The sequence below is a fragment of the Acetobacterium paludosum genome, from assembly GCF_008086595.1.
Classification (GTDB): Bacteria; Bacillota; Clostridia; order Eubacteriales; family Eubacteriaceae; genus Acetobacterium; species Acetobacterium paludosum.
Genome location: NZ_RXYA01000002.1, coordinates 1 through 57,671, shown reverse-complemented (window position 1 = coordinate 57,671; position 57,671 = coordinate 1). Strand labels below are relative to the sequence as shown.

General features: G+C 42.6%; 55 protein-coding genes and 1 pseudogene (1 of these 56 running past the window's edge). 39 read left to right on the top strand and 17 right to left on the bottom strand.

Annotation, left to right across the window (positions count from 1 at the left end):
* Window positions 1–837: the 5' portion of a GIY-YIG nuclease family protein gene (locus FZC41_RS02305; RefSeq protein ID WP_148565779.1), read on the bottom strand. The gene continues 162 nt to the left of window position 1, outside the view; only the first 837 of its 999 coding nucleotides appear in the window; it begins with the start codon at window positions 835–837; the stop codon falls past the left edge of the window.
* Between the two features lie 220 nt (window positions 838–1,057).
* Between FZC41_RS02305 and FZC41_RS02300 the strand changes: the two genes are divergently transcribed.
* A complete protein-coding gene (locus FZC41_RS02300; protein ID WP_148565778.1) occupies window positions 1,058–2,053 on the top strand; it encodes a prenyltransferase/squalene oxidase repeat-containing protein in 996 nt (331 codons plus the stop codon).
* On the opposite strand, the gene FZC41_RS02295 is transcribed toward FZC41_RS02300, so the two are convergent.
* Window positions 2,045–2,260 carry a methyltransferase family protein gene (locus FZC41_RS02295; protein ID WP_243136638.1) on the bottom strand — a complete coding sequence of 72 codons (216 nt, stop codon included), beginning with the start codon at window positions 2,258–2,260 and terminating at the stop codon, window positions 2,045–2,047. The genes FZC41_RS02300 and FZC41_RS02295 overlap by 9 nt on opposite strands.
* Window positions 2,261–2,649: 389 nt before the next feature.
* On the opposite strand from FZC41_RS02295, the gene FZC41_RS17485 reads away from it, so the two are divergent.
* The 10 genes from FZC41_RS17485 to FZC41_RS02250 all read left to right on the top strand — a co-directional run bounded on the left by FZC41_RS17485 (window position 2,650) and on the right by FZC41_RS02250 (window position 13,312).
* On the top strand, window positions 2,650–2,796 hold the full coding sequence (locus FZC41_RS17485) for a type 1 glutamine amidotransferase family protein (protein ID WP_186855131.1): 147 nt from the start codon (window positions 2,650–2,652) through the stop codon (window positions 2,794–2,796).
* Between the two features lie 880 nt (window positions 2,797–3,676).
* Window positions 3,677–4,924 (top strand): Ig domain-containing protein, encoded by a 1,248-nt coding sequence (locus FZC41_RS02285; protein WP_148565777.1) that lies wholly within the window; start codon window positions 3,677–3,679, stop codon window positions 4,922–4,924.
* Window positions 4,925–5,115: 191 nt separating this feature from the next.
* The gene (locus tag FZC41_RS02280) at window positions 5,116–6,564 is read left to right on the top strand and encodes an Ig domain-containing protein (RefSeq protein ID WP_148565776.1); all 1,449 of its coding nucleotides are present in this window, start codon (window positions 5,116–5,118) and stop codon (window positions 6,562–6,564) included.
* Between the two features lie 392 nt (window positions 6,565–6,956).
* Window positions 6,957–7,193 carry a hypothetical protein gene (locus tag FZC41_RS02275; RefSeq protein WP_148565775.1) on the top strand — a complete coding sequence of 79 codons (237 nt, stop codon included), beginning with the start codon at window positions 6,957–6,959 and terminating at the stop codon, window positions 7,191–7,193.
* On the top strand, window positions 7,183–7,656 hold the full coding sequence (locus FZC41_RS02270) for a GNAT family N-acetyltransferase (RefSeq protein WP_170253811.1): 474 nt from the start codon (window positions 7,183–7,185) through the stop codon (window positions 7,654–7,656). Before FZC41_RS02275 ends, FZC41_RS02270 begins: the two co-directional genes overlap by 11 nt.
* 37 nt (window positions 7,657–7,693) lie before the next feature.
* The gene (locus FZC41_RS17185; protein ID WP_170253810.1) at window positions 7,694–7,852 is read left to right on the top strand and encodes a hypothetical protein; all 159 of its coding nucleotides are present in this window, start codon (window positions 7,694–7,696) and stop codon (window positions 7,850–7,852) included.
* A 108-nt stretch (window positions 7,853–7,960) separates the two neighbouring features.
* Window positions 7,961–9,250, top strand: a complete 1,290-nt coding sequence (locus FZC41_RS02265; protein ID WP_148565773.1) for an HD domain-containing phosphohydrolase — start codon at window positions 7,961–7,963, stop codon at window positions 9,248–9,250.
* A gap of 310 nt (window positions 9,251–9,560) precedes the next feature.
* Window positions 9,561–10,946 carry a uridine kinase family protein gene (locus FZC41_RS02260; RefSeq protein ID WP_148565772.1) on the top strand — a complete coding sequence of 462 codons (1,386 nt, stop codon included), beginning with the start codon at window positions 9,561–9,563 and terminating at the stop codon, window positions 10,944–10,946.
* A 191-nt stretch (window positions 10,947–11,137) separates the two neighbouring features.
* Window positions 11,138–11,701, top strand: coding sequence for a putative quinol monooxygenase (locus tag FZC41_RS17770; protein WP_311135819.1), 564 nt, complete (start codon window positions 11,138–11,140; stop codon window positions 11,699–11,701).
* A gap of 153 nt (window positions 11,702–11,854) precedes the next feature.
* Window positions 11,855–13,312, top strand: coding sequence for an amino acid permease (locus FZC41_RS02250; RefSeq protein ID WP_148565770.1), 1,458 nt, complete (start codon window positions 11,855–11,857; stop codon window positions 13,310–13,312).
* A gap of 57 nt (window positions 13,313–13,369) precedes the next feature.
* On the opposite strand, the gene FZC41_RS02245 is transcribed toward FZC41_RS02250, so the two are convergent.
* The 3 genes from FZC41_RS02245 to FZC41_RS02235 all read right to left on the bottom strand — a co-directional run bounded on the left by FZC41_RS02245 (window position 13,370) and on the right by FZC41_RS02235 (window position 16,592).
* The gene (locus FZC41_RS02245; RefSeq protein WP_148565769.1) at window positions 13,370–14,200 is read right to left on the bottom strand and encodes a 4Fe-4S binding protein; all 831 of its coding nucleotides are present in this window, start codon (window positions 14,198–14,200) and stop codon (window positions 13,370–13,372) included.
* A 178-nt stretch (window positions 14,201–14,378) separates the two neighbouring features.
* Window positions 14,379–15,542: a GGDEF domain-containing protein gene (locus tag FZC41_RS02240; RefSeq protein ID WP_148565768.1), complete on the bottom strand. Its 1,164-nt coding sequence runs from the start codon at window positions 15,540–15,542 to the stop codon at window positions 14,379–14,381.
* Window positions 15,543–15,698: 156 nt separating this feature from the next.
* Window positions 15,699–16,592, bottom strand: a complete 894-nt coding sequence (locus FZC41_RS02235; protein ID WP_148566025.1) for a PLP-dependent cysteine synthase family protein — start codon at window positions 16,590–16,592, stop codon at window positions 15,699–15,701.
* A 343-nt stretch (window positions 16,593–16,935) separates the two neighbouring features.
* On the opposite strand from FZC41_RS02235, the gene FZC41_RS02230 reads away from it, so the two are divergent.
* The 4 genes from FZC41_RS02230 (at window position 16,936) to FZC41_RS02215 (ending at window position 22,608) form a co-directional block, all read left to right on the top strand.
* Window positions 16,936–17,670 carry a hypothetical protein gene (locus FZC41_RS02230; RefSeq protein WP_148565767.1) on the top strand — a complete coding sequence of 245 codons (735 nt, stop codon included), beginning with the start codon at window positions 16,936–16,938 and terminating at the stop codon, window positions 17,668–17,670.
* An 11-nt stretch (window positions 17,671–17,681) separates the two neighbouring features.
* Window positions 17,682–18,170 carry a hypothetical protein gene (locus FZC41_RS02225; RefSeq protein WP_148565766.1) on the top strand — a complete coding sequence of 163 codons (489 nt, stop codon included), beginning with the start codon at window positions 17,682–17,684 and terminating at the stop codon, window positions 18,168–18,170.
* Window positions 18,171–18,321: 151 nt separating this feature from the next.
* A complete protein-coding gene (locus FZC41_RS02220; RefSeq protein ID WP_170253809.1) occupies window positions 18,322–20,340 on the top strand; it encodes a M13-type metalloendopeptidase in 2,019 nt (672 codons plus the stop codon).
* Window positions 20,341–20,454: 114 nt separating this feature from the next.
* Complete coding sequence (locus FZC41_RS02215) at window positions 20,455–22,608, top strand: HelD family protein (protein WP_148565764.1); 2,154 nt, start codon at window positions 20,455–20,457, stop codon at window positions 22,606–22,608.
* Between the two features lie 162 nt (window positions 22,609–22,770).
* On the opposite strand, the gene FZC41_RS02210 is transcribed toward FZC41_RS02215, so the two are convergent.
* The 7 genes from FZC41_RS02210 to FZC41_RS02180 all read right to left on the bottom strand — a co-directional run bounded on the left by FZC41_RS02210 (window position 22,771) and on the right by FZC41_RS02180 (window position 29,421).
* Complete coding sequence (locus FZC41_RS02210) at window positions 22,771–25,503, bottom strand: methyl-accepting chemotaxis protein (protein WP_148565763.1); 2,733 nt, start codon at window positions 25,501–25,503, stop codon at window positions 22,771–22,773.
* 520 nt (window positions 25,504–26,023) lie between these two features.
* Complete coding sequence (locus FZC41_RS02205) at window positions 26,024–26,410, bottom strand: hypothetical protein (protein ID WP_148565762.1); 387 nt, start codon at window positions 26,408–26,410, stop codon at window positions 26,024–26,026.
* A 254-nt stretch (window positions 26,411–26,664) separates the two neighbouring features.
* Window positions 26,665–27,081: an arsenate reductase ArsC gene (locus FZC41_RS02200; protein WP_148565761.1), complete on the bottom strand. Its 417-nt coding sequence runs from the start codon at window positions 27,079–27,081 to the stop codon at window positions 26,665–26,667.
* 79 nt (window positions 27,082–27,160) lie between these two features.
* On the bottom strand, window positions 27,161–27,526 hold the full coding sequence (locus tag FZC41_RS02195) for a putative zinc-binding protein (protein WP_148565760.1): 366 nt from the start codon (window positions 27,524–27,526) through the stop codon (window positions 27,161–27,163).
* A 28-nt stretch (window positions 27,527–27,554) separates the two neighbouring features.
* Window positions 27,555–27,851 carry an ArsR/SmtB family transcription factor gene (locus FZC41_RS02190; protein WP_148565759.1) on the bottom strand — a complete coding sequence of 99 codons (297 nt, stop codon included), beginning with the start codon at window positions 27,849–27,851 and terminating at the stop codon, window positions 27,555–27,557.
* Between the two features lie 334 nt (window positions 27,852–28,185).
* On the bottom strand, window positions 28,186–28,512 hold the full coding sequence (locus FZC41_RS02185; RefSeq protein WP_148565758.1) for a hypothetical protein: 327 nt from the start codon (window positions 28,510–28,512) through the stop codon (window positions 28,186–28,188).
* Window positions 28,513–28,782: 270 nt separating this feature from the next.
* Window positions 28,783–29,421 (bottom strand): DUF2179 domain-containing protein, encoded by a 639-nt coding sequence (locus FZC41_RS02180; protein ID WP_148565757.1) that lies wholly within the window; start codon window positions 29,419–29,421, stop codon window positions 28,783–28,785.
* 447 nt (window positions 29,422–29,868) lie between these two features.
* On the opposite strand from FZC41_RS02180, the gene FZC41_RS02175 reads away from it, so the two are divergent.
* Complete coding sequence (locus FZC41_RS02175; RefSeq protein WP_186855130.1) at window positions 29,869–30,822, top strand: NYN domain-containing protein; 954 nt, start codon at window positions 29,869–29,871, stop codon at window positions 30,820–30,822.
* Between the two features lie 27 nt (window positions 30,823–30,849).
* Here FZC41_RS02175 and FZC41_RS02170 read toward each other — a convergent pair whose 3' ends face one another.
* The gene (locus FZC41_RS02170) at window positions 30,850–31,374 is read right to left on the bottom strand and encodes a DUF2284 domain-containing protein (RefSeq protein ID WP_148565755.1); all 525 of its coding nucleotides are present in this window, start codon (window positions 31,372–31,374) and stop codon (window positions 30,850–30,852) included.
* Between the two features lie 208 nt (window positions 31,375–31,582).
* The gene (locus tag FZC41_RS02165; RefSeq protein WP_148565754.1) at window positions 31,583–33,133 is read right to left on the bottom strand and encodes a PucR family transcriptional regulator; all 1,551 of its coding nucleotides are present in this window, start codon (window positions 33,131–33,133) and stop codon (window positions 31,583–31,585) included.
* A gap of 271 nt (window positions 33,134–33,404) precedes the next feature.
* On the opposite strand from FZC41_RS02165, the gene FZC41_RS02160 reads away from it, so the two are divergent.
* From FZC41_RS02160 to FZC41_RS17580, 8 genes and pseudogenes are all read left to right on the top strand, one after another.
* A complete protein-coding gene (locus FZC41_RS02160; protein ID WP_148565753.1) occupies window positions 33,405–34,388 on the top strand; it encodes a uroporphyrinogen decarboxylase family protein in 984 nt (327 codons plus the stop codon).
* A gap of 315 nt (window positions 34,389–34,703) precedes the next feature.
* A complete protein-coding gene (locus FZC41_RS02155) occupies window positions 34,704–35,873 on the top strand; it encodes an MFS transporter (protein WP_148565752.1) in 1,170 nt (389 codons plus the stop codon).
* Window positions 35,874–36,210: 337 nt separating this feature from the next.
* Window positions 36,211–36,588: a type I restriction-modification system subunit M N-terminal domain-containing protein gene (locus FZC41_RS02150; RefSeq protein ID WP_148565751.1), complete on the top strand. Its 378-nt coding sequence runs from the start codon at window positions 36,211–36,213 to the stop codon at window positions 36,586–36,588.
* A gap of 127 nt (window positions 36,589–36,715) precedes the next feature.
* A pseudogene (locus tag FZC41_RS02145) lies at window positions 36,716–36,937 on the top strand (ATP-binding protein); the annotation flags it as partial.
* The gene (locus tag FZC41_RS02140) at window positions 36,937–37,434 is read left to right on the top strand and encodes a hypothetical protein (RefSeq protein ID WP_148565749.1); all 498 of its coding nucleotides are present in this window, start codon (window positions 36,937–36,939) and stop codon (window positions 37,432–37,434) included. The pseudogene FZC41_RS02145 and the gene FZC41_RS02140, both read left to right, overlap by 1 nt.
* A 515-nt stretch (window positions 37,435–37,949) precedes the next feature.
* A complete protein-coding gene (locus tag FZC41_RS17590; protein ID WP_243136637.1) occupies window positions 37,950–38,444 on the top strand; it encodes a hypothetical protein in 495 nt (164 codons plus the stop codon).
* Window positions 38,441–38,680: an AlbA family DNA-binding domain-containing protein gene (locus tag FZC41_RS17585; RefSeq protein WP_243136636.1), complete on the top strand. Its 240-nt coding sequence runs from the start codon at window positions 38,441–38,443 to the stop codon at window positions 38,678–38,680. Before FZC41_RS17590 ends, FZC41_RS17585 begins: the two co-directional genes overlap by 4 nt.
* A 208-nt stretch (window positions 38,681–38,888) precedes the next feature.
* Window positions 38,889–39,776, top strand: a complete 888-nt coding sequence (locus tag FZC41_RS17580; RefSeq protein ID WP_243136635.1) for a Fic family protein — start codon at window positions 38,889–38,891, stop codon at window positions 39,774–39,776.
* Between the two features lie 38 nt (window positions 39,777–39,814).
* Here the strand turns inward: FZC41_RS17580 and FZC41_RS02130 are convergent, their stop codons facing one another.
* The gene (locus FZC41_RS02130) at window positions 39,815–41,299 is read right to left on the bottom strand and encodes a S41 family peptidase (RefSeq protein ID WP_148565748.1); all 1,485 of its coding nucleotides are present in this window, start codon (window positions 41,297–41,299) and stop codon (window positions 39,815–39,817) included.
* Window positions 41,300–41,818: 519 nt separating this feature from the next.
* On the opposite strand from FZC41_RS02130, the gene FZC41_RS02125 reads away from it, so the two are divergent.
* The 5 genes from FZC41_RS02125 (at window position 41,819) to FZC41_RS02110 (ending at window position 44,610) form a co-directional block, all read left to right on the top strand.
* On the top strand, window positions 41,819–42,139 hold the full coding sequence (locus FZC41_RS02125) for a hypothetical protein (protein ID WP_148565747.1): 321 nt from the start codon (window positions 41,819–41,821) through the stop codon (window positions 42,137–42,139).
* A 150-nt stretch (window positions 42,140–42,289) separates the two neighbouring features.
* Entirely contained in the window at window positions 42,290–42,430 is a 141-nt protein-coding gene (locus FZC41_RS17180; protein WP_170253808.1) for a hypothetical protein, read from the top strand.
* 34 nt (window positions 42,431–42,464) lie between these two features.
* A complete protein-coding gene (locus FZC41_RS02120) occupies window positions 42,465–43,310 on the top strand; it encodes a lipase family protein (protein ID WP_243136634.1) in 846 nt (281 codons plus the stop codon).
* A 295-nt stretch (window positions 43,311–43,605) separates the two neighbouring features.
* Entirely contained in the window at window positions 43,606–44,178 is a 573-nt protein-coding gene (locus FZC41_RS02115) for a hypothetical protein (protein WP_148565746.1), read from the top strand.
* 66 nt (window positions 44,179–44,244) lie between these two features.
* On the top strand, window positions 44,245–44,610 hold the full coding sequence (locus FZC41_RS02110; protein ID WP_148565745.1) for a VOC family protein: 366 nt from the start codon (window positions 44,245–44,247) through the stop codon (window positions 44,608–44,610).
* Window positions 44,611–44,652: 42 nt separating this feature from the next.
* Here the strand turns inward: FZC41_RS02110 and FZC41_RS02105 are convergent, their stop codons facing one another.
* Window positions 44,653–46,248: a dicarboxylate/amino acid:cation symporter gene (locus FZC41_RS02105; RefSeq protein WP_148565744.1), complete on the bottom strand. Its 1,596-nt coding sequence runs from the start codon at window positions 46,246–46,248 to the stop codon at window positions 44,653–44,655.
* 866 nt (window positions 46,249–47,114) lie between these two features.
* On the opposite strand from FZC41_RS02105, the gene FZC41_RS02100 reads away from it, so the two are divergent.
* The 7 genes from FZC41_RS02100 to FZC41_RS02070 all read left to right on the top strand — a co-directional run bounded on the left by FZC41_RS02100 (window position 47,115) and on the right by FZC41_RS02070 (window position 52,958).
* Window positions 47,115–47,714 (top strand): CobW family GTP-binding protein, encoded by a 600-nt coding sequence (locus FZC41_RS02100; protein ID WP_148565743.1) that lies wholly within the window; start codon window positions 47,115–47,117, stop codon window positions 47,712–47,714.
* Window positions 47,707–48,132 carry a hypothetical protein gene (locus tag FZC41_RS02095; RefSeq protein ID WP_148565742.1) on the top strand — a complete coding sequence of 142 codons (426 nt, stop codon included), beginning with the start codon at window positions 47,707–47,709 and terminating at the stop codon, window positions 48,130–48,132. The genes FZC41_RS02100 and FZC41_RS02095 overlap by 8 nt, the downstream gene beginning before the upstream one ends.
* A gap of 4 nt (window positions 48,133–48,136) precedes the next feature.
* The gene (locus tag FZC41_RS02090; protein WP_148565741.1) at window positions 48,137–48,943 is read left to right on the top strand and encodes a methyltetrahydrofolate cobalamin methyltransferase; all 807 of its coding nucleotides are present in this window, start codon (window positions 48,137–48,139) and stop codon (window positions 48,941–48,943) included.
* Between the two features lie 212 nt (window positions 48,944–49,155).
* Entirely contained in the window at window positions 49,156–49,785 is a 630-nt protein-coding gene (locus FZC41_RS02085; protein WP_148565740.1) for a corrinoid protein, read from the top strand.
* 57 nt (window positions 49,786–49,842) lie between these two features.
* Window positions 49,843–50,808, top strand: a complete 966-nt coding sequence (locus FZC41_RS02080) for a uroporphyrinogen decarboxylase family protein (protein ID WP_148565739.1) — start codon at window positions 49,843–49,845, stop codon at window positions 50,806–50,808.
* A 171-nt stretch (window positions 50,809–50,979) separates the two neighbouring features.
* Window positions 50,980–52,287: a PocR ligand-binding domain-containing protein gene (locus tag FZC41_RS02075; RefSeq protein ID WP_148565738.1), complete on the top strand. Its 1,308-nt coding sequence runs from the start codon at window positions 50,980–50,982 to the stop codon at window positions 52,285–52,287.
* Window positions 52,288–52,289: 2 nt separating this feature from the next.
* Window positions 52,290–52,958 carry a cobalamin B12-binding domain-containing protein gene (locus FZC41_RS02070; RefSeq protein ID WP_243136646.1) on the top strand — a complete coding sequence of 223 codons (669 nt, stop codon included), beginning with the start codon at window positions 52,290–52,292 and terminating at the stop codon, window positions 52,956–52,958.
* Between the two features lie 115 nt (window positions 52,959–53,073).
* On the opposite strand, the gene FZC41_RS02065 is transcribed toward FZC41_RS02070, so the two are convergent.
* A complete protein-coding gene (locus FZC41_RS02065; RefSeq protein WP_148565737.1) occupies window positions 53,074–53,472 on the bottom strand; it encodes a pyridoxamine 5'-phosphate oxidase family protein in 399 nt (132 codons plus the stop codon).
* Window positions 53,473–53,593: 121 nt separating this feature from the next.
* Here FZC41_RS02065 and FZC41_RS02060 point away from each other — a divergent pair, with 121 nt between their 5' ends.
* The 3 genes from FZC41_RS02060 to FZC41_RS02050 form a co-directional block, all read left to right on the top strand.
* Complete coding sequence (locus FZC41_RS02060) at window positions 53,594–53,968, top strand: winged helix-turn-helix transcriptional regulator (RefSeq protein WP_148565736.1); 375 nt, start codon at window positions 53,594–53,596, stop codon at window positions 53,966–53,968.
* Window positions 53,969–54,065: 97 nt separating this feature from the next.
* Window positions 54,066–55,571 (top strand): MDR family MFS transporter, encoded by a 1,506-nt coding sequence (locus FZC41_RS02055; protein WP_243136633.1) that lies wholly within the window; start codon window positions 54,066–54,068, stop codon window positions 55,569–55,571.
* A gap of 460 nt (window positions 55,572–56,031) precedes the next feature.
* A partial coding sequence (locus tag FZC41_RS02050) for a histidine kinase N-terminal 7TM domain-containing protein (RefSeq protein ID WP_148565735.1) occupies window positions 56,032–57,671 on the top strand: 1,640 nt, incomplete at its 3' end.

The following is a 57,671-nucleotide window of genomic DNA, read 5'->3' as shown; positions in this document are numbered from 1 at the left end:
GGAACCTGCATCTAAAAAGGCCGCTAACTCTGGTTGGGTCAGAATCGGAAAATGCTTTTTTAACACAATTTTGCCTTTTGAAATGAAAAAGAGTTTTTCACCATCCCCAACGGGTATTTTTAAAACCAATTCGCTAGTGATAAGGCGCTTGAAATCATGAAGAAGATGGGTGATATAAGTCAGGCTTTTGATCAGGTCCCGATAGGTGGTGGCTCTTTCATAATTGAATTGGGCTGATTCACCAGCCATGCACTGCTGCAATTGATTAATGAAGTTTTGCAGCTTGAGGTCATCTGAAAAAATCTGCTGCAAGCTTTTTTGGGTGGCCATAAAATCTGCCCGGTGCAGAGTCACGGGCAGGGGATGGTAGGCAAAATCATAGCTGTTGTCGTTGGAAACCAGCGGATACAGATGGGTTAGCGCAGCCATCAAGGATTGAATCAATTGTTTGTCCCGAAAGGGTCCAAAGGTATCCACCTCTCGCTCCAGAACAATGGACAACAGCTGCGACCGGTCGGCGTTGTTGATTTTCAAATAGAAATATTTCCGGTCATTTTTCATCTGGGTATTGAAATATGGTTTGATTTCTTTGATCAGCTGACATTCCAGCAAGCAGGCTTCCAGATGGGTATCCGTAACCGTATAATCGATATCGGCAATAAAAAAGATCATTTTTTCGATCTTTGCCTGTTTGGGGGCTTTTGTGAAATAAGAATGCACTCTTTTTTTCAGACACTTGCTTTTTCCCACATAAATAATGCGCCCGGTTGAATCAAGCATTTTATAGATTCCCGGCAGGGCCGGGATCTGATCCAGTTTGTTTTTTAGCTTATTCAAGATTTCCTCTCATTTCTGCTTCGTTTCACATACGGATTTTCGGATAAAGTCCCCCGGAAAATCGGCTTTTCATATGGTTTATTCTAACATGAATAGCTTATAAATGGTTTTTAGGTTGTCGCTCGATTTATGGTATACTCACAGATGACATGGGGAGTATAAAAACGTGTTTATATTCCAGGAAAGATCGGACGTGATGCTTAAGAAGAGGAGAAGTAAAATGGAAATTTCAGATCAAATTCTTGATTGGCTGATGGAGAAAAACAATCCGTCGATACGATTTCTGACATTAACTACTTTACTCAACAGACCTTTGACGGATCCGGAGGTCAGGGAAGCAAAACAGAAAATTGGTAAAATTGGCCTTGTTCCTGAAATACTCAGTCAGCAAAACGAAGATGGGTCCTTCGGGACCCCGGAACGGTTCTATCGGGATAAATATAAAGGGACGGCATGGGTTCTGCTGCTTCTGGGTGAACTCTGGGCGGATTCCGACGATCCCAGAATAAAAGGAACCTGTGAATTTATTTTGAATTATTCCCAGGAACCGGAAATGGGTGGATTTTCTTATGACCGGAGCGCAAAGACTGGTCATGGTATACCCAGTGGGGTGGTGCCCTGTCTTACCGGAAATATGGTGTATACATTGATAAGACTGGGCTATCTTGAGGATAGTCGGGTTCAAAAAGCCATTGAATGGATTATCCGCTTTCAACGGACAGATGATGGCGTTTCGCAGGAACCCCGGGATCCAATCTATCAACGATATAAAATGTGTTGGGGACAGCACACCTGTCATATGGGGGTTGCCAAAACATTAAAGGCACTGGCGGCCATTCCCCCGGAGAAACGAACCCGGGAACAGTCGGTAAAAATTAACGAGCTCACCGACTATTTTCTCATCCACCATCTTTACCGGAAGAGCCATCAGTTGGATCAGGTTGCCCGTCCGGGATGGCTGAAGCTGGGGTTTCCGCTGATGTATCAGACCGATATTCTCGAGCTGACGGAAATTTTTGCCGAGTTAGGGATTAAAGATCCAAGACTGGATGATGCCATCGAGATCATTGCAAATAAACCATTAAAAGAGGGGATGTGGAAACTTGAAAACTCATTTAATGGAAAAATGTTGGTAACCGTCGAAAAAAAGGGTCAGCCTTCCAAATGGATCACCCTAAAGGCACTGAAAGTTTTAAAGACATACAGTTTAAAATAGAAAAGGTATCAATGCCCATGATCGCTTCATATATTGGTCGAACTCGTCGCCAAATTCTAATAACAAAAATTTTTGTTCCTTATTTATTTTAAGAATATATAGAATCAAAATAATACCAAAAGCCAATAATGAAGCCAGGGTTCCAAATATTATAAAGGTAGCAAAAAAACCACAAATGATTCCAGTATAAATAGGATTTCTGATCAATAACAGCTGAACCCTACAACTACCTGTTTATATCCTGAAAGAGCTGTCCAACACCGATTTGGTGAATCATCCTGAATTGATTGATCAGTTTCTTCCCTGGTCTAAAACACTTTCATCGGATTGATATAAAACCAATTGATAAACATAGATTTACGAGTCCTGCTCCTTCTGGAGTTGGGCTTTTTTTTTTATAAATAGGTGCCTACAGTTTGACACATGCGTCGAACAAATAGTAGGAACAAATGAGAAAGGGATCTGGTGAAATATTACCAACACCAACATGTAAAGGAAGGGAAATTATGAATGTAATTGTTTTTAGCAGAAGGATTTGAAGAAGTGGAAGCCTTAACGGTTGTCGATTATTTAAGAAGCGTCAAGCCGATGCTGTCGTGAGGGACAAAAACATTATCATCTCGCGTGAACCGGGAACAGTAGTGGATTTTGCCCTTGAAATCGTGATGGCTTTAGCTGGCGAGAAAGAGGCCGAGAACTTGAGAAAAAACATCCTCTATGACAAGAAGAAACACACTATTTAGTAGCATCAACTCAGAAATTGTGGGGAAGTGCCCGTTTCCAAAAAGCCTGGTTTTAGTGGATAATTCGTTGGAAATGGTGCTGCTAAGCGTTGGTTGTGTTGTTGTTCTATTTCTTGTATTGGGTTATGAGCTACATTTTCTAAACAAACTTGTATATAATAAATTATCAAAATAACAACTTGTAGAAATCATCGCCAATCTATGCGAAGTGATTGGCTAAGATTTCTGGCTGGGGCCGTGACTAATTTATACGAAAATGCTGAGCGCGAGATTAATGATTAAGTGCACATCCTAAGGGGTGTGCTTTTTCGTTGCATTAAATTCTGGCGGAGTCAGGGAAACTTAATCTAAGGTTACCAAATTGTCCACATTAAAAAGCTCTCACAGGAAAAACCCCATGAAGACTTTTGGTAATTGTATTTAGTTTTAAAATGACTAAAATTTAAAGTTATTTATCAAAAATAACGTTGAGTGACTTCTTTCACGATAGAGCTATTGATTTACAATTAAAAATGACCAGCAATTAACGTTTAAAAGCGTACTAAAGAGACCCAAAACATGCAGAATATGTCGGGAAAACGGTTAATTATGTTGAGGACAGTTATGGCATCGGATGATGTGATACGATTATCAAAAATAAAAAGTTGGTATAAACGGAAAAAGCAAGTCTATTAAATGGTCTGAGAAATTATTGAATAAATTTTTCGGTAAGTAACTCCTTAATAGCGGGAACTTGTTAATAAGGAGAGCGGATCTTTGAGGGGTTGAGGATCGTGAAGGGGGATGATATTAGCATCGATTAAAGAAACAGTCATGGATGAGCTAAAAGCTTTTTTGTGGATTCAAAAAATCAAAATAATATTGAGAAGAGGATATTAAAATGAAAAAAATTTCAGCAAGCTTATTTACAATTATCATGATGCTTCTTATGGTTGGTTCATCAAATGTTTTTGCAAATGATGCGAGTGCGATGGGCGTTGAGTATCGAGCTCATATACAGGATGTTGGCGATTATCCAACTGATGGAACATGGGTTCAGGGTTCAGATCAAATTGGCACCCCCGGGTTAAGCAGAAGAATTGAAGGCGTTAGCATTAAACTGACCGGTGATATTCCCGCCGGCGCTAAGATTGTTTACAATCTTCACATCCAGGACTATGGTTGGATATGTGATGTGAATGATCCATCGACATGGCAAGAAGGACCTAATTTTGCCGGAACGACCCACCAATGCAAACGGATTGAAGCGATCCAAATCAAATTGCTGGATGCTTCTAATCATCAATTAGCGGGATACAGCGTTCAATACAGTGGCCATGTCCAAGATGTTGGGGATGTCGCAATGGTTGCCGATGGCAGCAAACTGGGAACCGAAGGCGCCAGCCAACGTTTAGAGTGTTTATCAGTTGGCATTGTTAAAGTAGCTGACCTTGTTCCTTTCTATGTAGCTTTAGGTGCGGCAGAAGAAATTTATGCGAATAAAGATGACTATACCCCAGCTTCAGTTGCGGCTCTTGAAAAAGCGGTTCATGATAATCCGATAGCCGACTCATTATTTAACCAGGCAGCCGTTGATGCCGCAACAAAAGCCATTAATGAGGCACTGGCTAATGTCATAAAAATAACAAAACAACCAGTCGTTACCCAAATCTCCAGCACACTGACGGTTGATCTCGCTGATGAGTATAATATAGATACCTTAAAAGGAGTATTAGCAAGAGCATTTAAAGCTACTTTAGGTGAAAAAACACCGGATGTTTTTGTAGAAAGTTACGTGTCTGATAATCCATCAGTAACTTCTGGTGAATTAAATCCTGGCACTGCAACAATCGTCATACCTGCAGTTACCGTAACCGGCATTTCTGTAGCCGGTCCATATACGGTAACGCTTAAAGTAACTGATACAACTAATTATGTAGCGCTGCGACCAGCTCTAGCGGCAATTAATGCAGGTGCATATAAGAATACCGCTACTGTTGCCAATTATACCGGTGCTGAAATTACTGGTGTAACAGCCGCTAATCTTACTGATGTCAATGCACAGGTAGCAGCTGACGCAATGTCTAACCTCGGTAGTTTAAACAAATCACAAATTCAAGCATCAGTCAATAAAACACTCAAAATCTAGAAATCTAAACGTATGACCAAGAAAAATCGGGAGGTCGGCTGATCAATTAATGGTCAGCCGACCTCCCTCACCATTTATCGCGACTTTCAGATTATCGCTTCAAAACGTTCTTCCGCGCGGTATGCTTTTTCATAATTTCCCAGTAGGGATTTTAAAAATAAAAATAATAAAGAGAAGATGAGAATATTAAAATGAAAAAGATTTCAGTAAGTGTATTTACAATCATCATGATGCTTCTGATGGTTTTATCATCAAATGTTTTTGCAAATGATGCAAGTGCTATGGGCGTTGAGTATCGAGCGCACATACAGGATGTTGGTAATTATCCAACTGACGGAACATGGGTTCAGGGTTCAAATCAAATTGGCACCCCTGGGTTAAGCAGAAGAATTGAAGGCGTTAGCATTAAACTGACCGGAGAGATTCCCGCCGGCGCTAAAATTGTTTACAATCTTCACATCCAGGACTATGGCTGGATATGTGATGTGAATGATCCATCGACATGGCAAGAAGGACCTAATTTTGCCGGAACAACCCACCAGAGCAAGCGGATTGAAGCGATCCAAATCAAATTGCTGGATGCTTCTAATCAGCAATTAGCTGGATACAGCGTTCAATACAGTGGCCATGTCCAAGATGTTGGGGATGTCGCAATGGTTGCCGATGGCAGCATACTGGGAACCGTCGGCGCCAGCCAACGGTTAGAGTGTTTATCAGTTGGCATCGTTAAAGTAGCTGACTTTGGTTCTTACTACCAAGCTTTAGGTGCGGCAGAAAAAATTATACAGACTAAAGATGATTATACTTCAGATTCAGTTGCAGCTCTTGAAAAAGCGGTCAAGGATCATCCGTTATCTGACTCGTCTACCCAGGCAGCCGTTGATGCAGCAACAAAAGCCATTACTGAAGCTCAGGCTAAGTTAGTAAAAGCAACAACTGATGTAACAGCTCCTGAAATCTCTGAATTAGGGGTAACATTCATAGCAGCAGTTGGTGCTGATGAAGAAACGATTGGTTATACGGTAACAGATGCAGATAGCTATTTTGATTTCGATTCGATCAAGAATATCAATAACTATACATTTGCTGGTGTAGCACTTCCAGCAGGTTCAACGGTAACAACAGATGCCGCAACTGTTGAACAAAAAGAAACAAAAGTAACCATTCACATTCCAGATAGCGCAGTTCTAAAAACAGTTGATGGCGTATTCGCTATTTCTGGTATAAAAGATGTTGATGGCAACGTAAACACAGCAATAACACAAACAGGAAATATTGAGTTAATAGATGATTGTCAGACACCAGAATTAAGTTCAGCAAAAGTTAATCTTGACGGTACAATTACCATTACATTTTCAAAAAGTATTGATTATATTTACCAAGAGGATTTCGAAATATCTGTTTCTAATAATCCTATAAAAGGTACAATAACAGCTGATGGCAGTGATGCAAGCAAACTTGTGTTCACACCAGGTACATTAACTGATATTACAAAGGCACTTCCATGGGCAGTAATCACAATTAAAATAGGTGAAGACCCATCTTCATGGAGTTTTGGTAGACCGAGTACCGGTAGACCGGGTTCCCCTGAGGGTCCTTTTGAAATATGGGGTGGGGTCGAAGTAATTGCAACAAGATAATCTCATGGATTATTAATCCTGTATCACATTTCTTATTTGAGTGAACGAATTGAAAAGCAGTCCAATTGATAAGAGAATATTCTCACATCAATTGGACTGTTTTTTTAAAGTGGTTATTCTTTATTGATATTTGAAAGGCATACCGTTTATATTCTTTGGATCACACCAAAACTGATGCCGTCAACCGCACGATTTATCTGATTGAGATCCCCAGATATTCATTCCGATAACTGCTTAACGATTCCTGCTTTTAGCGGAATTTGATGAATAGTTTAAAAGGTTTTTAGGTTGTCGCTCGATTTATGGTATACTCAAGATGACATAAGGGAGTATAAAAAGTGTTTATATTCCCGGAAGAATCGGACGTGATATTTAATAGGAGGAGAAGTAAAATGGAAATTTCAGATCAGATTCTTGATTGGCTGCTGGATCAGGTTGCCCGTCCGGGATGGCTGAAGCTGGGGTTTCCGCTGATATGTCAGACCGATATTCTTGAGCTGACGGAAATATTTGCCGAGTTAGGGATTAAAGATCCAAGACTGGATGATGCCATCGAGATCATCGCAAATAAACCATTAAAAGATGGGAAGTGGAAACTTAAAAAGGAGACAAAAGGAATTGAAGATTAGAGAAATCGAACAGCAGGATTTAAAAGAAGCGGTCAATTTGGTTAATACTGTTTTTAATGAATTTGTCGCCGGGGGTTATTCCCAGGAAGGACAAAAGACGTTCAGGGATTATTTAGAATTTAAATTAGAAGAACTATCCCAGGATTTAAATAACGGTCATAAAAAAATGTGGGGATTTTATGAAAACGAAAAGATTGTTGGCGTGATCGGGACTCGGGATCGTTTCCACATTTCACTGATGTTTGTTGCCAAAGACCATCATAAGAGAAAGATTGCCACAAAACTTTTTACAACGGTTGTGAATTCCTTAAAAGAAAAAGAAAACAGCGAGAGTTTTGAGATGACCGTGAATTCTTCGCCCTATGCGGTAAAGATTTACGAACACCTTGGCTTTAGGGCAACTGATAACGAGCAGATTAAAAATGGTATCCGCTTTACACCGATGAAAATGATTGTGAAATAATAAGGGCGTTTCGGGTTGGATGGATAAGGAGACTGATATGGATCAAAAAACGGTTAATAACAAGATTATGATTGTAAATGCCGATGGCCTTGTCTTGGGAGCCAGCGCAGCCTGTGCAAATTTACTGGAGAAAGATGTTAAACAGTTAACGAATGTTTATTTTCTTGATTTGGGATTTTGCTTAACCTTAACCTAGTTTTTAGCCTATTTCGAAAAGACCAAACAAGATAAATATTTTGAATTTAAGACGTTTTTTTTAAATCGTGAAAAAGTCCGAATCAGTATTGATATCAATGCGGCGTATGTGGATGCACAGGAAGTGATGATCCTGAATCTCTATTTGGACGAGTCCGTGAAATCGCAAAGAGCTTATCTGGGCCAGCTTTTTTATGATGACGAACCCATCGATGATGAATACTTCCGAAAACAGGCCCAGGCATTTGGCTTTAATGAAGCCGCCTATCTGGATGCCTTGTCCCGGGTGCCGCGTTATACTCATCGTCAGGTTGAAGCGGCGATGAAATTTTATTCCCAGATGGCCAGTTATATTTCTCAGCTCAGTTATACCAACATTAAGATCCATGAGACCATGGATGAACTATATAATGTGATGAACTTCCAAAATGCCTTGATGGATGCGGTTCCCTCGCCGATATTTTATAAAAATAAGGATTTTGTTTACCTCGGCGGCAACAAAGCGTTCCAGCGCATCACTGGACTTTCTCCTTCTGAATATATCGGAAAAACAGCGTCTGAACTCTTCACGGCTGAAATGGCGGATATTTATAATCAAGCCGATGTGGAACTGCTTGTGCAGAAGGAACCACAGGTCCATGAGTTCCAATTGGGGACCCCGTGGGGAGAAAAAAGAGATGTTATTTGCAACAAGGCCATCTTCACCGATCTGACGAGTGAACCGGCCGGGATTATCGGTGTCATTCAGGACATTACCGATATGAAACGAGCGGAGCAGCGTCTTTTGAAGGCCAATGAGGAAATCATTGAAACCCAGAAAGAAGTCATTTATACCCTCGGACAGATCATTGAAACGCGCTCAAAAGAGACTGCGAAACATGTCGTTCGGGTGGCTGAGTATTCCTATCTCATCGGATTGAAACAAGGCTTGCACCAGGATGATGCGATGTTATTGAAAATTGCCGCCCCGATGCACGATATTGGCAAAATCGGCATTCCTGATCACATTTTAACCAAACCGGGCGCATTGTCCCGGGAAGAATTCGACTGCATTAAGACGCATACCACCATTGGTTATGAGATCCTGAAAAAATCGCATCATAAAATTATGAAAATGGCGGGAATCATCGCCTTGAGCCATCATGAGCGGTGGGATGGATCGGGCTATCCCGAGGGGATCATTGGTGAGCAAATCAGTATTTACAGTCGCATTGTGTCGATTGTCGATGTCTTTGATGCGATCTCGCATAAACGCTGTTATAAGGACGCCTGGCCTCTGGAAGAGGCCAAAAACAATATCGTGGAACAAAGCGGAGTGATGTTTGATCCTCGAATCGTTGATTTATTCCTCGAAAACTGGGATGAGATCTTAACCATCAGCGCAGAACACTCGGATTAAATCGCGGCGAATTAATGTGATCAAAGGGACGATGTGAATAATAAGACTTTTTTCATCAGTTTTGGAGTGAATAATCGATCAGAATCGTCTATAATCTGGGTTTCATCCGCTTTAGAAAATTCTGAGCGGTGTTCACTGCTGGATTCCATTCCGGATCTGGTTTTTTTAAAAACGAAAAGAGTGTTTATTTAGGCTGTACGTTATTCTGCAGCGTGACGGTCTCTGTCACTTAAAATATTAAGCCGTCAGAGTTGTTGCATTTCCTAAACAAATTGGTATACAATAACTTAAATAGAAAGAAGGTGGTGCGATGCTGGAAACGCATCTAACTCAAAGCCGTCAGACTTGTAAGCTGGGATTGATCATTGTCATTCGGCAGCTTTTTCCGCAAGAATCCCTTAAAACCGCTTATTCAATTATGGAGGGCGTGTTTTGCCGATTTGCCAATTCGGCAATTTCCATCAGAGAAGTCGCTCAGATTGAAAAGAAACTAAACGAATGGATTTTGGGAAATCCGGAGATTGACTTTTTGAAGCATGCGGGCGGCTACTATTATTATCAGGCCGATGGCGATGTTGTTAAAATGATTTATCCCTGCGAAACCAACGTTAAACAGATCGATCCGTTCAGGGTAATTCCTTATGCCGATGGTTTTATTGTTGACTTTGGAGACATTGGTCGCGAAGTCAACACGCCGCTGATTCCGCCGGATAAACTCTCGGCCATGTATGACAAGACCCAGCAATGGCTAAAAAATATTAATATCGAGTTGCTTAATGATGTTAACAACTATAGCGCCAGCAGCACCAGCCTGAAACTGCTGGGGATGGCCGAAGCCCTGCATGAAAAAGAGATATCCGATATTGCCGTGATGATTCTGCAGCAGAAGCGGGCTCTGCGGGTGCTGCTGATTTCAGGTCCATCCTCTTCGGGGAAGACGACATTTGCGCAACGGTTATCGACCCAATTGAGTGTGAACGGATTAAAGCCGGTTACGCTTTCGATGGATGATTATTTTGTGAACCGGGAAGAGACGCCGCTTACGGAGGACGGCAAGCCCGATTTCGACGGCCTGGAAGCTTTGGATCTTCCCTATTTGCAGCAGCAGCTGGCCGAGCTGATTGAGGGAAAAACGATTGAAACCCCGATCTATGATTTTATAACTGGCTATCGTTCCCCCCAAACCAGGCGGCTGCAAGTTGGACCCGATGAAATACTGGTCGTCGAAGGGATCCATGCCTTGAATCCGGTATTATTTTTGGGGATCAACCGGAACATGCTGTTTAAAGTCTACCTCAGCTCGCTTTTTCAATTAAATTTCGACTTGGAAAACAGAGTGCCGAGTTCTGAAGTGCGGCTGATCAGACGCATCGTCAGAGGCGACCAATTCCGCGGTACCGATCCCGAGGATACCCTGGATCAGTGGAAAAATGTCCGGCGCGGGGAGTATCAAAACGTCTTTAAATTCCAGGAAGAATCGGACGTGATGTTTAATTCGAGCCTTCTTTACGAATTAAATGCACTGCGAACGTTTGCCGACGCCTCCCTTCATAAAATAGCGGATAACAGCCCCTATGCAAAGACCAGAGACCGCCTGCTGAACATTCTATCTTTCTGTGAGCCAATGAATACGGAGAAAGTCCCGTTTAATTCAATATTGCGGGAATTTATCGGCGGCAGCATCTATTTTGACTGATAGGGAACAAAAGGAGGATCGTGTAATTGATAAAGTAGAAACAGGAAAAGAGGAGCCATCATATGAACAGCCAATCAGAATTTAATTCCGAATTTTGTAACGTACGGTATATGGAAAGCGACAACGTGGTCTTGCTGACCTGGAAAAAATTCGCGAGAATCAACGATTACAGGGAGCCGACGCACTTCGCATTGCAGTTACTGCAGCAGCATCCGCAGAGCAATTTTGTTGTTGATGCCAGAAACGGGTTTGAAGACGATCCGGAGGATGTTAAATGGGGTTTTTCCGAGTTGCTTCCCAGTATGGCAAAAACCGACTGTCAATTCGTAATATTGATCATGGAAAAAGCCGCAGCTATTGAAGACGAAATGGATATGTGGACAAAGGAGCTCGGAAAGTACTTTGCGGTTATCAAGGTGCAAAGCTATCAACAGGCGATCCGCCAAATGAAAGACGGCCTGCTTGTCAATGTCCGCTATACCGTCAAGCCGGGGAAACGGAACGCGTTCCTTGAAGAAACCAGCAGGCAGGGCATCATCAGCGAATCCCGGACGGAGCCGGGCAATATCAAATACGAGTATTACATCCCGGTGGAATCGGAAAACGACTTGTTCCTGATGGAAATGTGGGTTAGCAGTGAAGCGCAAGCAGCCCATGGGAAAACAGCGCATTACAAAATGCTGCAGGCATTAAAAGAAGAATATATCACCGCCATCACCATCGAAAAATACCATACCAGCGCGATATCCAACTGACATTGCCAGGTTCACTTAACTTAAAGAGACGATTACAGCCATCGAAACGCGTTTAAATAAATAATAAACCGTTAAAAGAGTGAATCCGATTGGCATTCCGCGAGAGACATGATAAAATACTCGAAGACAAAATTTGAATGGGGGAATTTATAAATGATTGAAAAAGAAAATGTCTCGAATGAAGATCTGCATCGTGGTCTAGAAGAAAGACATATTCAGATGATGGCAATCGGTGGCGCCATTGGAGTTGGACTATTTTTAGGGTCAGCAATAGCCATTAAGACGGCGGGTCCGTCGATTTTATTTTGCTATGCCATTGCCGGCGTTATTTTGTTTTTTATTATGCGCGCGTTGGGCGAAATGGCGGTTGAAAATCCAGTGGCCGGATCATTCAGTGCCTATGCCAGTGAGTTTATCGGTCCGCTGGCTGGTTACTTAACCGGTTGGACATATTGGTTTATGTGGATTGTAACGTGTATGGCCGAGGTGACGGCTGTGGGTATTTATGTTAATTTCTGGTTTCCCAGTGTGCCGCAATGGGCTTCCGCACTGGCTGCGGTTGTTTTATTGACTTTGGTGAACTTAATCGCCGTCAAAGCTTTTGGTGAGTTTGAATTCTGGTTTGCCCTGATCAAAGTGACGACCATTATTGTGATGATTATCCTGGGGATCGTGATGATTACCACGGGCTTTGGTAACGGCGGCGTCCCCATTGGGATTTCGAACTTATGGAATAATGGCGGTTTCTTTCCCAATGGCCTGAAAGGACCGGCCCTAGCGATGGTCATGGTGGCATTTGCTTTCGTGGGCATTGAGCTGATCGGCGTGACCGCCGGCGAAGCTAAAAACCCGGATAAAGTCATCCCCTCAGCGATCAACAAGGTTTTAATCCGGATTCTGATTTTCTATGTCGGTTCCATGTTTGTCATCCTGGCCCTTTATCCCTGGGCGACAATCGGAACGAGCGGCAGCCCCTTTGTGACGACCTTTGTTAAATTTGGCATCGGTGCCGCCGCCGGGATTGTCAATTTCGTCGTCCTGACGGCCGCATTATCTTCCTGCAACAGCGGTATTTTCACGACCGGACGGATGCTCTATAACCTTTCGCTGCAGGGCTCGGCACCAAAAATGTTTGGTAAACTCAGCAAGACTCAAGTTCCCAGCACCGCCATTTTAATTTCGGCTGGTTTCATGCTGATTGGTGTTTTGCTTAATTATGTTGTTCCGGCTAAAGTGTTTGCCTATGTCACCAGTGTGGCAACCTTTGCGGGCGTTTTTTCGTGGTTTATGATTTTGCTCGCCCAAATGAAATATCGTAAAACCCTGACACCTGAACAGGTCAAGAAAATAAAATTTCCGATGAAAGGATACCCTTATAGCAATTACATCAGTATTGTCTTTCTGGTCATTCTGGTCATCATCATGTTCATGAGTCCCGATACGCGCGTGGCCGTTATTGTCGGACCGCTGTGGTTGGGCGTGCTGGTTGCTTATTATTATGGCAACGGCCTTCATAAACGCTCCAGCGTGACGGTGAAAGCGCAGATCCCGGAATTTGAAAAAATTGCAAATCCCGCAACGGCGGTCAATGATGCCAATGAAATGTTATAAAAACACGATTTTGTTTGACCAGCCGCAGGGCCTGGTATCAATCAATCAATAAAATCATTAATTAGAAGCCGGTGACAGAGGAATGCGGCTCTCACAGGGGACGTTAACCTGGCATTTACCACAGCCATAGCGTGGCTTGAACTTTTCAGCGGTTTCGTCGAGAAAGTCGGAACAGCGCAGATGATTTTTGCCGGTTTCAATTGAGATCGCCGCCACCGGGCACTGTTTGACGCAGGCTCCGCATTGGGTGCAGTATTCATATATTTCCGAATACGGCCGTTCATCCGCCGTCAGCGGCAGGTTTGTGACCAGACTCCCGAGTCTGCCGGCCATTCCCCTGGCGGTGATCAGCCCCTTGGACAGGCCAAAAGTGCCCAGACCGCAGACTAAGGCCACGTGCCGTTCCGACCAGTTGCTGGCAAATGGTTGCTCACCTGGATCTGTGCTTCTGCGGATTTGGAACCGCGGATCCAGTGTCGGAATGACACTTTGATAACCGGCTTTCGCCAGTTCTGCCTGTAAATGCTGACCCATTTTGGTTACGACGGTTTGGCCTTCAACCCGGGCATGCAGCCACTCTTCAGCGGGCCAAAAAGGCGCCGTTTTGTTGCCAGCCCGGACGTCATTTGTGTAGGGCAGGAAGAAGGAAATAACCGTTTGGGCTTCCGGCAGCCATTCCTCTGGTAAAATAAAATGATTTCCGATGATCGTTTCATCTTTGAACAATCTGAAATAGGGATCCTGTGAATTTCCAATTGCCAGAATCGGAGCATCATAAATTTTTAATCCCACCACTTTTTTTGAGATCGCAAGCTCGGCCGAGATGGTATTGTCCGGAAGGCTTTCCAGAAAGCTTGTGGCATGCATCAACAAATCTTTTTTATTCATCGGTTTGGCCTCCTATATTGCTATGATTGCAGCGTTAGAAAAAATGCCGACAGAAGATATTCACACACTGCTTCGTATTCACAAAAAGCTCTCAAAGATTCTGTAGTGAAGTAAGGGCTAATATGTTTTATAACAAGTCATGATTTTCATCTTGTTTAGCAACAAGATTTCGAACTTCTTATTGAATAAACTCAACTCGGTTTCGGCCATTGTTTTTTGCCAAATAAAGGGCCTGATCGGCTTTTTTGTAACTGGTTGAAAAATCCTTTTCACAATCCAGACTGGCTACCCCGATACTGATGGTCACCTTAATTAAGTGAGACTCAATCTGAATACTCATTTCTTCAATCTCGTTTTTTATTTTTTCCGCAACTGCTATTCCGTTTTTAATCGGCGTTTCAACCAGCAGAATAATAAATTCTTCGCCGCCCCACCGTCCGATACGATCACAAATGCGCAATTCATTTTTCACCAAAGTCGCTATTTCCTGAAGAATCCGATCCCCGGCCGGATGTCCATACTGATCATTAATCCCTTTGAAATTATCAATATCCAATAATAACATACTACTGAGGTGATGATAGCGTTTCATTCGCTCATACTCTTCCTTGAGTAGTTCAATCCATTTGCGCCGATTAATCAGACCGGTTAAGTCATCATAATAAGCCGCTGACTCCAGTTTTTTCTGTTGCTCCAGTATTTTTTGTTTTTGCAGGATACTGTTTCTTTCCGAATACCAGATAATTGTGGTGGCAAAGATACCGATTACAACAAATACCAGCCCATTGAGACGATTGCTGGTTAATACCGCCGGCTCAATTTGATATTGACCGATGGCAATAAAAAAGAGAATATATGCCGCCAGGTATTGAAAGAACGCATCGATGGGGCGGTTTAGTATAAAGACACCCATAATTGTACATACCAGAAGAAAGGGCGTGATATTACTCGTTATGGCTTGATCAACTGTTACCAGAGCAATACCGAATGCCAGAATATAAAAGAAAAATATATTTTGAACAATTTTAGAGTTGGCAAGACCATAGTCTTTTCTTTTGCCATAAAGCGTAATAAAACACATCAGCATAACAATCGCTGCACTTAAGCTGTGAAGCATAACAATATGATTGGACCACCAAGCTTCTGTTGCTGATGTGGGATGAAAACCAAATGATAATATTGCAATCATCAGTAGATTTACAAGTATCGTAACAAATTCAAAACCGATGATTCTCTGAACATTCTTTGTTAGCATCTCATCTTTTACAGCTAAATTTAATGCGCTGTCTGCTCTTGCAAATTCAATTAACTTTTTCAATAGTGGGTTTTCTAAAATAGCCACTTTTTTTCCACCGGCACTTTCATCTTAATCATTTTGATCGTCTTTGCATGTCCTTCGTTTATCATTGCGATACAATCATTCTCTTTTAAAAACGATTGCCTTCTGCTGGATTATAATGCTTATTATAACGTACGTTCAACAAAAATGCGAAGGATTTTACAGCTTGAATAAATCGGTGCTGAGATATTTTTCGCCTCGGTCCGGGAAGATCACCACAATGACACCGGCATCAATTTTTTTAGCCACTTCGGCAGCAGCATACATGGCCGCTCCACTGCTCATGCCCACAAAGATCCCTTCTTTTTTGACAATTTGTCGGGCAAAATCAAAGGCGATTTCCGATTCAACCATTATATGTTCATCAATGGCATCGGGTTGATACAGAGCTGGAACAATGGCTTCTTCCATGTTTTTAAGGCCCTGAATGTAATGCCCAAGCACTGGTTGGGCTTCGACAATCTTCACTTCCGGATTGTGGTCGCGAAGTCCCATGCCAACACCCATAATGGTGCCGGAGGTACCTAAAGACGAAACAACGTGGGTGATTTTCCCCTGGGTTTGTTCCCAGATTTCCTCGGCTGTGGTGGAATAGTGGGCGAGCTTATTATATTTATTGCTGAACTGATCCGGATTAAAATAACGGTCCGGGTATGCGGCAGTTAATTCCCGCACCTTGCGAATCGCACCATCGGTTCCCTCGGTAGGAGAGGTCAGCGTGACGGTCGCACCAAAGGCTTGAATCATTTTACGGCGTTCGATGGAGACGGCTTCGCTCATGACGATTTCCAGCTGATAGCCTTTGACGGCCGCGATCATGGCCAAACCAATCCCGGTATTGCCGCTGGTCGGTTCAATAATAATCTTGTCTTTGGTTAAAACACCTTCAGCCTCGGCCTGCTCCAGCATTTTAAGGGCAATCCGATCCTTGATGCTGCCGGTTGGGTTAACGCCTTCGAACTTGGCCAGGATTTCCACATTAGGGTTAGGATTTAAATGATTGATCCGAACCATCGGGGTATGACCAATGGTTTCTAAAATATTATTATGGATGAATGTCTTCAATTGAGTAATCCTTTCTGTTAATAGTATTCGTGAATACCTATATTATAGTACAAAAATAAATTTAAGAACAATCATTTTAATAAAATGGCAGCGATGAATGGTAAACGTCTCGATATTTTGTTATTTCATCTCGTGACCGGAGCAGTTTACCGTGAATCAGACGATCTGAAAGATACAATATCCAAGTTTGAATAATGCTTGAACAAAGCAATGAGATGGTTTACAATGGATGATAAGAGGAAAAAAGATAAACAAGAGGGAGACTAGAGGAATATAAGTATTTTAACAATATGAATTGGTTAAAAATTCAGAACGAAGGGGAGCTAAATTAATGAAATCCAGAAAAATAAAAACATCTCTGGCCTTACTCGTAATTCTGATTTTGGGATTGTTGCCAACGGGAATCACAACAATGGAAAAAAATAAAACTGATCTTGACTTTCAGGGGCAAGAAGACCCGGGTATACTGAAGCTCATTGCGTGGAAGGGGACCATTGTCAATGCAGAGACCGGTCAAACCATTGAAATCAATTCAGAAGATGACAAACAATTGGTGACGCAAAGCGGTGATTCCCAACTTGTTTATTTCAATAATGCTACCGATGCAAAGTATTTTTATCAGGAATACGAGGTGAACATTCCTGATAATATTGATCAACATGCTAATGGAACACTAATCAGCAGTCCCATGACGGATGAAAACAATGGGATTTCTGTGGTACTAGGAATAGGGTTCTCAATGGGGGACTCTGGAATTTATGAAGTCATCCGGATTGATGGCGTTTATGTGAATTGGAAAATAACCGATCCAACGGTTCGGCTGACCGATGTACAATTAGGTTACCGTATTATGAACGGCATTGGAGTAGAAAATGGCGCCGTTAATGAGCTGAAGCTATGGAATCTGGAAACCGACGCCAATGCCTATGAAACAGAAAGAATCGCGCCCAGTCCCTGGTTCCTTCGAGTGAAAGATTTTGTTCATGCTAAAACCATTTTATCGGGAAATTTGACCAATAAAAATGGTGAATCCCAGTCCATGGTGATGGAATTAGATTATAATTAAGGAGTGTGACAATGGATGTAAATAAAGATCAGAGTAACAGTAAAATGAAATTGATGCAGTTTGGTTATACACTTTTAATTTGGGCAACACCATTTTTATATCTGACCATCTTCCCATGGATTTTAAACTACACAAAATTTTTAGCCCGGGATGAATTATCATTTGGACCCAATGCCAGCATGGTCTATCAGACTTTATCGGTATTTATTCTCCCCATTGCATTTAATCTGTTTATTGGCTGCAGTGTATTTATTATGGGATTCGGTTTCAAAAAATATAAGACTAAAGCGATCGTAGGTGGATATATGATAGGTATAATTTATGCCCTGATAATTCTGCTTAGCTATTCCATTTATTTTAATATCAATCTGCCACTGGTTAATCAAATTTTCCGTTTAGGTATATACACTGGCCCGGGAAATTCCAGTTTTATTCTGGTATTTTATGGACTACTGCTCTATCAGGTCGTAAAAAGATATCGAGTGGCCAAATCAAATTGACATATTGTTATGATGTCGGTATATTGTGAAATAACAGTATGGAAATCATGCTGCGAACGTTTTTAATTGAAAATGTTTTGCTCCATCCCTTTCCAAAATTATATTCAGACACAAATTAATGGAAGTAACCCAAGAAAACAAAGGAGATGAAATGAAAAACAACAAGGGGATTCAAAAGATCGTCCTGGTCATGGTTTTATTATTGACAATTGCCAGTTTAACCGGCTGTGCAATTTCAACGGACGGAAAAACGGTTAAACCGAGTGTGTCAGAGGACTATTATGGCGCCATTGATCATGATCTGCTTCAGGAAAAGACCATTCCGCCAACCGAAGGTGAATGGTCTTACTTCTATGAGTTGGACGAAAAAACGTCAGGCCAGCTTCAGGAGATTGTCACCGACTTGTCTAACAGCGGGCAAACCTATCCCAAGGGCAGCAGTGAGCAGAAAATAAGTGATTTGTACGCCAGTGCCATCGATATGGACAACCGCAACGCTCAGGGTCTGTCCGCTGTGACACCGTATCTTAAGCAGATTGAATCCGCCCAGAATCTGGATGAGTATCTGGATGGACTGATCGCATTATCGGGAATCGGCGAGTCCAGCCTGCTTGGTTACAGTTATAATCAGGATGATATGAATTCAGACAAGATGATGATTAGCTTGGAGTCCATGAATGATTTGATTGGCAAAGAATACATGGAAAACGATTCAATGCAGGACTATTGTGATGCCTATCAGAAATACATCCAGGATATGCTGGTTCTCAGCGGTGAGGAAAGCGGGACCGCCGGGACAAATGCCAAAGCCATTTATACTTTTGCCAGCACCGTGGCAGCCCAGGAATTGGCACCGGAGCAGTTATATGACCCGACCAGCTATTATAATTCCTATAGCTATGATGAACTGCTGGGCTTTTACTCCAATATCAATATGAACAAGTATTTGGAGTCGCAGGGTCTTTCCAGCGATGACCACTATATTGTAAAGGAAGTGGATGCGGCAAAACAGATCAATGCGATGTTTACGGAAGAAAACTTGCCGGTTTTGAAAGAGTATACAAAATTTGTTGTTTTAAATGATCTGGCCAAGTATGCACCGGCGGCATATCGCGATCTGAAACTCGATATGACAATGAAACTGTCCGGATCGACTGAGAAAAAAACCGATCAACGGCTGGCCTTTGATGATGTGGAAAAGTTTCTGGAATGGGAATTTGGAAAGCTCTATGTAGATAAATATTTTGATGAAAAAGCCAAACAGGATGTCAAAACCATGGTGGTAACGATTATCGACCAATATAAAGAAATCATCAACGCTCAGGATTGGATGAGCCCGGAGACAAAACAGAAAGCCATCCTGAAGCTGGATACCATGGATTTGAAAATCGGTTATCCGGACCAGTGGAGTACCATCGGCGATTATCTCCAGGTGACATCGCTGGCCGAAGGCGGCAGTTATCTGGCAAATGCGATTGGACTTCAGCAGGCCGCCAGACAATTTAACTACGATGAATATAAAAAAGGTGTCAATCGGGAACAATGGTATATGACACCGCAGAGTGTCAATGCCTATTATAATCCCGGCAATAATGAAATTGTCTTTCCGGCGGCCATCTTACAGGCCCCATATTTTGATGAAAATCAAAGTAGCGGTAAAAACTTGGGCGGGATCGGCGCCGTCATTGCGCATGAAATCAGTCATGCTTTTGATAAAAACGGATCGTTGTATGATGAGAAAGGTAACTATAATGTCTGGTGGACGCCCGCAGAATATCAAAACTATGACGCATTGTCACAGAAAATCATCGCTTATTATGGAAACTATACCATTTCTACGGGAGATTCGGTTAATGGCACCCTGACTCTGTCAGAAAACATTGCTGATCTGGGGGCCTTGACCACGGTCACGGCGGTGGCCGAAAAACAGGGCCAAGCCTTGGAAGATGTTTATTCGAACTGGGCCACGATCTGGGCACAACTCTCGACCCCGGATCTGGAAAAGAATTATTTGCTGACCGATGTGCATTCACCGGCCCAGGTGCGGGTCAATGCAGTGCTCAGTTCAATCGATGAATTTTATGATGTCTATGGGATTAAGGAAGGCGATAAAATGTATGTCGCACCAGGTGACCGGGTGGCGATCTGGCAGACAAAGCCAACGCAATAGCTAACCTTAGAGCGAACGAGGCTTGCTCACTTAAATTGTAATCCGGTTGTCGTAAAGTATTCCGATTGCAGTTGTTACATGGGCTTTGCCGATTTTTAAAAAGGGGAATATTTAATGAATGAAAAACACAAAGATTGGGATATTGAAGCAGAAAGACTGAAGGAAACCATTGCAGAAGCCAGGGTTCAATTGGATGGCGCGATCAATGCGAATGAGAAAAACCGGGAAACGATTCAGGAAGCTAAAAATGAAATCCGCGAAAACACTTCCCACTCCATGGGCAATCTCTGGGGTTCAGATGGATTTGAAGCGCTGGTTGAATTGAGTCAGTCGATGAATCCGGTGACGGATATGATGGCACTTTATGAATTTACGGAAGCCAAGATCACCAGACTCCGGGGAATTCTTGAGACGCCCTATTTTGCCCGCATCGATTTTTGCTTCAGTGAGGGGGATCATATCGAACACATCTATATCGGCCGCCATTCACTGAAAAAAGAAAACGCCTATAAACTGCTGATCCATGACTGGCGCTCACCCGTAGCTAGCGTTTTCTACCGTTTTTCGCCGGGCGAGGCCTGGTATGATGCTCCGGTCGGTCGGATTGAGGGCAAGCTGCTGATAAAACGGCAGTTTGAAATAAAGGCGGGTCAGCTGGTCTATTTTTTTGATGCCGATCTGCAGGTGTTCGATGATTTTCTGCGCAAGCTTTTGTCAAATAATACCTCCCCCCAAATGAAAACCATTGTGGAATCAATCCAGCGGGATCAGGATCTGGTCATCCGGGATATGGAACACGACCTGTTGATTGTCCAGGGCGTGGCGGGCAGCGGCAAAACTTCCATTGCGCTGCATCGGGCGGCCTATCTGATGTATCAGGGCTTGTCAGATCGCCTTTATGGCCGGGAAATTTTAATCATCTCCCCCCATAAACTTTTTGAACAGTACATTGCCAATGTGATCCCGGAGCTGGACGCTGAAAATGTGCGGACCATGATCTTTGATGAAATTCTCAAGGATCTGATCGGCAGAAAATTTGAAACAAAGAACATTTTCCTGGAAAGAATTTTGTCAAACAGCCAACAGAGCCGTTTGAAAAAGGAAAGCATGGCGTTTAAAGGCTCGGCGGATTTCATCAAAATCCTGGATCGTTTTATTGATGATATTCCCGAGCACTTTATGAAGATCCAGAATATCCGCTACAAAGGTGAGCAGCTTTTTACCCGGGCCGAAATAATCAGCCGTTTGCGGATCAATCCGGACACGCCCCTGAAAACGAAACTGGGCTATCTTGAAGAGGCGATCAGGGAAACAATCAACGAAAAATGGCCCGGCCCGCTTAAAAATTCGACCCGCAATGAAATGATGCGCTTTGCCGAAATGGATGCGTTCAATCTTTATCAGCAGCTTTTTGAGCATGACGGTTACTTTTTTAAACTGGCCGCCGAGCTTGAGCTGCCTGACGGCATTGATAAAATGCTGACCATTACCAGAAGAAATCTGGCCCAGAAAAACCTGACCTACGATGATGCCGTTGCCCTCGGATACCTGAGCTTACGGTTATTTGGCGCCAAAGAATATGCACCCATCAAACAGGTGATCATCGATGAAGGCCAGGATTATTATCCGCTTCATTATGAAATCCTAAATCGGTTGTTTTTAAAATCCAAGTTTACCATTCTCGGGGATATCAACCAGACCCTTCAGAAAAACGAAGATCTCAGCTTTTATGAGAAAATCTCCCGCCAATTGAATCGCAAAAAAAATGAGCTGGTGACCATGAATAAGAGCTATCGCTGTACCAGTGAGATTTTGAATTACAGTACAAAATTCATTGACAATGCCATCCAGATAGAGAGTTTTAACCGTCATGGGGAAGAACCGATTGTGATGAGCGCGCCCGATGCCAATCATTTGGTTGATATGCTTTGTGAAGCAATCAGTCAGTGTTTGAAGGACGGATACCAATCGATCGGGCTGATTTTAAAAACCCAGAAAAACACCACGGCGCTTTTTGAGGCATTAGAGAAAAAAATAGCGGTCAATCTGATCCGGCATGATACGGTCGCGGCGATTGAGGGCGTTTCGATCATGCCGGTGTATCTGTCGAAGGGTCTTGAGTTTGATGCGGTTTTTATCTGTGATGCAAGTCAGGCCAATTACCGCAGCGAGGCTGACAAGCGGCTGCTCTACATTAGCTGCACCCGGGCTCTGCATCGCCTGTATCTGTTTTACGAAGGAGAACCAAGTCCTTTGCTTCATGATTAGGAAATGAAGAACCGTTTTGTCGCAAAATAATATTTCGCGACAAAATTGTCATAACGGGGTCAGCTGTATTTTGAAGCTGAGAAAGTTGCTTCATAAAAAAATTCTTAAGACAATCATGGTTGATTGTCTTAAGAATGGCTGTTTTTTCAAAACGATAATTTGCTATAGGGAGGGGGCCCGTCGACCGACTAGCAGACCGACGACCTGGCCATTGCTTTTAATGGGAGCCACATCAAATATAACGGGTTCATTGGTCACTTTACTAAGGGTCTCTTCAGAAACGGCCGATTCTCCTTTGAAGCCAGCTTCATACCAGAATTCGCCCCAGGCATCAAATTCACCGTTATCTTTGACGTACTTGGCGTGTCCGGCAAGGCTCATTACCGCGATGTCCTGGTATCCCATTTGAGTCACTTCACCAGCAAGCGTATCCACCTGGGTTTGCCAATCCATGGTGGTAACTGACGATTGTTGAGCCAGTTTACCGAGTAAACTGGCAGCTTTGTTATCAGCTTCTTGGCTGACCTCTTTTTTCTTTTTTAGTTTGAAGGTACTGGTCATGTGTTTAAGCATTTCGGCCTGGCTGGAAAGTTCTTCGGCGGATGCGGCACTTTCTTCGGAGGTGGCTGAGTTGGTTTGAACAACAATTGAGACTTGCTCAATGCCCTTAGTTATTTGAGCGATCTCTGAGGCTTGATCATTGGATGCCCGGGCAATATTGCCGACCAGACCAGTAACCTTTTCAATTTCATTCAGAATTTCAACCAGACTTTCGGCTGTTTCATCAGCAATCTTGGTGCCAATCGCAACCTTGTCGATGGACCCTTCGATCAGACCGGTGGTTTGCTTAGCCGCTTCAGCACTGCGAGCCGCGAGGGTTCGTACTTCTTCAGCAACAACGGCAAAACCTTTGCCATGCTGTCCGGCTCGGGCAGCCTCTACGGCGGCGTTTAGGGCCAGAATATTAGTCTGGAAGGCGATGTCATCAATTACCTTGATAATCTTAGAAATATTTTTGGATGATTCGTTGATTTCGACCATGGCCGATACCATTTTTGCCATTTGCGAATTGCCCACTTCAGCGTTGGTCCGAACCTCAAGGGCCCGTTCATTGGCTTCGTTGGCATTCATGGCGTTTCGTTTAGTTTCTGCGGCCACCTCTTCAATGGAAGCGGTGAGTTCCTGGATGGAACTGGCCTGTTCCGTTGTCCCCTGGGCTAATGCCTGGCCGCCGTCGGAGATCTGGATGGCACCGGCATTAACTTGTTCGGCGGCACCATCAATTTCCTTCATCACTTCGCTTAAATGGGTGGTAATATTATTAAGGACCAGCTTGGCGGTATTAAAATCGCCATGATAATAGGCTTTAATTTCCTGACTGAGATCACCATCACCAATGAGTTCAAGTAAGGAAGTAATGTCAGCCACATAATTTTTCAGGAAGATGATGGTACGGTTCATGTTTTCTTTGATTTTGCCATGCTGTCCTTTATAATCACCTTCCATGGTAAAGGTCAGATTACCTTTTGACAGTTCATCCAAAGCGGCCGAGGTGGCCTGGATCGGCTCGATAACAGCATCCAGGGTCTGGTTGAACCCGGAAATTACTTTGGCATATTCGCCCCGGAACTTGGCGGGGTCACCCCGATGATCCAGATCGCCTTCAACGGCTCGTTTTGTCATTATATCGGCTTCGCTGATCAGGGCGTGGATGTTTTCAATCATTTGAATCAGACTCGGAATAAATTCATCCTTGTCACTGCGTTTGCCGATTGTCAACAAGTCGTCATAGTCACTCAAAACACCTTTGGAAACATTATTGACAATGGCGTGAATATAGTTGAGCTTCCCTTGGATGTTATTAACCGAGGTCGCCAGATCGCCATAGATGCCTAAATAGACACCTTCCACATTGGTTGAAAAATCATTGTTGTAAAGGCGGTGGAGGACATCACCGGTTTCGGTTAGGGCTCCCAGACCGTCAATACAGGCGTTGATATGACTTTTAAGATCGTTGAAATCACCGTTATATTCGGTGGTTATTTTTGGCGGAATTACCCCGTTGCCGATGCGTTCAATGGCCTTGTTGGCGACCTTGAGGGGCTTGACAAAGGTGTTAATGACATTATTTAAGGATATAATCATATCTTTGTAGGCGCCGTTGTACTCATTGGTGTTACCGCGATAGTTAAGCTGACCAGCTAAAGCGGCATCGCCAATTTTTACGATGGCATCATGAACGCTGTTCATTGCCTTCCTTACCGCAATCATTGAATCACTGATCACATCATCAGCAGAATGAGGGATGATTTTAACTTCAAAATTACCCTGAGCCATCCGCTGAGCAGTCGCCGCAACGTTCTTATTGTTTTGAATCATGGTTTCAAATGACAGCATTAAATCGCTAAATTCGTCATTGCTGGTCATTTCAATGTCCATATCAACTTTTCCCACAGCAATCTGATTGGCCACTTCTTTGAGCTTGATAATGGGTTTGGTAAACTTTTGCGCCATAACATAAGTAGCGACGCCGGCTATTAAGATAATAAACAATGAGCATAACAGGATCTGATTGCGCAGATTGGTGATTGAAGCCAGGACATCATTTTCAGAAATGGCGCCAGTATGAGAAGCTCCTGCGGTGGTTAATGCTTGTGTCGTGGCATTGGCCTGGTTTGTTAACGCTGATGCGCCCAGATTAACGGCAATAATTCCCTGAGATAATACCGCCAAGAGAATGAGAGAAATAGTAAACAGCAGCAGTTTAGTAGATATTTTGGATTTGCGGTGATCTTTAGCATGAATGAGTCCAGCCGGATGCCCCGTGATCTCTTGTGCTGCATTTGTAACCGGACTTGTCTCCGGATCCAACATCGTTTCTTGATTTTTGTTCATAATAACCCCTTTCAAAGATAATCCTTTGGTTTAGATAACAAATTTCATTGTTATTCGAAACCGATTCAGAATATAAGATACTAAAGTATAAATACTTTAGTAAATTCACACCGTAACATTATAACGCTTTCAACTGTAAATATCTACAGTAGTATCACAAAAATTTACCCTGTTATGTTCGACTTGATTAGTTTCTGAATTAAAAAGTATAAATCTTTAAAGTGATTTTCCAGCTTCGAAATTCAGCTGAGACGTTTAAGCAACACAATCTGAAGCTTCTAAAAAAACAGAAGTTAACAGAAAAATGGACCCAACATCTGATATGATGCCAAAGATTGATAAGATGATTACCGATTTTTAAAGAGAGGAATATTTGATGAATGAAAAACACAAAGATTGGGTATTTAAGAAGAAAGACTGAAGGAAACCATTGCAGAAGCCAGGGTTCAATTGGATGGCGCGATTAATGCGAATGAGAAAAACCGGGAAACGATTCAGCAGGATCTGTTGTTGCGCGGGATCAATCCTCCGATTTATATGAGCGGGTCATCTTTGCACAATCCCAAAGAAATATTATGCCATAGATGATTGCAGCACCAAAAACAGTTTGCGTCTTAAACTCAAAAGGAAACCGATAGGCATTAAACACTAAATAGGATGAAAGATAGGCGCCTGGGGCAAAAATCGCCAGGGGAATTAAACAATGACAAAAATCATAAAAGCGATAGATGGTGACGCACCTGACAAACATCGCATTAAGAGTTATGATGATTGCACGTTTCAACTCTTTGAGAAAGAGAACGGTATGGTAGGTGTAGGCAATGGTTGAGATGCAACACAAAGACAGGAAGATCAAATTCACCACCCATGTGGAAAAAGACGTCAATACTAATAATAGTTGATCCATTTTTTGAGGACCTCCTTCAAGAAAAAGTGAAGCCAGCCCCCTGATAGGCGTCTGAAGAGGCCAGAAAAAAGAAGGGAGATTCTGACATGATCAATATTTTACCTTATTTTTAATAATCCGTCAATTTTAACCAGCGGTTCAATCAAGCTTTACCCTAACAAGACCATCTTTATGGAACATGGAAGAATATTTTCAGTATCCTTTATAAATAAAACTTAACAGGTTTAATAAACGAGTATAATATAATCATACGCTTATAATAGGTTAATCTGATTGCTTTTGACCAGCTCCGCCAGCTTTTTCACATTGACTTCAATCTGGCTGATAACCGCCAAAAATTCTTCATCATTCTTTCCCGTGGGATCAGCTAGACCCCAATCTTCTGTATAACTGCTGGGCAGGTAGGGACAGACCACATTGCATCCCATTTTCACCACGATGTCAATGGGAGGGAGGTCGGTTAGCAATTTGGAGTGCTGGGTGGTTTCCATATCAATCCCATAACGTTGTTTCATCAGCCGCACCGCATCCTGATTGATTTGGGGTTTGGTTTCGGTGCCGGCAGAATAGCTTACAAAAACATCGGCCGCAAAATTTTTGCCCAGGGCTTCAGCGATCTGGCTTCGGCACGAATTATGCACACAAATAAAGGCGACTTTTGGGTTGCTCATTTTTTTCCTCCTGAAACACTAGAAATTTAAAGCGTAAGTTTATCACTGTTTTCTGAAATTGATTTTGATAGCGGGAGAATTATTGATAGCTTTCAATGATTTTATCAAGTTCATTTTGGACATGCTCGATTTCTGCATCAATATTGTCCAGGTTTGCATATTTCGCATTGTGCTTGATATCATGATCCGGGGTCATTATAATTTCATCATAGAGTTCATACCCCATATCTTCGTAGCCCATCGATGCACAAGTTGATGGGCAACCATTCAGTGAAATGTATTTTTCATCAGCGCCAGCAGCTTCAATCTCCTTTAGAATATTCATGCTGACATGGGTGAGGATGGTGATGTTTTCCTCATCAATAATACCAAAATACTGGGCAACAGTTTTTGTCATCATACTAACATTGCAATGCCCGGGACAAGGATAAATTTTAAGTTTCATAATTGGTTACCTTCTTTTTACCATTTTATTAAAAATCAAGTGTCTCAAAATATTCTTCAACGGTTTGATCCATAGCGTTTAATAGCGTTGAGATATTTTTCAACTTAACGCGATAGTGCATTTCAACTCCGGTTTTTTTGTATTCCAATATCCCGGATTCTCGTAGAAATTTTAAATGTTGCGAAAGATTTGCCTGACTGAAATCAAAAGCACGGTTGAGATCACATACACAACGTGATTCGGAAAGGAGTGATTTTACTATTTGCAGACGAATGGGATGTCCCAGTGCTTTTAAAATTTTAATAGAAACGTCTTCAGAATTCATCAGCGACATCTTTTCTACTGTTGTTATTATTTAATACAAACAAGCCGTATGAAGGGATAAGATTCAATAACATTATAAGCAATTGCTTATAAAAATGCAAACTTATCTTTTACTCTTGACACTGGTAATTGAGAGGGTATAATCACTTTAATCATAAGGATTTAATTATATTATGAACTATTTGGCCGCCAAGAAAGGGATTGTTGGAAATATGATAAAGTGTTGATAAACAGTGAAAAGATGTAGCCCGTAATTACGAAAATAATGATCTAAAAACCTGATAAATAGAAAATATTTATGCCGCCAAAATGGCAGGCATTTTTAAATCTACCAATTATTTAAACTTAATCTCCTTCATTTGAGTGACAAAAAAATAATCACCAGATGAAGAAACCATCTCAGACCAGCTTGTAAACTTACTGTTTTTCATAACTAGTGTATCAAGGTCGGCTTCAAGGATGGACTGGAATTCGAGCTGGGTAGCCGCTGAAAAACCACCGGAGTTGAGAAATGATTCTAAATCGTCAAAACTGGTGTATTCTTTGATAAAGGATCGGGTCAGATAGTTTTTAACAAGGCTGAGTTCACCTTTTGCAGAATTTTCTGAGCTCTCAACGGATGAATGTTCAATTGTTTCAAGATCATTTTCTTTTACTAGCATATCAAGTACCTCCATGGAAATTTCAGCAAGATGCTGATAATTGCATTATTGCAAATTAAAATAAATAAAGCAAGTGTTTCTTTAAAATAGCCAAAGAAAGAATCATGATACTTAGCCAATTACAGTTGTGAATGGCGAAATCAGCGGACCTCTAAAATGGTACATTAAAAACTCGTTTTATGGCGCTCATGCCAGGCACCACAAAAAAACAGACCTGGTAAGGGTCTGTTTTGATCTTTTTGTTAATGAACATCTAAGTTTAAATTGCAGTTATTTATTTCTCATCCAATTCTTTTTAAGTTCCGCAGCCTCAAAATTTATTCCATCAACAGTTTTTTTAATAATACATTTTAATTTATTTTCATCTTGATTTATATTTTTTTTGTTAGGCTTTAATCGTTTCTTCATCATTTCAGTTAAGTACCCGCCTCGAAACATCTTTGGCTCAAAGGCCATGATAAAGGCCTTGGGTTCATACTCATGAATTATTCCTAACAATTTGGCTTCTTTTTTTCGTTTTGTTAAGATGTCTAGATTAATTCGTTTACCATACTTGCCTTCTCCAATATAAACGGTAACGCCAAACCCTTGATCTCGGAGAATATTGACTAATACTTCATTGTCATGGGTAATGTTAACTTGCATACTAGCAAAGCCAATGGCGAGCTTTTCTTCAACTAAAATACCCACTACCAAACCTAATGCGAATCCGATTGCATAGACAATCATTTCAACGATGTTTCGCTCTCCGGATAACACTATTGTTAAGCCAAATATATAGACAAGCGTTTCTAAAAATCCAAATATTGCTGTTAGGATTTTTAAATTCTTTACCATACAAATGGTACGCAAGGTTAGCATTGGTACATATAACAATTGAATGAAAATGATTAATAATAATTCTAACATATTTCCTCCCGTGTTACTCTATTAAAAGTTATTGCCGATACCTTTCATTGATATGATTCCTATTTGCTGCTTTTGCATCAAACATTTTACCAATCATGTATTCGGAATAACTAATTCACTCTATGTCAAGTGTAACATGCATTTTTCTAAATAACAAAAATCAACAGGCTTTCTTAATTGTTTTAAATGGATTATTGTTATATAATAGCTGAAAGACTAGACGACTTATAGGGCAGATCTCGGGAATTGCGGTAGTGAATTTTGACAAGCAAATCGCTTGAAATTTAGGGTGTTAAAACTCATCTGTTACAAAAGAACGTGTGCTCAATAATACCGGGTAACGTTCTTTGTTTATATTAGGAAGGTAATTAGGGTGACCGGTGTCGGCCCAGCGACACTGAATTATTAATTTTACAGTATGAAAAATAATGAATGGAGGAACTTTTTTTGAGCGAGAATAATATTGCTTTGTTGATCGACGTTGACAATGTCAGTGCAAAATATGTAAAAAGCATCTTTGATGAGTTAAATGCTTTCGGAACCGTGTCCATTAGAAGAATTTATGGTAACTGGAAAAGAACTTATGGTTGGAATGAAGATATCTTGCTGGAATATTCCATCCAGCCAATTCAGCAATTCGATTATACCAAAGGAAAGAATGCGACGGATATGGCCATGGTTATTGACGCCATGGACATGCTGTATACGCATCACATCGATGTCTTTTGCATCGTCACCAGTGACAGTGATTTCACGAAACTGGCGATGCGGTTGCGAGAATCACAAGCGTATGTGATTGGCATGGGGGAATCGAAGACACCGATGGCGCTTACCAAAGCCTGCAATAGATTTTTGCATCTTGATTTGATCGCCTCTGATGAGCCAAAGGTTGAAGAAATTAAAGAGAATGTGCCGAATGAAAAAAATGCCGAAATACCAGAAGCGATGGAATCAAACGTCACCCCGATCAGTCAAATTCAGGAATCAATCCTCAATATGATTGCGGAATCAGATTGTCTGACCTTGGGTGAAGTTGGCTCTTCGCTGGGTAAACTGTTTACTGATTTTGATGTCAGAAATTATGGCTATTCGAAACTCAATGTTTTTATTCGAGAAGAATTTCCGAAAATTCAAATCGAAGAAAAGGACGGGTCTTTCTTTGTAAAGATGAAAAATGATGTTGATATCATTACGGTTAAAAGGGAAATAATCGAGATTATCAAAAGTAACCATGGGGTTGTGGGAAACCTATCGATCATCCATAATGCTTTGAAAACAAAACATAATCATTTCAATTTAAAAGATTATGGCTACAGTCGCTTTTCAAGCCTATTGAGAAGCATTGACGAAATATCGGTGGATGGCAACAAAGTCAAATTGAAAGGAAAAAATAAAAAGTAAAATTAAGGTTGTCGGTTTCAGATTAGCTTAATACAGTACCATCATAAAAAAGCCGACCTTCTTGTCGCCGGCATTATAGATCATCCCAAGCTTTCTTGACATCGAAACAATATCCATGCCACTGCCTTCCATGGAATAGCGCTTCTTTTCCGGAAAACGACAGGGCTCGGATGTTTTGGCGGCACATTCTTTGCAAAGATTGCAGCCGCCGGGACCGGCAATCATCACTGGTTCATCTTTGAGTTTTTGGCGCAGTTCATCTAATCGTTCAAAGACTTCTGTCATACTGTCTTCCATCTTTTCATAGTATTCCCCGAGAAACATAATTTTATTCAGGATAATGGCATGATCATAGTTTAAGAAGCGTTGCTTATTTTCGTCCATGTCGCCGGAAAGCGGCGGGCAAGCGTAGTTTAGACCGTAATTTCCACAGGTGTTGGCTTTACAGCTGGCAAAAACAGCGTCAGCAAAAATAATATCGGCTGAAGAAATTTCCTTGTATTCGTCGAAACCGACTTCATTGATGGCGTTGATAATTTTATCTCTTAACATTGTTCCTCCAAAGATTATTTTAAGATTAAAACACGAAATCGTTTTTAAATAATCAATCGTTTTTTCAAAAATAGTTACGTTTAATTTTATAACATAAAACGCATATAGGCTACCAATTAATTAAATATATTTTAACAGCATCTTAAGCATGACAAGGGTAGGCCTCAAAAGGCCCAAGATTCTATGAGACTGTTTTGTTTGGGCCTTTTTAGTTGCGTTCCAGAATCAGCAGGGACATGCCCAGATAAAGCAGTTCGTCGTTGGAATCAAAGTCAATTTTAAACAGTTCCTGCATCCGCTCCAGCCGGTTGAGGAAGGAACTGCGATGGATAAACAGCTTTTTGGCCGCCGCGGCCGCATTGAGTCGACAGTCAAAATAGACCAGCAGGGTTTGGTAATACTCCGTATGTTTATCAGCATCATACTGGCTGAGCGCCAGCAGCTTTTCACTGCAGATCTGATGCCTTTCAAAGGAACCGGGGCTGCTTTTTAAAAGATAACTGAAGGCATAGTCGTCAAATTTATAAATCCAGAACATGGGCTGATTGCGGGTGCCGAAATCCAGCGCAATTTCGGTCTGTTGATAGGCCGCCCGCAAATCAGTCATATCTGAAAAAACCCGGCTTAATCCGGCAACCAGCAGACTTTCCCGGAGAAAATAAGGGAGTTGGCGATAAAAGTCTTTATCGTCCGCGGATTTGAACTGATCCAGATTAATCAGCATCAGCAGACGTTCCTGGAAATTCAGACACACACAGCCCTGCCATTGATTTTCAATTTCGGTACTGAGATAATCCGTATAGACATTTTTTGAATACCGGGTGTTGGACCGAAACTGGATCAGCTGGAGATGATCGGTATTTTTCCAGCCATTTTCCAGAGCTGCTTTTTGCCATTGTTCAATGGCGTTCTGATCATTCCGGAGCAGCTGCCCCAGCGGCTCCCGCAGACTATTCAGAGCCACTTCCTTTAAATCGAAGGACTGATATTTCTGATACAGCTTATCCGCCGTGATAAATAAATGGGCCAGAATGCTCCGGACATAGATTTTCACGAATTCCGCACTGCCGCTAACCAGCAGAATGACAAACCGTCCCACATATTTATTCTTGTCAAAAACATTTTTACAGATCATTTCGTCGGTACCCGTTGCTGAAACAGCGACATAATCAAAAATTTCCGGGACCTCATAAAGCAATTCAAAATCCGCATCACTGATGAAATCATTGACCACTTCTGGCAGAGCATTATTATTTTCGTCCATATAAAGTTCATCGCTGTTGGCTTCAATGGATTTGGAATAGGCTGTGTAATGAAATTTCTTATCAATCAGGAGAATCTGCTCCGCGAGAATCGGAACGCAGCTGTCAATCAGGTCCTGAAAGCTGCCGTTTTCATAATAGATCTGGCTGAGCCGTTCATCCCACTGATCGAACCGGTTGTAGACATCCTGAAGATAATTGAAAAGCGCTGCCTTGGAAAGTTCGGCTTCCATCACCAGAACCGTCCCTTCAATCATCTTCAGCGATCGGTTTGGTTTTTCGGTGCATAAAAAGAGGGAATCGGCACCATGGTTGCGGCTGTCGATCAGAGCTTTGAGCCCATCGCCATCGATGATGACCACGGCCGCGGAAAGATCCAGGCCGGTTTCATAAAATAACGGACGCTTAAATCCAATTTCAGTTTCACTCTTTTTTTCATATCGCACCGGTAGAATTTTGGCCAGCCAATAATAGATCATATCCTGAGAAAGTCTCATAGTCACCTCTCAATTTTAAATTGCCAGATAAAGTTTTTTAGAAATGTCATGGCTGTTTCTTCATTCTATGTCATTCAAAATCATTTTGCAAGAGCGTCTTCCTATTTTGAATCGTTATCCTACAACATGTCGGGTATGCGACCGCCATTACCCTCCATTGTGCCGTATGTACATTTCGTAAAAATATCGATATAATCAAACCATGTAAACGGTTATAATTGAAAATTACCATTAAATTGGCAAATATTGATAAAATTCAGGAGGAAACAGCATGTTAACACCAAAAGAAAATTTTTTAATGGCAGCAGTCGAACACAAAAAACCGGAGTGGGTTCCCAACGAAATGAGTGATGTCATTATGGTTGGCGGTGCGTTTGAGAGTTTTGAAAACGGGCCGGCCGGCGGGGGCCTGGATGGATTCGGGGTAACTTGGCATGCCACCGAATCTGCTGGCGGGCAACCGGTTCCCGGTGGTAAACCGGTACTGGATGATGTTACCCGATGGGAGGAGGTAGTTAAGTTTCCGAATCTGGATGAGTTTGACTGGGAGGGCAGCGCCGCCATGCAGTTTGGCATCATGGGCGCCGATCGCGATCAGCGCGTGGTCGAATATGGCATTTGGAATGGTCAATTTTTACGATTGACGCATCTGATGGGTTTTGAAAATGCCCTTTGCGCCATGCTGGAAGAACCAGAGGCCTGTGACGCCCTGTTTAGCGCGATCACCGATTATAAAATTGAACTGGTCGAACGGGTGGCCCAACACTTCAAACCGGACATCATTACCAACTATGACGATATTGCCACCGAAAGAGGGCTGTTCATGTCCCCGGGTACTTATCGGTCGCTGATTAAACCGCACCATAAACGGTTGAATGAGGCCATTAAAGCGCAGGGAATTGTCCCCTTTATCCATACCTGCGGGAAATGCGAAGATGTGATTCCAGATTATATCGAAATCGGCACCGCGGCCTGGTCTTCCGCTCAACCGATGAACGACATTGCCGGTATTTTGCAAAAATATGGCCGTCAGATCGCCGTGGTCGGCGGTTACGATACCAATGGCCGGGCCGGTTTGGAAGCTGCGACCAATGAAGAAATCGAAGCGGACGTCAAGCGCTGTATGGAAACCTATGGACCTTATGGCAGCTACGTGTTCATGGGCTTTAGATTAGTCAGCGGTTCCGATATGATGGCTTTTCTGGGTGCCCTGGCACCGATTAATGCCGCGGTCGAAAAATACAAAAAGCGCTAACCGCGAATAAGCAATTCCACTTGATTAGAGCTATGGATGGCATGAAAGCCCCTGACGATTTTATCTGTCGGGGCTTTCATGATTATGTAGCAATTTTTGGACATAAGTCGGTTTTCCATTTGCTCAAAGGTCTAATTGCTGTCTGACATCTGCAGCTCGCCTTCAGAAAAAATACACCGGCTGAAATGCCATTTGAGTATTTCGTTGACAGAAAAATATGGATATAATATAATAATTACAATTTAACCGGTAAAGCTATTGACGCGACTGATGAATTGATCGGGCGAAAAATGCTATTATTGTTAGGAGAGAATTTTGGATAAGAAAAAGATTAAAATTGCGATTCTATCGATATCATCACTATTGATGATATCGATGACAGCTTCTGCCGTTCTGGCGGATATGCAACGCTATTTTGTGGGTGTTGATTCGTCACTGATTCAGATGGTAGTAACCATCCCCTCATTAATGGCGCTGGTGTTTGCCTTTGCATCCGGGCCCCTATCCTTGCGGATGCCAAAAAAAAGCCTGGTCATTTTTGGCCTGGTCTGCGGCTTAACCGGTGGGATGGTGGCGCTACTTTTCGGTGCCATCAGTATTTATGTGCTGCTGGGTTGCAGCCTGTTGTTGGGGATTGCCCAGGGGATTAATTCGACCATGTCGATGGCCTTGATTGCAGATTATTTTGTGGCTAATGAAAGCGGTGCCCTGATGGGCCTGCAGTCAGCTTTTGTCAATGGCGGCAGCATGGTGCTGCTTTTTACTTCCGGGATGCTGGCCGGGATTCAATGGCAGATGTCCTATCTGGTTTATCTGGTTTTTATTCCGGTGATCGTGATTGTCATGAAAAATCTGCCCAATGATCCTCCTCAGACCCATGCCGATGAAAAGCACCCTGAAAAAAGTGCAAAACTGAATGCCCGGGTTTATTTCACCGCGCTGATCATGTTCCTGTTTGGCGCATTCCTCTTCGTCTATCAGACCAATGTCGCCATGTATGTTGCGGCAAAAGGATTTGGCGATGCGTCAACCAGTGGGCTGATCAACACCGCCATGTCGGCCGCCGGGATGCTCACCGGGGTTCTGTTCGGACGGATGCAGCGCGTGCTCAAGAAGCTGGTCATGCCTGTTTCGTTACTGGTAGGCAGTCTGGGGATGCTGTCGATCTTTGTGATCGGCTCGCTGCCATCGCTGTTTGTCGGCGCCATGTGCTGCGGCTTTTGTCTGGCGACCATTAACCCGGCGGGAACATTTGTGGCCGCCAATGCCGTCCATTCATCCATCAGTTCATTGGCGATTGCCGTTGTTACAGCCGCCACCAGTGTAGGAATTTTTGCCTCACCAATTCTGTCAAATGCAGTGGCCAACGCCGCCGGAGGCAATATTTCAGTCAAGTTTCTGATGGCTGCCGTCGGACTTTTTGGAACGGGTGCCCTGTCCTGGATTGGCAACATGGTGCTCGATAAAAAACAGGAAATGGTTTAAACAAAGCAGCACCATAAGGATCAGCATTAAAGAATCAGACCGTCCCCGATGCAACATTGTCGGGGATTTTTTTCATTGGTAAGGCCCGGACCCCTTAAATTATGACCGATTTTGCCGTAGCCCAAGGCATCAGGGCGAACCGTTATCCAAGGGAGCGGTTCTGCTATTTAATGAAATAGTAACATTTGTCAAAAAAAGTGAATATAGAGAATACCCGTGGCGCGAAAAGTGCAATTAGACATGGCCATTTTTTCATAAAAAGCGTATAATGATAAGCAAATGCAAAAATAAAACTGCCAAAGACAGCTAAAATAAACACAGAAAATCAGGAGAAAAAATGATCACAGGCCAAGTACGAAACAAAGTCGATAAAATATGGACCGATATATGGTCAGGGGGGATCTCCAATCCCCTCACCATCATCGAACAGCTGACCTATTTGATGTTTATCCAGTCACTGGATGAAAAAGAACTGGAAAACGAAAGCTTTGAAAATCTCACCGGGGAAACCATGCCCAAAATTTTACCCCAAACCGCAGCCGGCCAGAACCTGCGCTGGAGTCAATTCAAGGAAAAGGACCCCAGAGAAATTTTCGAGACCATCAGCCAGCAGGTCTTTCCTTTTATCAAAACCATGAACGGCGAGTCTCAAACCGCCTTTTCCCGATATATGGACGATGCCATAGTGTTGCAATTGGTGCGGACGGTCGAGTGATCATTTCTGGTTCATTTCACGATCCGGAAATAATGGCTTTGGCACACCGCACTATAGATATGACAGAAGAATGGGTTAGACAATACTGTAAAATTGAAGAGCATTCAGTGTTAATCATGAAGTTTCGGTAAGTGATAATGGTTGCGGTATGAGTAAAAATATAGTATTAAACAAATTTTTAACTGTTGGTAATAGTCGTTCGCAAGAAGCAACATATAAAAGTCATGGATATAACTCTTTGGCGAGATTTGGTATTGGATTTTGGTCAATATTCACAATTGCAGATGAAGCGAAAATTGAAACAGCACCTTTTGAATTAGTAAAGCCATATGAATCTGTAAAAAAATAGTGGAAGGAATTAGTTTTACGGTTAGTATACGCCAATTTAAAGACTATATAGTATTTAAACCTAAACATCGTAATCCTGGAACAACAATTATTTTAAAACTCAAAAAAGAAGTTGAGTTAGATGCAATATATATATCTTTAAAAAGCCAGGTGTATTGTTCACCAATCCCAATACAAATAAGTATTAAAAACGAAATAGCTGAAACTCTGAATGCTAGGCCTAATGAAATAGGGGAGAAGGAATTATTCGGTTCTAAATATAAACTTGCAGAAAAAAACGATATTAAAGTTTGGAAATGGGATTCAACAATACAGGATATTGAATTTAGATTAAGTATTGTTTACAGATTAGAAAATAACAGTGCTTCATTTCGTATGAAAGATCATAAAAAATCTGTGTTAAGTGTGATAAAGGGATTTCAAAGCAAATTAAGCATATGTGGATTTGCCATTCATTTGCCAGTAGAAAATCTTTGTTGGGATATAGGTAGAGTTTGAGAATTTGCAGTAAATATTATAAATCCTCAAGGTTTTAGCTTTAGAATTGATCGTAGAACTCTTTTACCTTCTAAAGAACTAGAAGAAGCTTCAAACCTTATAAATGAGGCACTTCATCAGGGATACCGTTGCTTTTTAGAGAGTACAAACTCTTATTGTACTGAAGATATCTATAAACTAAATCAACAACCACGCCTTAATGGAGGTGATGTGTTTGATATTTACACAAAAAAGAGTTTATCAACTGTCCTTAAAAACTATTCAGATTTACTTTGTTTTAAATTATTTAAAGTAAAAAAAAGATTTCGCACTCTATTCCCGAGGAGATTTATCTAAATATTAATGAAATCATAAAACAACCAAACGAAAGTAAATTTTTTGTTTGCCAACATTGCAAAGTTAATGACGACAGATACATAGAAACAAATCAATTCATGCCTTTACTTTGTGAAATTTTATCAAATAGTCTTTACAATTATACATATGTAATTCCGCCAACTTTAGAAGCTTCAATTTTGTTCGATAACAGTACAGACAGCAAAATTCGTGTATTGGATGTCCCATTTGAAATGGGTTCCTTAAAACTTTATCTTATGGAGATGGGGAACATTTTCACGCCTAACGAACACTCGTGGATAGTGGCAGAAGTCACTGGTAGATGGACGGGTACCTTATATGAAAGAGAAATAATTTCTGATAATATTAGAGATATGTTTATTTTTCTAGGACGATATCGGCTAATATTGAAAAAGGGGAGTAGATTAGCGGATGTTATGAAAAAATACGCAGTTGAGGGTAAGTTGTTCGCTATTTCAGAACTTGCGGCTAAGTTAAATGAAATGTTCGATGGTCATATTCGTGAAGAATTAGCAAGAGATTGGCCCCTTTCCCCAAAGATCCGATTCCAAAGAATCAAGGAGATAAAACCGATGAAAAGTGAAAAACTCAGCGAAATTATAAACGGTGGCGAAGGCTTAACCGTAGAGTTCAAAAAAGCCGAACCAAATTGAATCGCGATGTTTTTGAAACCGTCTGTGCTTTTCCTAACCGAAACGGCGGTCATCTCTTTCTGGGCGTTGACGATCAGGGTGGTGTTGTGGGGATTGATTCTGATTCCATCGAAAAGGTGAAAATGGATTTTGTCACTGCCATGAATAATCCACTTAAAATCAGTCCGACCTTTTATCTGTCGATCGAAGCGGTCGAGATTGAAAACAGAACCATCTTACATATTCTGGTTCCGTAGAGCTCCCAGGTCCATCGTTGTAATGGCCGGGTTTATGACCGCAACGAGGATGGCGATTTGGATATTACCGACAACACCAACCTCGTTTCCGGTTTGTTTATCCGCAAGCAGGGGAGTTATACCGAAAACCGCATTTTCCCTTTTGCAGAACTGTCTGACCTCAACGCTGAGCTGCTGATCTGGAAATGTAAAAAAGTGCCGGCTCTATTTGAAAGATCTCCAAAACAACAAAGAGGGGCGGACCCTGGCCGGGATTCTCATTTTTGGCAAACCGGAGCTGATTCTGGCCGCCTTGCCCCATCACCGTACCGATACGCTGCTGCGCAAAATCAATCTGGTCCGCTACGACGACCGCGATGATATCCGGGTGAATCTGCTGGAGAGTTATGAACGGCTGATGCAGTTTATCAATAAGCATCTCAACGACACCTTTTATCTGGAAGGGGATCGGCACATCAGTCTGCGGGATAAAATTTTCCGAGAGGTAGTTTCCAATCTGCTGATTCATCGGGAATTTGCCAATCCGTTTCCGGCCAAGTTGATCATTGAAAAAGATCGGGTGGTGACAGAAAACAGCAACAAGCCTCACGGCAACGGGTTGATTGATCCTGACAATTTCTCGCCCTATCCTAAGAATCCCACTATTGCCCGCTTCTTTAAAGAAATCGGATTGGTTGATGAACTGGGATCCGGCGTCCGTAACACCTATAAATACAATAAAATCTATTCGGGAGCTGACCCGATTTTTATGGAAGGGGATGTCTTCCGAACGATTATCCCACTGACCACGCAAGCCAGTGACCAGGCTACCATGCAAGTTAGTGACCAAGCTGTGGATGAAAATTCACAAACTAAAATAATTCTGGAATTTTGTGAAATAGCAAGATCAGGTAGCGAGATTCAGGTATTTATTGGCATAAAAAGCAGAAGATACTTTCAAGAAAAAATCCTCAATCCGCTTATTAAAGGTGGTTTGCTCAAACTGACCATTCCCGATAAACCAACCAGCCCGAAGCAGAACATACGCTTAAACCTAAACCCAGGCACCCTTAACTTACAGGGGACATTTTTAATAATGATCAGGCCGTTTTTATAATTCACGACAGTGATCGTGATACTATTAAATAAAGGCGATTAATTGCCCAGTTTGTTGTGCAGCGCTTTAATTGCTTCGGCTAATTCGACATCTTCGCCGTTGGCAAGATGAATGGCATTTTGAGCGGTCATTGACAGCCGGATATCGGGGCTGACACCGCCAATGCCATGCTGGCTATCCAATTGAATTATTTTGTGCTCATTTAATGATTGTCCAGATGGCCAGTGAACGGTGAGTTCTCCGGGCATTTTTGCTTCAGCACCGGCTAACCCAAAAGAACCATTGGTTCCATAAAAACCTAATGTTTCGGCATTGGGCAGATTTTGCATCCCCATAGCAAGCCCTTCACCAGAACTGATGCACTTGGGATTGATCAGGACAATGATTTGACCGTTAAAGTATGGTTCGGACGGTTCGATCGATAATGCCTGCGAGCCGTCATCCATTGATTGAAGTTCAAAGGTGTTGGTGTCCGGATTGTAGAGATTCTGATATTCAAAAAATGTTTGCTGCTGATAAAAATGACCTAAAATATCAGCAGTCATTTGATCAAGTCCACCGATGTTATTGCGAAGATCGAGGATGAGCCCCTGAGCATTGTTCTGGTGAGCGGTATCAATCGCCTTATTTACCAATTCCAGGGTTGACATAAGGGTGCCGGTTTCCTGAAAATCGGCATCTAATTCTCCTAAAATTTTGAGATAGCTGATGCGGTCATCGAGCATCTTAGATTCAACCATGGCATCCGGGATCGGATCGGGATTGTCGACACCGATAAACATATCCCGCAATTTATTGGAAACCACAGAATCGGGATAGTTTTTTCTTAAGGATAAGCCATTATCATCATACGCCACCAGCGAAAGCGAAGCGGCTGGGGTAGATGCTGGCGTTTGATAGCTTAACTGAATTTCGGTGCCCACTGGTTCGCGGACAAGATAAGCGGCTTTTTTTAGTTCTAAATACTCAGTTGTTGCCGATGTCCCCCCAAAAAGGGTGGAAGCGTTGTCTATCGCCTCATTAATTGGCTGGCCGTTCCAGGAAAGTAGCATATCTCCGGGACGAATCCCGGCTACCCAGGCTTGACTGGATTCGTCCACCCAAGAGACAATGACCTTGCCATCATTGATTTTTGCCAAGGCCAGGCCAAAACCGCCGCCAATGTACTGGTCATCAATTTCTTTGAGATTATTCATCCGTACATGTCCATCAGGGATCTCATTGAGATAAGCACGAAGACTGAGATAATAGGCATTAAAGTCCTGATCTAGCTGTGCTTTTACAATTTTGGCCAGATATTTCTGATGCAGTTTGTTCCAGTTGATGGCTTTCCAATCGGTAAAAGCATATTCTGTTGACAGGGTTTGATGTAATTCTTCAAAAGCCATTGTCCAGGTAAGCTTACTGAAATCATCGTCATAATCCATTGTCGGACTGGGTTTGTTGAGCCAAGAGAGGGTGACGGTTACGACCAAAACAAAACCAACAATTATAACCAATGTTCGTAGTTCATGTTTTTTCATAATAACTCCTTTTCAACAGATCAAGTTGCGGTTGTCATGATTATAACAATAGAATGATCAAAAAGATAGAAAAATTTGATTGCTCTAGAAGGACACATGGGGACGGTGGTTTTCGCCTCGGTGCCTGTGAAACCTCCGAAAAACGAAGGCACGTGTAAATCTATACAATAACACGAATAAATATGCTCGCTCTAATCTCACAACAAACTTTATTGATTAACTACCCAGAATAGCAACTAAAATCAGGTCTTGGTGCCAGGCACCACTTAGCAATTTAGTGACCAAGCTAGTGATCAAGCTGTGGATGAAAATTCACAAACTAAAATAATTCTGGAATTTTGTGAAATAGCAAGATCAGGTAGCGAGATTCAGGTATTTATTGGCATAAAAAGCAGAAGATACTTTCGAGAAAAATTCCTCAATCCGCTTATGAGTGTTTTGAAAAGCTGACCATTTACAACTATAATTCCCATTATAAGTGGTATATAATAAGAAAAATTTGAAGAAGAGGTGAATGCAATGAATCGACTAACAAAATCATGGATTGGGTTGATCCTACTCATGAGTACACTGGTTATTAATGGTTTGGGCGCTTTCAGGTTTTTCAATGGGTTGTCCCAAAAGGATTTATCAGACCGGTATATGACCTTGATAACACCGGCACCATCGACATTTAGTATCTGGGGTTTAATTTATACCCTGTTAATTGCCGCAGCGGTAGTGATGATCGTTAAAAATAAAGATCCTTATTTTGGAAAAGCAATTGATGGGATCAGTTATCTTTTCTGGCTGTCGAGTATTTCAGTGACCGGTGCCTGCCCCTTAACTTATTCAACTTAACTTATTGAGACATCATAGGTATTTCCAGTTTGAAATTTAATGTTTCTACCCATTTTTATTTTCCATTCTTGATAACGACAGCATAATTGATCGGAAGGAATTGCTGTTAGAGACTGGACAATAAGGATTCAAGAATTTATGAGGTTAAGGATGATTAGAAAAATCGAACAGAAGGATTTAAAAGAAGAAGACAGCAAGATCTTTGAGATGACCAAGGGAGAAAGATATCGGTTTAAATTAAGATATGGAGGAATATTCTTTATAACACTGACGGTGCCGGGCTCAAATTAACTATAAACGATCTTGAAATTTAAGGAGAAAACAAATGAAGCAAATGAAGCAAACTGAATCCTATAACAAACAGGATGCCATTTTATTCGCGGGTTTCTGTTATCAGACCTATCCGTTTTTTGATCAAAATAAATTAAATCTGCCAATGGGGTTTGAACTTTGCTGCTCATTCAGCGGTATGGCAGGGGTGACTGAAAAAGCAGAAGAAAAGTTTGGCTTCATCGCGGAGTCTGAGAATCGGATTGTTCTGGCTTTTCGTGGATCGGATTCGACTCTGAATCTGGATTCTGATCTCGATCTTTTTCAGACTCCATTTCCCTATGTGGAAAATGTCGGCAACAGCCATAGAGGAATTACCCGGGTTTATCAGTCGATGCGCGAAGAGTTGATCGAGATTGTACGGAAACTTCCGGAAGGCAAAAGACTCTATCTAACCGGCCATAGTCTGGGAGGGGATCTTGCCATCATGGCAGCTCTGGACTTTGCTGTCAATATACCGAATATAGACCTTGTTGTTTACACTTATGCTGCGGGTCGACCGGGAGATCCGGATTTTGTGGGCGCTTACAACACGCATGTTAAAAATAGCTACCGAATTTTTAATGTTCATGATTTTATCCCAACCCTGCCGGCATCTGAATATCCGCCGCCTTTTACGGAAAAGGGGTTATTTTATGAACACGTTGATTTTTCGGTGCCAATTAGTTTTCAGATGAATAACCTGTTCTTAAATCACCGGATAAACTGTTATTTTCAAAAGTTGGGTGAGTTGGATATCGATTATATGAGCACTTTGCGTAAAAAGAACCCGGAGTTTTGTCCTGAGGCCATTAATTTACGGGAATTGGCAGTTTCAATAGCAAATGAGACCCGTGCCTGACACTAATTTATAAACTTAATCTTGACGGTACTAGGTAGAGTGGCTGAGCCAGGTCGTAGCAGATAGTGGATGCGAAGCCCACCAGGTAAGGTAGACCAACCACCGGTACAATGTGGAACGGCCAGAAAGGAAAAAGTTAAATTTTAACCAGCCTTATCCCTTGCGAAACCATCTCCGGTAAACTGGGAGGAGTCAGAAAAGCTGTCGAAGCCATGGATTGGTAAATACGCCTTGGCGAGGATCTGAGTCGGAACATGTGAAGAAAATATTTATGGATTAAGAAGGTGGAGCAGCGGTGTCAGATAAAAATAATAAATTAATGAGAACGGACTATCAAGCAATTTTTAAAGAAGCATATCATTTGATGGATGAAGCAATCATAGCGGGTAATTGTGGTGAATGTTGTGGCTATCATTGTTGCCGCCGTAACGACGCCGACGGTAAGCGATTGGGCATGTATTTATTACCCCTTGAATATGAATATATGCAATCTGAGGTCGTTGCCGATTATGAGCTGCACAGTCATTTGCAGTATGATATGCCCCCTAAAATTAAGAAATATTATTATATCTATTGCCATCTGGCAGAAGGTTGTCTGAGAGACCATCGTCCCATTCAATGCCGAACCTACCCCTTTGAACCTCATATCGAAAATGGTGAATTCTCAATTGTGATTGAAAAAGAGCAGATTCATGGCTGTGTACTGATTGAACGAATGCCAGAGTGGCGCCAGGCCTTTATCGATGGTGTTTATAATGGTTGGCTTGAACTGATGAAGATCCCAGTTATTAAATATAACATTGAATATTTTTCAAAAGAGCGAATCGCAACCAATAACATTATGAAACAATACTTCAAATGGCGTTGATCATCCGATTTTCGCAGAGACTATTGCGAAAGTAAAATTAAATCTTAAAATTTAAAGGAGAACATTATGAACCTATCATGGGTAACCCTAACTGTAAAAAATATGGACGAATCCTTAAACTTCTATACCGAGGTGCTGGGACTGACCCTGGCGAGCCGCCAACCGGCTGGCCCCCAGATGGAGCTGGCCTTTTTAGGCGATGGCGAAACCAAGCTGGAGCTGGTCTGCAACAAGGCTGTGACTGAATTTGATATGGGCCAGAGCATCTCCCTGGGTTTTGCCGTGGCTTCGGTTGATGCGACCATGGCGGCTTTGCAGAAAAAAGGCATTGCCATTCACAGCGGACCCTTTCAGCCCGCCCCACAGATCCGCTTTTTCTTTATCACCGATCCCAATGGCCTAAAAATCCAGCTGATTGAACACCTTTCCTAAAAGCCCCGGGACGAGTAGACGGAGCCTCGCGGCGCCAACCCTTTACAGAACCTTGATTTCCTTTGCAGAAAGCATGTGTTCGGTGTGCAGCATACCGATATTTGTCACCATCACATGGCCTGCAGTGGCCGGGTAATTCATAAAGATGGCAATGGTCACTGCCAGTGCCAACCCGTCCAGGGGAATATTCAGGAGGTTGAAAATAATGGTGAAAAGAAAAGGCCCAATCCCTGGAGACGGTGGTACCGCAACAGAGAGAATCATACAGAGGATGACCACGGGAACGATTTCCGCTATGGTAAACGATGTCCCATAAATGTTGGCTACAAACAGGGAAATTAATAACCATATGGGGATTGCAAACTGTTTGTTAAAGAGTGCACCGACCGGAATTGAAAAACTAACCACGTAATCTCTGACGCCCTGTTTGACAGAAGCGATCAAGGTATGGCTGGCAAAGGTGGCACTTGAGCTACCGGTGGATAAGGCAATCAGTAAAAATGAACCGGCTGCTTTAAAATATGTAACGGGGTTCATTTTTTCAATCAATGCCACACTTAGCAGCATAATCACCACCAGGGCAAGAAGTGGCACTATCATCATGGCAATCAAACCGAGCGATCCCAAAAGAGCGCCACCGTTACCGGCGATCATCATATTTAAGATGTTGATAAATATAATCAAGGGCATCATGGCACAAACGGCGTCTAATATGGTTGTGAAAATCAAATTGCCTTCTGTAATGATTTTGGTTGTAAAGGGAAATCGCCCTTTAAGGGTGAGCCTTACAATTCCGCTGACAATGGCGAGGAACATAATTTGAAGGGTGTTGCCATCTAAAAAAGGTTGGATGATATTGTTCGGAATAATGCCAAACACCATCGCTCCGATTTGGTTCCATAAATCACTGGATCCTCCGCCTGATGTGGTGGAACCCTCACCCACGAAGAATATCCAGGCGGTTAAAAGGGCAATTGCGGAGGACACCAAAATGATTCCCAGTGACCAGCTCAGTAAGCTCCGAAAAATACGCTTCATCTGAGCCATATTATCCATGTTGAAAATGCTGCCGATGGTGGAAAGAAACAGCACGGGAACCACCAAGGCGTTAATGAATCCAAAAAAAGTTCCGATTAGGGGTTTTAGGATGGTGCCTGCAAGCCATAGTCCGATGGTTGGGGAAAAATATTGAAATGCCAAACCGCAAAAAATCCCGGCAACAAGAGCAATGGCTGTTGTCAGTGCCGGGTTGGCGGATTTTGCTTTTAAGGTATATGACACATTGTTACAGCCATTTTCGTAGGAGTAGGTAACCGAGGATAATCCGATTAAAATATTCTGACCAATGAGATTGAACTCCGGATCATCCACTTCTTCAGGCAGCGTCAGTGGATCGGATTGGTTCCCCCAGTAGTTTAAAGACAGCGTGATCGTTTTAAATCGCTTACTTAGGGATATTTCAAAGTTTTCATTTTCCTGAGCCCCTTTCTGCCAGTGGACAATGGTCTCTTCTACGAAAAGCTGGGCCCGGACGATGTCGCTTTTTGAGCAATTGTACTTAAGCAGCAGCTTCTGAACAAATTCATAGGAATCATCAATACTCTCTAAACTAAGGGTAAAAAACTTTTTGCATTTCATTTATTTCCTCTTTATTTCCTTTTTTCAATTTAGTAGGAATTATTTTCATAAATAATGATAAATTTATTATATTATAAGCCTACTCAACAATCAAAGGGTTTATTTTTTCAGGAGAACATGGGGACGGAGGTACGGAAATGAAAAAGCCGGAACTATTTATAAGGTGATCAAACCGCTCCTGTCTGTTAAAAAAGCGAAGGGGTTGTCATGGAAGCCGCCTATAACTACGGCGATTATCCGGATGAAGGTCAACCGTTATGTCAACGATCATAAAGATACGATGGCCATTTTGCACCAACAAGGCTGCAGCTTTTTAACTGCAGTCTTTCCTTTTTTTGTTTGTGATTTCAAAAGGCGTGTCCCAAACAAATAAAATCTCATCATTTAGCAAAGTCTCGGATGGATTTCGTCGATATCAGCTGGCAGAAGCTGATGCCGTCGCAGACAAAATTCAGTTCCAACGGATAGTCGAGGCAGTCCCTGTTTATGTTTATGTTCATCGACTACCTCACCGCGTTGGTGGTGGCCGGGGTTTTCAAAAAAAGCCGACTTCGCTGTGGGACAGGGCATCGGGGTGATTCGCTATCCCACTTTGCTGTTTTGTCATTTTCAGATTGCTTTGCGAAACGATTTTAGTGCTTAAAACATCATAATAATCCTATTTCTAAAAAATTGAACAGTTGCATTTTACCATTATTAGAAAATTTCAAGTTCATCCTCTAAATAAAGCTGTAATGTTCATAAAATGATGCGGTTTCGTCCCTATATTCTGCTTTTTTATTCGTATATAATTTAGATATTCCAAAAACGGAGGTGTTTGGTTAAAAAAACAAATTCAATCGACTAGAGAACGGGAGGGTGAAATCTTGAAAATATTAATACTGGGCGGGTTTTTGGGATCCGGCAAGACCACTGTACTTTTACAGCTGGCCCATTATCTGGTGACGCAATCACCAGATCAAAATAAGACCCAGGTTGCCATCATCGAAAACGAAATCGGACAGATAGGCATTGATGACCAGGTGCTCCGTGGAAACGGTTATGAAGTCCGGGATATTTTTTCCGGCTGTGTCTGCTGCAGTCTCAACAGCGATCTGATCACCGGGATCCAGGAAATTAGAAGTACCGCTGATCCGGAATGGCTGATCATTGAAGCGACCGGCGTTGCTTTTCCGGATAAAATTGCCGAATCAATTTTCTGTAACCTTGGTTTGGCATCCCGGATTGTCACAATTGTTGACGCCAAGCGCTGGAAACGTATACGGGTGCCACTAGCCAACTTGATTGAAGGCCAATTAGGAGTTGCCGATGTGGTGCTGATCAATAAAACCGATCTGGTGAATGAAGCGGAACTGATTGAACTTCAAAAAGAACTGAGAAATCTCAATGATGATGCCGCGCTGTACCGAATCAGTGGGGTCAGCTCGATTGATGAAGAAATTCTAAAGGTGATTGAAAATGGCTAAGGTGACTAACAGCAGCTACTTGACCAAACGGCGATACTATCGGATTGAAACCACCATTCATGAAGGTGCCCTGGCGGTATCCGGAAAAAGAAATTTCTTCAACCAACAGATAAAAGAGGTACAGCAACGCCTCACCGCAGAATTCAATGCCATGAATGCATGGGTTCTGGATAGAGATGGTATCATCGGTCATGTCAAAGGCTTTATTGCATCAAGGGAAAAATCATTGATGATTTCGGCTACCGGTGCTGAGGTTGAGTGCCGACTTTTAGAATCAGAAGGTAATTCCACTGACGGCGTACAGGTCAGTATGGCATTCATTGTTTTCAATATTCCGCAACTGGAGCTGGAAGAAAAACTGATCGCCATTTTCAACAGCCTGGAAATGGTTGGAAAGAAAAAAAGACAGGAGAAATAGAAGCATGATCATAATTGGAGAAAAAATTAATGGTGCGATTCCTTCCACCGCCAAAGCCATTGCAAAGAAGGATGCTGATTTTATTCGGAATCTGGCCCGGACTCAGACGGCGGCAGGGGTCGACTTTATCGATGTTTGCGCATCGGTGGAGAACAACGTCGAGTTGGAAACCATGAAATGGCTGATCGACATAGTCCAGGAGGTAACCGACACACCGATTGCGGTGGACAGCCCCAATGTGCACACCTGCATTGCGGCCATGAAATTCTGCCAAAAACCGGGACTATTCAATTCGGTCTCCATGGAAGGGGACAAGGTGGATCTGGGCTTTGCCGCCATCGCTGACACCGACTGGGAATGCGTCGCGCTGCTGAATAGCGACAAAGGGATTCCCAAAACAGCCAAAGATCGCCTGGGTGTGTTTGCCGATATTATGGTCAAAGCCAAAGAATATGGAATTGCCTCATCCCGGTTGCATATCGACCCCTTGGTGGAAATGCTCTGCACCTCGGAAGAAGGCATCGCAATGGTAACTGATGTGATCCGGGAAATTAAAAAACAATCCCCAACCATTCACGTCACCGGCGCCATCAGCAATATTTCCTTCAATCTGCCGGCCCGAAAGTCGGTCAACATGGGATTCACGGTCATGGCTATGACCGCCGGCATGGACAGTGGAATTCTTGACCCCACCGACCGGGATTTAATGGGCATCATTTATGCCACTGAGGCTTTGATGGGCGAAGACGACTATTGCGGGGAATATATCCGGTCCTACCGACAAGGGATCCACGGCGCGGTTAAAAAATAAACCTTTTAAGTTTGTCATTATCTGTTTGCCCATAACTGTTTCGTTGATCCACGGTGCGGTTAAAAAACAAACCTTTAGCATCCTGATTGTAGGGGCGGGTATTACCCGCCCGTAGAGAAAAGACGTGACACAATTAGCAATTGCTCGTGTCGTTCACCTTAATATGTTCACACACATTTATATAAAATCGACTATAATAGGAGGAAGAAAGCATGTCAAAAATTAATGAAGTCAAAGAATTGGTGGAAGCAGGTAAGTCCAAGAAAATCGGGGCGGCCGTCCAGGAAGCTCTGGATGCAGGCAGTCAGCCGGGCGATATTCTTCAGGCGATGGTGGATTCGATGAGCGTGGTGGGGGAGAAGTTCTCAGCCGGCGAAATTTTCGTACCGGAAATGCTGATTGCAGCCAAAGCCATGTCCAAAGGGGTGGATGTGTTACGGCCCTTAATGGCCGGCGATAACTCAGCCTCACTGGGAACCTGTATCATCGGAACCGTGGCCGGGGATCTTCACGATATCGGCAAAAACCTGGTCTCGATGATGATTGAAAGTGCGGGATTTACCGTGGTGGATCTGGGCGTGGATGTTTCCGCCGAAAAATTTGTGGCAGCCATCAAGGAAAATGAAAACGTTACTTTGGTAGCTTGTTCGGGACTGCTCACCACCACCATGCCGGCGCTAAAAGAAGCCGTTGCCACCATTAAAGCCAGCGGACTGACTGGATTTAAGGTGATCGTTGGCGGTGCCCCGGTGACCCCGGAATATGCGGCAGAAATTGGGGCTGATGGTTATGCGGCTGATGCCGGGTCTGCGGCAGTAAAAGCTAAAGAACTGGTTATGTAAGAATTAATTGGCAAGAACAAGAAACAAAAATAAAAAAAATAAGGGGAGGATACATAGATGAATCAGAGAGAGAATTTTTTTGCAATGCTGGAAGGCAGAAAACCGGAGTTTATTCCGAATATAATGGAAGTCTATAAAATATGCATATTCGGAGCAGATCGCGCGGATCAACCATTAGTTGGTGGGCTGGATGCGTTTGGGGTCAATTGGGTAGTGACAAAAGAAGGTGAAATGCCGGAGCCCAACCGTTTTATGTTTGAAGATATAGCAGATTGGAAGGAATATGTTCATTTTCCGGATGTGGATGCACTGGGGATTGAGGAAGCGGCAAAAATTGAACTGGCTGATGTCAATCGGGATGAAGTCATCGTGAATGTTTATAGTCCAACAGGTTTATTTGAACGGCTGGCGGCATTTATGGGCTTTGAAAATGCCCTTTGTTCCTTGGTTGAAGATCCCGAATCATGCCAGGAATTCTTTGAAGCCTTTGCCGATTACAAAATTGCCTGTATGAATCGTTTTATCGATGCTTTTCAACCGGATGTAATCACCTATTTTGATGATCTAGCCACTGCCAATGGTTTGTTTATGTCACCGGCTGTTTATCGTTCGGTTATTAAACCCTCACATAAGCGGATTATTGAAGCAGTGACGTCCAGAGGTGTGATTTTTAACCAGCATACCTGTGGAAAGTGTGAAAAGATCATTGAAGATTATGTCGAAATGGGTGCGAAAATGTGGAGTTCTGCACAGGTCAGTAATGATCTGGATGGGATTTTGGAAAAATACCAAGGCCGCCTGATTGTGGAAGGTGGCTGGGACTCCTCAGGACCGGCAAGCTATAATGATGCGACTGTCGAAGATATCATTGCAGAGACTGTTCGATGTGCTAAACAGTATGGTCCAAAAGGTAATTTTATTTTCCTGCCTACTCTGTTGAATGAAAATGGTAATGCAATTTTCGTTGGTGATCCACGTTTAGCACCAATGATTGAAGCATGGCATACCGTGGATAAACTGTAAAGAATATAAAAACAATAACCCCATTAAACGTTTCAAACAACACAGCACTTTCAACCCGCTGTGTTGTTTTCATCGTTGTGAAAAGGTGAAGTTTTTATATTTAATATTGTTTTTAGAAAAATCATGCTATACTGATAAAAAATCATTTAACGAAGTTTTACAGGTGAAACAATGGATATACAACCAGATATTTTTCAATCCAGTCAAAAACGCATCAGCGACCTGGTCGACATCAAAACCCTGCAGGAAATATTGGACGCTTTCACCACCACCACCGGCTTAATGGCCAACATTGTGGATGGGGAGGGCGTCTCCATTTTTCCGCGCAAGGGCATTAAAAAATGCTGTAAATTCTGCCGCATTATTTACAACCTTGAGGGTGGCAAAAACCGCTGCCAGGCGGCCTATAAACGGGCTGGCAAGCAGGCGGCATTGTTTGGTGAACCCTATATTTTCAGGTGTCCTTCCGGGCTGATTGAATGGGCGGCGCCGATTGTTTTAAATGATGAGCATGTCGGTACGATCATCTGCGGTCAGGTGCTGATGTGGGAGCCGGAAGAATTTTTCTGGATTGAACTGAGAAAAATGAATCAAGCCCTAACTAATGACTTTGAGGAGTTGTTTGAAGCCGTGGGGGAGCTGGCCATTGTCACCGGCAACCAGGTGCAGGCATCGGCCTATCTGCTTTATGTGGTGGCCAATTATATTATGAAAGCCGGCTGGGAGAATTACCAGCAGTCTCGGGAATTTGCCAGACAACGGACCCTCTACCATGCCGAAATTGAAAACCGAAAATCGCTGGAAAAACATCTGGACAATGCGGATTCCTTTTCACTGATTGACGAGGAGGAGATCCTTGTGCAGTTTCAGAAAAACGGAAAAAAGGCCAAAGTCTATTTGGAAGGGCTGCTTTCCGGGCTGCGCTATGAAGCCCATCAGAATTTATCCGTAATGCGGGCGAAAATGACCGAGCTGCTAGTGATCCTCGCCCGGGTTGCCAGTCAGATGGGGTTGGCGCCCGATGTCTTTCAGGCGATTAACAATCACGCCATCCCGGAGATTTATCAGACCGACTCCATTGAAAGCATCAGCATGCTCACCTCCAAAGCGGTGGATGCCTATCTGGAAGCCTTTGTGCGGACGGCGGACAAACCGGAAAATCCCAATATCACCCTGATGATCGACCATATCAAAAACCATTACAAAGAAAATCTGATCGTGGAGGCGATTGCCGATGCGGCTTGTCTGAGTCCCGGCTATGCCAGCCGAATCTTCAAAGACCAGCGAGGGATATCCATTATGGATTATGTACTGAAGGTGCGGATCGAGAAAGCGAAGAAGCTGCTGCTAAACCCCCATTATCAGATCCAGACCATCGCCGAAACCGTGGGTTATGGGGATGCCGGTTATTTTACCAAGGTGTTTCGCAGATTTGAAGGGGTTACGCCAACCCAATTTAGAAAATATCATAAACGTTGAGGGTGCAAAAAATGGAAAAAGTATTTGCAGAATTACAGGAAGCCATTGAAAATGGGGAAACCCAGGCAGCCATGGATAAAACAAAAGATGCGCTTAAACTCGGGCTCAGAACCGATAAAATCATTCAGACCGCCATCAATCCGGCCTTCAAAGATCTGGGCCAGAAAATGTTTGATGGCGAAATTTACGTGACCGATGTGTTGATGGCCTCCCGCGCAGCCCATGCCGCCATGTATGTGATGGAACCGATTATTTCACGGTTTTCTGGTGCCACCAAAGGGATCGTGGCCATCGGCACGGTAGCCGGTGATCTCCACGATATCGGGAAAAATCTGGTGATCATGATGCTGCAGGGCAGCGGCTACACGGTGATCGATTTGGGCATTGATGTGCCGGTGGAAACCTTTATCGATGCGGTTCGCACACACAAGCCGGACGTATTGGCCTTATCCTCGCTGCTCACCACCACCCTGCCGGAGCTGGACAATCTGATGGAGGCGCTGGTCCAACAGGGACTCCGGTCTCAGGTGAAAGTCATCGTCGGCGGTGCTCCGGTGACTGCCGAATATGCCGGGCGGATCAAGGCCGATGCCTATGCCAATGATTTGTTTGAAGCCACCGAGGCAGTGGGGGATCTGGTGAAGAATCGGATTGGGAAGTATGCGGTGTGAAAAGGCGGTTTGAATATAATACCGGAATAGTTAATGATTAACGTCATGAAAACCAAAGCAAAGCACAAAAAAAGCTGTCAAACGAATGACAGCTTTTTTTGATATTTTGGGTTGATTAGAATTTGATTTCTTTGAAACCGCCCTTCATATCGGCAATTTCCGCAACCGCATTTTTCAGATAGAACAGTCCCAGTTTACGACCATTTTCTTCATTATACATCGATTTCAGATGAGGCATCACTTCGAAAGCCTGCTGTGCAATGGCCTCACTATCATCAAAAACAGCGGCACCGCGGAGACGCAGCCATTCCATCTTTTTGTTTGTCGTCGAGATTTCAACTTCTGGATTTGCGATGAGTTGTGCATAGCTTGGCTTAAAGGTTCCAATTCCAAAATAGATCTTTCCCTCAAAACTCATACAGAAACCCAGCGGGCGAACCTTGGGGGTGGTACCTTCAACACTGGCCAGGTAAAACGGACCGTTTTCCTTTAAAAAACTCAATACTTCTTCCATAATAAAAAATCCTCCTTAGAATATAATGTGTATTTACTATGTATTTACTACATGGTATAATTTTATGATTATAAGTACGGTTTGTCAATAGCGCAAAAATATATGGGTAGGTAAGAAAAAAATGATTATTGAAGATACTGATGTGAAAAAGTGGGATACGGATTGCCAAAACAACAACGGCATCTGTCCGTGTGGGCAGAAATGTCCGCTGTCAACGGCAATGGAGATCATTGGCGGAAAATGGAAAATTCAAATCTTGTGTGCCCTTCAGATTGACGGGCCCATTCGCTACAATGAATTGAAAGCAAAAATGAATGGCATCACAAATACGATGCTCTCCAGTGCTTTGAAAAAGCTGGAAGCCGACGGTCTGGTACGACGAAAACAATACAATGTGATGCCGGTTCGGGTGGAGTATTCAACGACGGAAGCGGTGGTCAATTTGATCCCGATTTTAATGCAGTTGGGTAAATGGGCCAAAGAGGTGGCCCCGTAAAAACGGGCTTATGAAAAGGATATAAATAATAGTTGAGTTGTTGCAAGCGCCGGACTGATGACTGCTTGAAATTGAAACAAGAGAGGATTGACAATAAATGATGCGAACGGAAACGGACAAAAAAAATATCACCATCGCCTTGATGGTGGCTATGTTTCTGGCGGCGGTGGAAGGAACCGTTGTCACCACCGCCATCTCCACCATTGCGAAAGATTTAAATGGGTTTGAAAATATCAGTTTTGTTTTCTCCGCCTATTTACTGATGTCTGCTATCTCCACCCCCATTTACGGAAAACTGGCGGATCTGTACGGCCGAAAAAATATGATCTCCATTGGCATCGGTATTTTTCTGGTCGGCAGCACGCTCTGCGGATTTTCACAGAACATGACCATGCTGATCGTCTTTCGAGCCTTACAGGGGCTGGGGGCAGGGGCGATTTTCACTTTGACCTACACCATTGTGGGTGATGTTTTCACACTGGAAGAACGCCCGAAAATACAGGGCAGTTTGGGAACCATGTGGGGCGTTGCCAGTCTGGTGGGGCCATTCGTGGGCGGAACCTTCATCGATCTGCTTTCCTGGCATTGGATTTTCTTCATCAATCTGCCATTTGGGATTCTGTCCATTTTTCTGATTCAACGAAATCTCAAGGAAAATTTTGAAAAGAAAAAGCAGATCATCGATTATGCCGGTATTGTGACATTATCGGCTGCGATGCTGGTGTTTTTCAATGTTTTTCTGTCGGCTGAGGTCATGAATTTCAATAAACTGTTTATCGGGATCTCAGTGGCTGGAACCCTTTCCCTACTGGTTGTGTTCTATCGCATCGAGCAAAAAGCCGCTGAACCGATTATCCCGCCGGATATTCTGACCAGAACCAGCAACCTCGTCAACATCATCAGCTTTCTGGTGTCCGCCGTCATGATCGGAGTCGATGTGTACATCCCCATTTACATCCAGAATGTCTTGGGATTAAGCGCCACCGTATCCGGTTTTGCGCTGGTGTCGATGTCCGTCAGCTGGCTGATTGCGTCCGTCATCCTCGGCAAGCTGATCATCACGCGGGGCGGAAAAATTGTCACGATCCTGTCGACCGCAATTCTGCTGATCGGGATTCTGCTGATGACGACGATGGGAATCGATACCCCTTATCTGTTAGTGATTGCCTACGTTACCATCGCCGGTTTTGGATTCGGCGGGGCCATGACCACCCTGACGATCCTCATCCAGGAGGCGGTCGGTTACCGAAAGCGGGGGGCGGCAACCGCCACCAATTCGTTGCTGAAGACATTGGGTCAAACCATCGGTATCAGTATTTTCGGCAGTGTGTTCAATCTGGAGATCATTCAGTACTTCAATCAGATTGGTAAATGGGGCGTTAATCCCAATGATCTGTATGGGTCAGCAGCCCAGACTGGGGCCATTTCCGGGGAACAGATTGTCCATTCGCTGAACAACTCGGTGAATTCCCTGTTTCTCATCATTACGGTCATTGTCGGTGTCGCCCTGGGACTGGCGCTGCTGCTGCCCAGAATGAAGGGTGCCTTAAAAACTGAAAGTGATGACGATAAAACAGACAATATAAAACGTGAATTGTTGTAAATTCAGACCCTGGTGCTGTAAATTGGCGAGCTCTTGTCCACGATTACAAAATACAGATGCGAAAAAAAATATAAGATCAAAGAAATCGTTGCCTGCTGAGAGATCGGTTGGAGCACCCTCAAATAATAACAATGGTCTATAAGCATTGGAGGCACTAAAAAAGGATGACATGATGTTATCCTTTTTTAGTTGTCTTAAATCAAAAGACCAGCTGCACTCTGTCGTATCATCAAGCAGCAATTTATTTAGAATTTGGATCAAGCTCGCTGATGAGGTCAAATTAATAACACCATACCTAGTAAATATTTCAACATCCATTTCATGCTATTTTTGTTGAGAAATTGTTGAGTTAAATTTAGTATAATAGAAAATTAAATCGAAGGGAGCATTAAATAAAATGGATTTATAACATAAATATTGGAATGAAATTGATGGTGAGTTTCATTGTTATGGAGGTCAAATGATGTTGCAAAATTTAATATCGATGTTACTTTATGTCTCATTCGTCATCTATGTCATGTTTGGTGCATACAGTCTGGCTTTAAACAAAGAAGAACGGCTTAACCGTGTGTTTGCAGTTCTTTGCTTCTGTTTTTCAATCTGGGGATTTGCATTTGCTGCGACCAATTCGGCCGGTACCTATGCTGAAGCGATTTTTTTGCGGCGAATTTCGGTATTTGGCTGGGGTGTAGCCTACAGTCTCATTCTTCATTTTGTCATCGTTTTAACAGAATCAAACTGGAGTCAGAAAAAGAAATGGCCAATCCTTTTTCTGACTCTCTATCTGCCTTCTGTTTTTTTTATTTTCTTTTTTTGTCTATATCCTCAAACTGCGAATGAACAAGTACAAATGGTTAAATCGGTGGCAGGCTGGACATCAGTTTCATCAGAAAACATTTTGGAAAAGCTGTTTTATCTCTATTACCTGGGCTTTTCAGCGACATCTTTTTTACTGCTCATAAAATGGTATCTTAAATCATCAGATCATGATACAAAAAATAAAGCGCTGTACCTGTTGATTGCTTTTAGCGTAGCTCTGTCCCTGGGTACTTTTACTGATGTTTTGGCCAATTCTTTTTCAGTAGTTAAATTGCCCTCGCTGGCACCGATTGTCATCATGATTCCAGCAACAACGATCTTCTATATTATTCATAAATTTGGATTAATGCGTCCCAAAGAGCATAAAATTGAATATCTGGAAGGGGTTATTCTCAACACCAACAGCAGAATGAAGCTTTTCATGTTTATCGGGACCATCCTCGCCGTGGGAAGCGCTATTAATTTTTTCATTCGACTAGTCCATGCGGATGATCGACTAACCGGTATCATGTTGAGCTGTTTTCTAGCTCTGCTTGGAGCAATCATTACATCGATTCCTTATCATGTCAAAACCGTAAAAAATCAGGAAAAAATACTGGCAATCATCCTGTCGATTCTATTGCCGCTGTTGATGCTGAGTTATTCAACGGGACCATTCAGTAATATTATCTGGCCTGTTCCAATCTTCTTTCTGATGATAACAATGATTTTCAATAACAAAAAGATATTTTATACCATTGCATTTTTAACCATACTGATGGGGATTATTTTATGGGTGAGGATTCCTGATTTTGATATGCTGGTTGGGTTTCGGATTTATAGTTTACGTCTGTTGCTTTACGGCATTGGGATTAGTTTAACTATCATCATCAGAAACATCTATGTTTCAAGACTTGACGAGAATGCAAAACAGGAAGAATTTCAAAAGATGATTTCTGATATATCCGCAGATTTTCTGACGATTAACCATAATGATTACAGGAAAAAGATAACGGATCTGCTGAAGCGCAGTGGAAGTTATGTCAATGCTGATCGAGCCTATATTTGTTCGTTTTCGAAAAACATCGACACCTTCAGCTATGCATACCGTTGGCTGGATGAGCATGTCAAACCGACCATTCGTGAAACGGAAAAATATGAAACCGCAGCCTTCCCATGGTGCAAAGAAAGACTATTGAACAATCAAATTGTCTATCTTCCCAATCCGGGTGCTCTGCCTCTGGAGGCTGACGAGGAAAGAGCGGAGATCCTGAAACATCAGATTCAATCGATTATCGGAGT

What these genes read in the sequence shown, in the direction of transcription:
- FZC41_RS02300 (WP_148565778.1), top strand. Translation starts at nt 1,058, where the DNA reads ATGGAAATTTCAGATCAAATTCTTGATTGGCTGATGGAGAAAAACAAT.
- FZC41_RS02285 (WP_148565777.1), top strand. Translation starts at nt 3,677, where the DNA reads ATGAAAAAAATTTCAGCAAGCTTATTTACAATTATCATGATGCTTCTT.
- FZC41_RS02280 (WP_148565776.1), top strand. Translation starts at nt 5,116, where the DNA reads ATGAAAAAGATTTCAGTAAGTGTATTTACAATCATCATGATGCTTCTG.
- FZC41_RS02275 (WP_148565775.1), top strand. Translation starts at nt 6,957, where the DNA reads ATGGAAATTTCAGATCAGATTCTTGATTGGCTGCTGGATCAGGTTGCC.
- FZC41_RS17185 (WP_170253810.1), top strand. Translation starts at nt 7,694, where the DNA reads ATGGATCAAAAAACGGTTAATAACAAGATTATGATTGTAAATGCCGAT.
- FZC41_RS02260 (WP_148565772.1), top strand. Translation starts at nt 9,561, where the DNA reads ATGCTGGAAACGCATCTAACTCAAAGCCGTCAGACTTGTAAGCTGGGA.
- FZC41_RS02250 (WP_148565770.1), top strand. Translation starts at nt 11,855, where the DNA reads ATGATTGAAAAAGAAAATGTCTCGAATGAAGATCTGCATCGTGGTCTA.
- FZC41_RS02245 (WP_148565769.1), bottom strand. Translation starts at nt 14,200, where the DNA reads ATGAATAAAAAAGATTTGTTGATGCATGCCACAAGCTTTCTGGAAAGC.
- FZC41_RS02230 (WP_148565767.1), top strand. Translation starts at nt 16,936, where the DNA reads ATGAAATCCAGAAAAATAAAAACATCTCTGGCCTTACTCGTAATTCTG.
- FZC41_RS02225 (WP_148565766.1), top strand. Translation starts at nt 17,682, where the DNA reads ATGGATGTAAATAAAGATCAGAGTAACAGTAAAATGAAATTGATGCAG.
- FZC41_RS02220 (WP_170253809.1), top strand. Translation starts at nt 18,322, where the DNA reads ATGAAAAACAACAAGGGGATTCAAAAGATCGTCCTGGTCATGGTTTTA.
- FZC41_RS02215 (WP_148565764.1), top strand. Translation starts at nt 20,455, where the DNA reads ATGAATGAAAAACACAAAGATTGGGATATTGAAGCAGAAAGACTGAAG.
- FZC41_RS02210 (WP_148565763.1), bottom strand. Translation starts at nt 25,503, where the DNA reads ATGAACAAAAATCAAGAAACGATGTTGGATCCGGAGACAAGTCCGGTT.
- FZC41_RS02205 (WP_148565762.1), bottom strand. Translation starts at nt 26,410, where the DNA reads ATGGATCAACTATTATTAGTATTGACGTCTTTTTCCACATGGGTGGTG.
- FZC41_RS02200 (WP_148565761.1), bottom strand. Translation starts at nt 27,081, where the DNA reads ATGAGCAACCCAAAAGTCGCCTTTATTTGTGTGCATAATTCGTGCCGA.
- FZC41_RS02195 (WP_148565760.1), bottom strand. Translation starts at nt 27,526, where the DNA reads ATGAAACTTAAAATTTATCCTTGTCCCGGGCATTGCAATGTTAGTATG.
- FZC41_RS02190 (WP_148565759.1), bottom strand. Translation starts at nt 27,851, where the DNA reads ATGAATTCTGAAGACGTTTCTATTAAAATTTTAAAAGCACTGGGACAT.
- FZC41_RS02185 (WP_148565758.1), bottom strand. Translation starts at nt 28,512, where the DNA reads ATGCTAGTAAAAGAAAATGATCTTGAAACAATTGAACATTCATCCGTT.
- FZC41_RS02180 (WP_148565757.1), bottom strand. Translation starts at nt 29,421, where the DNA reads ATGTTAGAATTATTATTAATCATTTTCATTCAATTGTTATATGTACCA.
- FZC41_RS02170 (WP_148565755.1), bottom strand. Translation starts at nt 31,374, where the DNA reads ATGTTAAGAGATAAAATTATCAACGCCATCAATGAAGTCGGTTTCGAC.
- FZC41_RS02165 (WP_148565754.1), bottom strand. Translation starts at nt 33,133, where the DNA reads ATGAGACTTTCTCAGGATATGATCTATTATTGGCTGGCCAAAATTCTA.
- FZC41_RS02160 (WP_148565753.1), top strand. Translation starts at nt 33,405, where the DNA reads ATGTTAACACCAAAAGAAAATTTTTTAATGGCAGCAGTCGAACACAAA.
- FZC41_RS02150 (WP_148565751.1), top strand. Translation starts at nt 36,211, where the DNA reads ATGATCACAGGCCAAGTACGAAACAAAGTCGATAAAATATGGACCGAT.
- FZC41_RS02130 (WP_148565748.1), bottom strand. Translation starts at nt 41,299, where the DNA reads ATGAAAAAACATGAACTACGAACATTGGTTATAATTGTTGGTTTTGTT.
- FZC41_RS02125 (WP_148565747.1), top strand. Translation starts at nt 41,819, where the DNA reads ATGAATCGACTAACAAAATCATGGATTGGGTTGATCCTACTCATGAGT.
- FZC41_RS17180 (WP_170253808.1), top strand. Translation starts at nt 42,290, where the DNA reads ATGATTAGAAAAATCGAACAGAAGGATTTAAAAGAAGAAGACAGCAAG.
- FZC41_RS02120 (WP_243136634.1), top strand. Translation starts at nt 42,465, where the DNA reads ATGAAGCAAATGAAGCAAACTGAATCCTATAACAAACAGGATGCCATT.
- FZC41_RS02110 (WP_148565745.1), top strand. Translation starts at nt 44,245, where the DNA reads ATGAACCTATCATGGGTAACCCTAACTGTAAAAAATATGGACGAATCC.
- FZC41_RS02105 (WP_148565744.1), bottom strand. Translation starts at nt 46,248, where the DNA reads ATGAAATGCAAAAAGTTTTTTACCCTTAGTTTAGAGAGTATTGATGAT.
- FZC41_RS02095 (WP_148565742.1), top strand. Translation starts at nt 47,707, where the DNA reads ATGGCTAAGGTGACTAACAGCAGCTACTTGACCAAACGGCGATACTAT.
- FZC41_RS02090 (WP_148565741.1), top strand. Translation starts at nt 48,137, where the DNA reads ATGATCATAATTGGAGAAAAAATTAATGGTGCGATTCCTTCCACCGCC.
- FZC41_RS02085 (WP_148565740.1), top strand. Translation starts at nt 49,156, where the DNA reads ATGTCAAAAATTAATGAAGTCAAAGAATTGGTGGAAGCAGGTAAGTCC.
- FZC41_RS02080 (WP_148565739.1), top strand. Translation starts at nt 49,843, where the DNA reads ATGAATCAGAGAGAGAATTTTTTTGCAATGCTGGAAGGCAGAAAACCG.
- FZC41_RS02075 (WP_148565738.1), top strand. Translation starts at nt 50,980, where the DNA reads ATGGATATACAACCAGATATTTTTCAATCCAGTCAAAAACGCATCAGC.
- FZC41_RS02065 (WP_148565737.1), bottom strand. Translation starts at nt 53,472, where the DNA reads ATGGAAGAAGTATTGAGTTTTTTAAAGGAAAACGGTCCGTTTTACCTG.
- FZC41_RS02060 (WP_148565736.1), top strand. Translation starts at nt 53,594, where the DNA reads ATGATTATTGAAGATACTGATGTGAAAAAGTGGGATACGGATTGCCAA.
- FZC41_RS02055 (WP_243136633.1), top strand. Translation starts at nt 54,066, where the DNA reads ATGATGCGAACGGAAACGGACAAAAAAAATATCACCATCGCCTTGATG.